Genomic DNA, 57,671 nt, shown 5'->3' with positions numbered 1-57,671 from the left:
TAAATATCCGTGATGGTCCCGACGGTCGAACGAGAATTCCCGCCGATCCGTTTCTGGCTGATGACGACGGCTACCGGCAAATTGGCGATGGCATCCGCATTCGGCTGCCCGTAATGGGGCATCCGGTGGCGCACAAAACTCGAGTAAGTTTCGTTTAACTGGCGCTGCGATTCCGCGGCGATCGTATCGAAAACAAGCGTCGACTTGCCGGAACCGGAAACGCCGGTAAACACCGTGATCCGTTTTTTCGGAACCGTCACGTCGACATCCTTTAAATTTTTCCCTTTTGCTCCCACGATGCGGATGTGATCTTGTTCGTCAGGTCGATGCCTTTTCATCGTTTGTCCTCCTCTTTCGTCCTTTGATCCTTTATCAGTCTTAGCATATACTTTAAACATGACAATAGCTGTCCAGTTTAAACAACATGCCATCGGAGGTGAGGGATCATGTCCAAAACCAAGCTGCTGTTCGATCTCATCATGTACGTCAATTCCAAACGCCATTTTACGGCCCAGGACGTCGCCCATGAATTCGGGGTATCCATCCGGACGGCTCATCGTTATTTGATGGAAATCAGCGAATTGGGCGTTCCCGTCTATACCGAGCAGGGCCGAAACGGCGGGTACCGGACGCTGAACAACCGGGTGCTGCCGCCGGTATCGTTTGACGAAAACGAAGCGCTCGCCATTTTTTTCGCGTTCCGCTCACTCAGGCATTACGATTCGCTGCCCTTTGATGCCGACATCGACTCCGCATCGAGAAAATTGTTTGCTCTCCTGCCGGCGGACGTGAAGCCGAAAATCAAACGGCTTGAACATGTGCTGTCTTTCTGGAATCCGAAACGAAGCGTCAAAGCCCCTTATTTGAAGGAACTCATCGAAGCCGCCGTGGGGCGCCGAATCGTCTGCATGACGTACCGTTCCAAATCGGGAGCCCGAACAAGGAATGCCGTGCCGATCGGCGTATACGCCAATGACGGATTATGGTATATGCCCGCCTGCGACGTGGACAAAGGCAACGTGCGCCTGTTTCGCGTAGACCGGATCCAATCGCTTCAAATCTCGGATGAAACCTATGAAGTGCATACCGGGCTTATGGAATGGCTTGAAAATTATACGGTATCTTCCCCTGTCCGACTGGTGGTCGAATTGACCGAAGAGGGCATGCGGCAATGCCAAAGCTACCCCTGGTGCGATCCGGTCCCTCTTGGGAAAGGGCTTGGGAACAGGGCCGCCGGCAAAATCGATACGGTTATTGACCGCGGCGACGTCGGGTATACGGCCGCATTTTTCGCCGGGCTGGGAAAGGAAGCCAAAGTGTTGGAACCGCAGGAAGTCATCGACTTGATCCGGGCGCATGCCGAAACGCTGCTGCATCAATATTCGCAAGTTTAGGCGCGGCAGTACAAAAAAAGCGGCCGATCCCTAAAGACCGGCCGCTTCGCCCTTGCCTATGCTCCTATGTTCATCCGAAATTCCAAACGATTTTTAAATATTTCCGGAACAGCTCGTCCAGCATCTGGGTAGGATCCTCAAGCTCGGAATGCGCGGACCGCGCAAATTCCGTCAAATGTTCGATCTCCTTTTCGATGAACTCATGGATGACCTCCACCCGATGTTCGAGGTCCAACTCCTCGCCGGCGATTTTCCGCCTCAGCAAATCTTCGATGGCCGCTTTCAGCTCCGGCTCCGTGACCAAATCGCCGACCAGGTCCTGAAACAAAATCGGCGGGTTCGCATTGTATTTTTCAACCCATTTGCAGGCTAGAATCGGCCTGAGCAAATAAAAAATTTTTTTGATTTTCACCTGCTCCCCCTGCAAATAGCCCCGAAAATTTCCCGTCGCCATATGCAAATAATGATGCACGGAAGCCCTTGGGGAGAACACCCGGTCACTTAACGCAAGCATGTCTTCCTTAAAACCGTAGGCTTCGTAATACCGGATATCCGAACCGAGCCACTCCAGCAGCGGCGGGTTCGATTTCCGAAACAGTTTCAGCGCTTTCCGGATATCCCAGCCGTTGATGTCCAGCTGCTCGTTGATCGGCACCTCGATGACGTCCCGTTTCTCGTCGATGGACAAATACCATTCCGGCCGATGGATATAGACGAATCGCACGTCGTAGTCGCTATCCCGGGACGGAAAGCCCCAAGCCCGGCTTCCCGATTCGACCGCAAACAAAATCTTGACCTGATGCTCCCGTTCGATTTCATGAATTTTATCCACGATGACTTCTTTCAATCGTTTTCTCTCCTATTCTGTAAAGAGCTGCGTCCCCGGACCTCCCTCTGCCAGGGAGTTAGGGAATCACTTTCCGTTTTCTTTTGGCCGTTTGTCCCTTCTGGTTTGGTCCGTTCACCGCTTCCCGGATCGTTTCGATGACGCGCGACTGCTCTTTTATTATGCTCTGCAGCCGCTTCACCTCCTGCTCGGCGTTGGCGAGCAGGCTTTTGGAATAAAACTCGAATCCGGTGATCAGCCAGTCCAGCGAAACTCGATATGTATCCGAAAGCTTGGCGAGAGACAGCAGGTCAGGCTCCTCTTGGGCCGATTCGTAGACTTCGAGGGCATCGGGTTGAATTTGCGTTCTCCAGCATACCTCCATTTTCGTCAATTTCCGGTTGATTCTGGCGGTTTTAAGTCGTTCTCCCATGTCTTCAAGCTGTGTTTTGGCCATTTGCTGCACCCCTTTTCGTTGGGATTGGTCCAATTCTGCGCTTGTTGAGGCGCATTTTTTCTATCGATCGTTCGTCTGACATCCTATTAGCTTATTGGCTGCCGCTTTCATAATATAGAACCCCGGACCAGGGTCCGAGGTTACGCATGATGGGTTTATTCATCACGATTTTTGTTATTTTGAATCATTATCGGGCGATTCTTGCGGCATCTTCCGGGTTATCCTTCATCGTATTCGTCCATCCCGTTCGTTATGCCCGACATTAATGAATGCAAAGCATCGGCTAATGCCGACGACGATTCCGATTCGAGCCATTCATCCGGGATGAGCAAAGCTTGGCGGGGATGGGCCTGCACATAACTGTAGAGGATCTGGGCTTCGTCGATCTCGTCTTTGCCGACTTCCGACGCAATCGCCCATTCATTTTGCTTGAAATAAGCCTGGACCAGTACGTTGGCTTCTTTTTCCAGCCGCTGCGCCTCCTTTTCGGTTCCGATGGAAAACACCCGGCTAAAGAGAACGGTATGCCTTTTGACGAGAAAAAGCTTGATCGCGTTTTGGTCCACAGGTTCGTAAAGAAGCACATTGGGGTTGTTTCCGGCAAAGCCGATGATTTTCTCTTTCCGCTCCAAAAATCGGAGCGCCTGCAGCACGTCCCTGTATCGGGCGGCCGCTTCAAAATCAAAGCGTCCGGCTGCCGCCGCCATTTCCCGCTCCACCTCATCGCAAAGGCTCCGGTCGGTACCATGAAGCAGCCCGATAAACCGCTCCATCCTTTGCCGGTATTCCGCCAACTTTGTACCGCCCAGACACATGCCCAGGCACAGACCGATGTCGTGGTTCAAACAGGGCGCGTTTGCCGCTGCCGCGGGACTGCAGGCGATTTTGAAGGATTCCAAAATCGTTTGCACCGCGTTTTGGACCGCAAGTTCGCTTGCCGGATAAGGGCCAAACACTTCGTCTCCCGGAGCCGCCAGTGGCTGGCGGGTCGTCTCGAAATGGCGCAGCCCCGCCGATGCCGGGATGACGATATATGCGTACGAAGCAGGGTTTTTCATTTTCCGGTTGTACATCGGCTTGAATTTATGAATCAGGCTGCATTCCAGCAGCAAAGCTTCGAATTCGGTATCCGTCCGGATGATCTCCAAATCCTGTACATGCTGGACGAGCCTTTTGATTTTGGGCGCATGGGATTTGGAGCGATGGAAATACGAACTCACCCTGTTTTTTAAATGCTTGGACTTTCCGACATATAAAATGCCGCCGCGGGCATCTTTCATGATATATACGCCGGGCGCTTCGGGAAGACGCCGGAGCTTGTCTTTCAGCACGGAGCCGGCAGTTTTTCCGGGATCGGTTTCGGTTGGGTGACCGGCAAGACCGTTTATGCGTTTTCCGCTCATGTTGCTCCCCTTTCCCCCGCGGGCCTTAATATTCGATGGCATCCATCAGGCCAAGATTCCGGTTCGATTCCCTCAACAATTCCATGAAGGAATCCGCGACATAATAAACAAAATCCGGATCATGCACGTAGCTGATGATTTGCCCGTAGGTTCCCTGCTCGGACGGATCGAGGTCAAGCATCAAATAAACGGAGCCCCCGGCCATCGTCGCAAACGGCAGCCATTTCTCATGAAATAAAAAAGGTTTGATCTCCGGATCCAGCTTTCGCATCTCCTCTTCGGAATAATGCTCTGCCAGCAATTCGTCCCGTTCGCAAAAATAGCTTTTGGTCTCTTCGATTTCGTCCAAGGACATCAAATAAAACGGCATGCCCTCATCCGATTCGCCATCGCCCGGGTACAAAACGTGAAACGCATACCCGCTGCCGTCCTTTCGGCGATAAAAAGCGCGGAAATCCTCGGGCAGCAGCCCGAATTTCGCCTCGAACGCAGCCAATTGTTGTTCATCCGCTCCGGGGCGTTGCTGGTAGCTTGCATGCAGCTCCTGAATGTCGGCGTCCACGGCTTTTTCCTTTAGCAAAACATCGAGCTCGGCCATGAGGGGATCCAACTGTTCCGATATATACTCGCGGTAACCCCAGAACGCTTCTTCTTCGCCGCCGTTCTCCAGCAAAATCATGACCGCGTAAGAGATGAGATCCAGCCACCGTTCCATCCGGGCGACCTGCTCGTCCGCAATCAGGCCGTTGCTGCGCAAAACTCCGTCCGGCTCCACCGCCCATGCCCGGGCCAAATGGGTGATGCTCCACAAGCAGGCGATGAGCTCCCGGTTTAACGCCGGCTTGCCAAATTCTCCGGAAAGCGCGCGCACAACAGCCATGAGTTCATGGAAATAGCTCTCCTGCAGTTCCCCGCTGAACGGTCTCAAACTTCCGAGAAAACCGTACGTCATTTTATGGTGCCGCACATCTTCATGGGCAAAAGCATGGCATTGCAATAACAGTATGGCAGATGAAGCGTCCATATGGAATTCCTCCTATTGATTTCCATGTTTCAATATTTTCTTCCTTATTTTCACATTTTTATTGACCCTACGACCCGCGTTTAGTATGATATATACAAATCTTGTAATTATTAGGAGGTGAAGTCGAAATAGACGAAGTCATCGAAATCGATGAGATGGACCTTGACGTGGTCACGAAAATGCTGAAAATGACTTACTCCTTCGAATTATGGGACAAGCTATTGGAATTATCCGATTCGCTTTACAAGCGGGTTCAAAACCTCTACGAAAACCAACAAGGTACCTCTGACCAATATTTGAAGCCTTCCCGCCATCTGGCCTACTACTATGGATATAGTCTACTCATGAAAGGCCTGGCTTACAAGGAACTCGAGCATTACGGCGAAGCTTTGCGATGCATCGACCAGTATGCCGATTTAAGCTGGTTCCAGCCTTTGGACGAGGAAGCGCTGCAGGAAATTCGCTACTACAAGTTCATCTCCGAGCCGAACAGGCTGGAAGTGCTGCTGCTTTCAGGCGAAAGCGACATCCTCCCGCACTACGTTGAATTTCTGCTTCGCAACCCCAAGGAAGTGCTGCCCGGATTGATGTCGATCCTGAAGACGGCCAACAAATTCAGTCTCAATATCGATCATGTACTTACGTTGTTCTCCGGGCAAATCTCGGACCTGCTTCACAGCAGCTCGCAAGGCGTGATCGACACCGCTTACCTCCATAACTTCCTGCTCGGGATCATCAAGTACAAAATCGCCCACGCCGATTACAACGCCGCAATCGATTACACGTTAAGGCTGCTGACCTCTACCGATAAAACGGAAAATGACAAGTATTACAAGCAGGCCATTGTTTATTTTGAGTCCCTTCGACCATTTGCAAGTCCGGAACAAGTCGACACATTTCATTTGCATATTGCCAATATTATGGAAAGGGTTGTGATTTGAATGAAAAAGTTTATCCTGTCCGCCATTCTTGTATTGTCCGTCATTAACGTCGTTCCGATTTCGGCCGCTCCCGGCACAGGCATCGTCACTCCGCTGGATCACGGCGCAGAACATTGATGCAGCAAGCAAGCTAGATCGATGCGCTATGAAAAATCATCTGCAGGCAAGATCTCTGCAGATGATTTTTTCGTTCGTTAAGCCACCGCATACTGGATAATGATCGCTTCGCGCGAATGTTCGTCATAAGCGATCCATAATTCATCCCCCGTCTCCACCCCGTAGACCGGCTCAACCGATTGTTCGATGTAATACTCCTCCCCGTTTCGCTCTACGGTAATGCGGGCGAGCGGACGATCGCCGTTCGTGCCGGAATACGAGACGGAGGTCACCTTTCCGCTGCCCTGCTTGCCTTGAAGCAGCCGGATTTCTTTATCGAGCTCCTCCTTTTTGACCGAGGCCGGAATGATGTTCCCCACCTGCACCGAAAGACCCCGAGGCACGAATTGGCTGTTCACCTTGCGCAGCCGCTCCCGGCCATGGCTTATCAGCGTTTCAAACAGCAGCAATTGCCGGTCGTTGATCGTCACCTCGAAGGGTTGGATTCGGATCACTTCCCCTTCGAGATTTAACCGGTCCGAACCGTTTAAGTTTGCTTGGCTTCCATAAGCATACAAACGGGTGAGTCCTCCAACCTGAATGAGCGCCGCCGTTTCCCCGGTACGGTATTCGAACCCGGCAGCCTGCACCACGGGAATGGAATACGGCTTGCCCCCGGCTTCGAAATGCAGCAGCAGCGCGCTTCCCCGGTTCACGTTGCCGCAGAAATCGATTCGTTTCAGAACCGCTTGCCCGATGATCACGGGCTCCGCCTGTTCCGGCAGATCCGCCGAAGTGAGAAACATCGCTTTGTTTTTGCGGCGGTCGTAGCTAATCATGACCGAATCCCCCACATGGACCGGATTCAAATAGGAAACGACTTTGGAGATCTCGACCTCTTTCGTCCGCCCTTCGTCTTGAAACCGGACCGTCAAGCGAACCAGCGGCTGATTGTTGACGAGCGTCCCCGTTTCCGACATATTCGTGATCGTTCCGGGAATCGTGACGCCCCGATCCAGCCTCCGTTTGCGGCTGGCTCTTAAAAGCGGCGGGAGGATGGCCCATGAACCAAACACCAAAACAGCAATCAAAACCCAAATAGCCCAGTTGATGACGACTGCATCCCCCTGCTTAAGATATGCCATAAAGCTTTGGACCGATTTGCGGTTTTCATCTTTGGCGGCCAGCCATTGCTGAAACGTTTGATTGTTTAATAAGTTCAATGAACCATCGCGGATATTCATCCATCCTGCGGAAGCCTCGGCATTCGAATAGAGCAGGACGCTGCTGCCGGCTTCTTTGTAAAAATGCAGCCGGTCGCTTTTCAGATCTTCATAAGGGATCAGGGAGACGATGGCCGAAACATCCGTGAATTGCTTTGTCTTTTCATCGTAAAGATACCCCAGGACATGCCCCTCAGCTTCATCTTTGGTCGTGGAACCGGCTATGAGCGTTTCATGGTCGTTTAATGGATACAATTGCGCCTGGTACACCGGCATCGGCGTCGGCAATACGCTTCCCGTTTTTTTCGTCGCCGCATCATAATACCGGACTTGTTTCGGATATGAAGAATCCACCTGAAGCAAACCGCCTTCTGTTCGGCCCAATTGTGCCGCAAATTGGCGGGCGGCATGGTCTTTCGCATCGAATGAAGTTTCATTATCCTTCTGAACGTACGTGAGGGGGGTGTTTTGCGGATTCAACCATCCGCTTACGAAAGCGTTCCGGTCGTCATGCAGATCCACCTCGAACATCGGTACGGCCGCATCGCTCTCGAAGCTTCCCGTGACTTCCCTTATGAAGGTCGGCCTGGAAGGCAGCAGCTTAGGCTGATCCAAGTTAACCTTCTGCAATTTTCCTTTTTCCACCTGGGCGATAAACGGAACGCTGCCGTTCGTTTCGCCGGAAACGATAAGCTTTCCCCGCCATGGATGCACGCTGCTATCCAGAAATCCCGAGAGCTCCACCGTCTTCTGGGCCAACTCTTTGACGCCTCCCTCGGAATCGATCGCATGGATGTTTAACTGATCGCTGTCATCCAAGGTTACAAGAATCAACCGCCCATTTTGATAAGTTGAAACAAGCTGTCCATGCAGGTTGGAACGAAGCGGGACTTTTTTCAGCAATTGTTGCGTTTTGACGTCATACAGCTCGCCCCGAAGTCCCGTATCGTCATCTTCTTCAACCGACATCACCTTGTTGCCGCCGTCCAGAAAAAACAAGCTGCGGTCGGATGCCGCCAATTGTTTTGCACTATCTTCGATCCGGCTGGAATAATCGTTCCAAACCATAAAGCTCAACACGATGGCCGGAATCATAAATACCAGATTAAATAGCGAGATGGCTCGCTTCACCCGGGTCCCCTCCTTTACTGCTCTTGGTATCTAAAAACGCAAAAAGGCAGATATCCTGCCTTCATGCGAAAAACTTTATCCAAACTTCCCCATCCATCAAAAAGCCAATGTTGCCGCCGGTTGCCTTGGGAAAAGCAAATGCCGCCCTTGGCATGATTTTAAGCACTGTATCCGCCGCGTCGGTGTCAAACCGTTTTGGAGTGAGAGAAAAAACACGGATTAATGTATGCTTTTGGGCGAAGAAGCCAAATAAACATAGTCGGGTTCCCCCCGCTGCTGGGGAATCTGCAGTGCTTCGACGCCATGGAAAAACCGTTTCAAATATTCCGCGAATTCCGGCGACGACCCGGCGCTCCAATAGGATACGGCGCCATGCGGACGAAGCAGCCGGATGGCCGCTTTTATGCCTTGCTCCGAATAAAGCCCCGTATTTGACGCCGACACGGTCCAATCCGGTCCGTTATCAATGTCGAGGCAAACGGCATCGTAGGAAGCATCGGTTTCATTCATCCATTTTACCAGGTCCGTATGAATCACATTCGTGCGCGGGTCATCCAGCGCGTGGCCGGAATACGGAGCCAAATGCTTCCGGTTCCAACGAATGATCGCTTCCTCAATCTCGACGACATCCACCTGCTCCACTCTCGAATCCGATAAAGCTTCTTCCAGCGAAAATCCGACCCCCAACCCGCCGATCAGCACTTTGCGCGGATATGGGCACTTGCGAAGAGCGCTGCTCACCAGCAGCCTTTCCGACTCTCCGTTGTACGTGGCCATCAGGAAAGTGCCGTTGTAGATGATCTCAAAGTGATTTTCCCTTTTCTGAAGCTGGATATCTCCCCGATCCGTGTGACTGCGTTCTATGATTTCCGGTGCGTAATTCATGGTACCTACCTCCTGCCCTAGAAAATGTTCATCAATTCTGCCATTCTCCATTATAACCCTACAGGGACACAGGAAGTCCAATCCAAAGCTTAATAAATCCGTTCACTTCGCTTAATAAAAGATAAAGAGGCGCATCTGCTGCAACAATGTTAAACGCCCGGTTTGCTTTGGGTGTCCAGCCGCTTTGCCAGCTCCGCCAAGTCCTGCCCTTTTAAAGCGCCTTCCACCAATTGCGGCAGCATCGCAGGCGTACAAGCAAAACAAGGCGTCCCGTCCTTGGACAACACCCGCGCAAGCCGTTCGTCGTAAAACGGTTTGCCTTCATCGGACAAAGCGAGGAGGCCGAGCGTTTTGACCCCGGCTTCCCTCATCTCCCGCATGCGCCGGATGAGCCGGGACTGGTTGCCGCCTTCATAAAGGTCGGAAATGAGGATGAACAGCGTTTTTTTCGGTTCCTTGATGAACTGCTCGCAGTATGCCACGGATTTGTCGATATTCGTGCCGCCGCCAAGCTGAATGCCGAACAGCATATCCACCGGATCGTTGGCGCATTGCTCGGTCAGGTCGACGACCTCCGTGTCAAACACGACGACGCGGGTATCCAGCGCAGGAATGCTGGCAAAAATGGAGCCGATCACCGACGCCCAGATCACCGATTCGGCCATCGAACCGCTTTGGTCGATGTCGACGATAACCGTCCATTCCTTGTTTCGTTTGGCCCGGTCAAAATAATAAAATTTTTCGGGAATGATCCGTTTGCGCTCGACGTCATAATGCTTCAGGTTCCGCTGGATCGTCCGTTTCCAGTCGATCCCGCTAAGGGACGGCAGCGGCGTATGCTGCCTCCGGTTCAGCGCGCCGGTGACCGCCCTTTGAAGCTCATGGCTCATGCGTTTCACCAGTTCGTCCACCACCGCCTGCACAAGCATGCGGGCGGTATCTTTGGTCTGCTCTGGAATTTTCCCTTTCAGCGAAAGCAGCGTTCCGACGAGCTGGATGTCCGGCTTGACGCTGGCCAGCACCTCCGGTTCGAACAAAAGCTGCTTCCAGCCTTTACGTTCCATGGCATCGTTTTGAATGACGGACACGACGTCCTCCGGAAAAAACGTGCGCACGTCCCCCAGCCATTGCGCCAGCCGGGGAGCGGATTTCCCCCTTCCCGCGCCGCGGGCGCCAGACCCGGCACCCGGCGGGCCTTCTCCTCCATCTTCCGTCCGGTCATAAATGGCCGCCAGCGCCCGATCCATGATCAGCTCGTCGCTGCTCAGCTCCAACGTGCCGTTTTGGCCATACCGGCCGAGTTCCTCTTCGGCGGCTTCGCCCAGAATAAGCCGCCAACGGGATAACGGCTGACGATTTACGGTGTCGGCCATGGCCTAAAAATCCTCGAAATCAAAATCGTTAATTTCATCCAGCATCCGGGCTTCTTCCTCCTTAAGATCGTCCATGACGATTTCCGCCGCCTGCTCCGGCTCGACGCCCCACAACTCTCCGAGCAGTTCGGCAACCATTGTTTTTTCTTTCGGGCTGAAGGCGCTGAAGGCGCGGCGCAAAAATACGAGCGCACGCTTAAACTCCTCATCCTCCAGCGTGGAAATGTATTCGTCAAGCTGCTGCCATAAGCTCATGCGCGACAGCAGCGCGTAGCGATTGCGCAGCGCGAGCCCTTCGAACCATCCCGCGCCCAGTTCGGCGGGGATTCCCGGCGACAGCCGCCGCGACACCTCCGCGGCGCACTGCTCCGCCGAAAGCTCGCCCCGCTCCAGCAGCATGGCGCAAGCCAGTCCCGAGAGCAGGGGATTGGCGTCGTCCCGGTCGGACAGTCTGGCCAGCTCCCGAACCCAAAGCTCGTCATCGACCTCGCCGCTATGTTCCGAAGCGATGTGGTTCATTTCGTTCATCGCGGCGGCCATCGGCTTGGCTGCCTCGTCATTGCACTGGCTTGCCTCGTAAAAATACAGGCAAGCGCGAAGGAACAGCTGCTGAAGCAGCGGGACGAGCGGGGCCGTATCGATTCTGCGCACGCCGCCAAAACGGACGAGCTGCGACAGCTTTCTCGCCGCCTCCGCGATTTCGGCGACGTTCTGGCTCTGCACGGCCAGCTTTTGAAGCGCCGACCGGCCCGCTTCCATCTGGTGGATCATGCCGCATTCATATGCCGCCGTGATGAGCTCGGATGCCTCCTTGATCGTGGAACAGGATTCCAGCCTCTGCTGCAGAACAAATGCCGCGGCGGTTTCCACGGTTTCGCCCAGCAAATTCGATTCCACCACTTCGATTTCCACTTCGGGCGACCACTGAACGATCCAATGCTCCGCCCAGGCCGCCTGTTCCTCGCCCCTGGCTTTGGCCTTCACGAAATGGATGCCGAGAAGGGATAACCGGTGGAACCAAAATGATCGGTTCAAGTCGAGAAACGCCGCTTCCTTTGAAGACACTCTCCGGTTTTCCCGCAGATCCAAAGAAAGGTCGGCGGCAACCGCCGTTTTGTACTTCTCCAGCTTGAGGCGTTTGAGCTGCCGGTTCATGTCTTCCTGAATCGGCGTCTGGCTGACGCCCTCGGCCAATGATCCGATCGCCGTGCCCACCTCCGCTTTCGCAAGCGATTCGGCGACCACGGACAACTCCCCCCGACCCAGAAGCGTTTTGGCGGCATCCCTCAGGTCCGTGAGCGTCGGGGCGAGACCGTCATGAAGGGCCGCCAAAGATTCCGCAAACCTGACCGCCTCGATCACCTCGGCCGTCGAACGGTGCGTGCCCGCTGCTCTCAAATCGGCGGCGACGGATGCCAGATAACGATGCGGCAGCTCCTGGAGCGTTCCGCGCCGCATATGCTCCCACATCATCTCGAAATAGTACGGGGCGACGTTTCCTGCCCCATAACCCGTCAACGACGACAGCTTCAAATACGAGTACGGCATCAGCGTCAGCTTCGTCTTGCGCGAAGGAAGGAGCTTCATCTCTTCATCGCTCATCGCATTGGCAAGGTCGCCGAGGGCGGAAGCATGGTAAGCCCCGCAAACGACGACAATCCGGTCGGGGCTGTGCCCGGCCGCGATGGCATCCGCGATCTGCCGGCACATATAGGCTTCGCGAATCGCGTTATAAGCGTATTCCCCCCGCCGGGACGTTTGCTCCGACTCCTCCGTCAGCTCGCGCATGCGTTCGGAATAAGCCAATATCGTTTGGCGGTACGCGTCAGGGCTTAAGTTATGTTCAAAATTCCGCTCCCAGTACGTGTCAAAATCAGGCTCCCCTGATATTTTCGCTATTCGCTCATACAGAGACGATGCGGTCGTTTCGTTTCCTTCATCCGCCCCGGAACGTTCAACAACCGTCCCTTCGGCGGCTTGGCCGGTGGCTTTGGCCAGAGCCGGCAAGTCAGGATTTTCGTCTTCCCGTAAGCCGGCAGGACTTGCCGCAGCCGAACCGCGGATATCCTCCAATCCGATCACGGAGGACGAAGGCAAGTCGATGAACGCGCAGTACGCCCCATGTTTCCGTGCCCACAGCATCGCTTGATATTCCGGCGAATATGCCGCAAACGGCCATAGAGCGGTGCGGACCGGAAGCTCCTCGGTAAAGGCCAGCATCGCGACGGGCGGTTTCGTCGATACGTTCGTCAAATGCGCGATTTCGGCAGTGGCGTCCGAGGGACCTTCGATCAACACGGCCGTCGGCTGTGCCTTATCGAGAAAGTCGGCGACATGATAAGCGCCGGCCGGCGACAGGTGCCGGACGCCGAAAATGTGCACGCCAGCGCCGCGGGCCGTCTTCATGAATTCATCTCCTTGCAGGCGGCATAAAGGCCTCTCCAGCTTGCTCCCCGCTTTTTCATCACGTTGTCCAAATATTCCTTCCAGACGAGACGGTCTTTGTCGTCGTCTTTAACGATCGCGCCCTGCAACCCCGCAGCCAGATCCTCGTCCGTGATGTCGCCGCTTCCGAAGCTGGCTGCCAGCGCCATGCTGTTGGTGAGGAGCGAGATGGCCTCTGCCGTCGAGATCACCCCGGCCGGGGATTTGACCTTTTCTTTTTTGTCGAGCGTCATGCCGCTGCGCAGCTCCCGGAAGATCGTCACGACCTTGAGCAGCGCCTCGTCCGCCGGAACCGCCGTCTGGAGGTCGTAGGAGGCGGCAATTTCGGAAACGCGTTTTTTTACGATCTCCATCTCCGTTTCCAGATCCGCCGGCGCCGGCAAAACGATCATATTAAACCGCCGCTTCAGCGCCGTCGACATTTCGTTGACGCCGCGGTCGCGGGTGTTCGCCGTCGCGATGACGCTGAATCCTTTGCGCGCGTTCAGCTCCTTGCCGAGTTCGGGGATCGATATCGTTTTTTCCGACAAGATGGAAATCAAGGCATCCTGAACTTCGGATGCGCAGCGGGATATCTCCTCAAAACGCGCGATCCCGCCTTCTTCCATCGCCCGCATGATCGGGCTTTTCACCAGCGCTTCGGGCGTCGGCCCCTGGGCGAGGAGCATGGCATAGTTCCAGGAATAACGGACCTGCTCCTCCGTCGTTCCCGCCGTCCCCTGCACCACCAAACCGGAGTTGCCGTAAATGGCGGCGGCCAGGTTTTCGGACAGCCACGATTTGGCGGTCCCCGGTTCGCCGATCAACAGCAGCGCCCGGTCCGTGACCATCGTCGCAATGGCCATTTCGACGATGCGCGGGTTTCCGATGTATTTGGGCGTGATGACCTGCTTGCCGGCGGTCCCGCCGACGATAAACTTGAGCACCGACTGCGGAGACATTTGCCACCCCGCCGGAATTTTCCCCTGATCCTCGCGGATCAAAGCCTGCAGCTCATCTTGGTATAAAAGCTCCGCAGGCTTGCGCATGATGTCCTGCATCGTGGATACGTTACTCATTGCCTATTCGCTCCTTTTTATGATCGATTGGATGACTCCATCGTTTTCAAAACGTATTCCAGCTGTTCGCCGCTCACGGACCCGAATTTAGGCAACGCTGCCCGGCTTCGGTCCGCGTACGACGCGGGGAGCCGGCAGAGCTGATCGAAAAGGAACGGCTCGATTTCGCGGCATTCCGTATTCCTCTCGTCTTCAACGGCCCGAACCAGCGCTTCATGAAGCTCTTCTCCCGATACGCCTGCGCGAACAAGCCCCATGACGGCCAAGTTCGCAAACCGGTTGCGGAACTCCGGTGATCGCTTCAGCTTATCTAGCAAATAGGAAGCCGCCTCCGCGTGTCCCGGGCGCGCAAACGCGCTGACCAGCGCCATGCGGTCGAGGGCGATGAAATGATCGAGCCAGCGCGGATCCCACTTGCCGGCCAACTCCTCCTGCGGCGGCATCTCCACATGGTAGGTGTAGCCCGTTTCGCCGTAGGACCAGATTTGTTCGATTTCCCGATACCTTCGGATGACTACCATATCTTCGATCGTATCCATCAGTTGTTTGGCTTCGTTGGCGCTCCGGCTCAGGGACGAGGCTTTCGCCCGCTCCTCCAGGATGGTCCCGAATGCTTCAAACAACCGTTCCGGAGGCAGCACGGGCAGCGCTTTTTTGAACAGATCCCGGGCAAACGAAGCCGTTTGGGCATGTTTCTTCAAGTCGAGTTCGACTGCCGCCCGGACGAGCTGCCGTCCCTCTTCGGAATGCTCATGCTGTATGTACGCCATCGCTTCGTTAGCCAAAAACGCCCAGCCCAGTTTATACATGTACAACTTGTAATTCCTCATCACATCCATATAAAGCCGGCCAAGTTCTGGGCTTGTTTTTTGATGCAGCGCCCAGATGTAACGTCTTACCTCGTTCCAGACGTTTGCCATTTCCTCTTGGCTTGCGGTCCCTTCCCGGACCGATGCCACGAGTTCCGACAAATCGCGGACCAGCCAGCCGTTCAACAGCTCCGACCGGGATTGCATGACGGACGACGAGACCGCCTCGCGGTCTTTTCCCGTAAAAGCCTCGTATAAGCGTTCCGCCGCGCTTTCCCGGTCGGAGGCCGCAAGCGCCTGAAAAGCCGCTTCGCGGATGCTCTTTTTCTTGTCGCGGCTGAAATCCAGCAGCACCTGCTCATATTCGGGATGGCCCGCCAAAAGCCGGATGGCCGTCGTCCGAACCTCGTCCGAACCTGAGACGGACGCTTTATGAACGACGTCGAGCACGTCTTTCCCGCCGTTTCTGGCGATGACGGTCAATTTGCGGGCCTCAAGCTTGCCTCCATCAGGCCGGAAGCTTTCGAGCAGATGCGGCACGATGTCCGGACCGTAGGACGGCAAGATGTCGTTCATGGCAAACTCCGCGATCTCCACATAGGGATCGTTCAACGCTTCGATCGCCAGCGGGACCAGGCGGACATCGCGAAACAGCCCTTCGCGGAACGCTTCGACGATGACTTCGTGGCGTCCGCCGCCCCGTGTCGTCAGCGCCGTGCGGACCGCGGAAAGTTTGCGGTAAGAAAGATTCGCCTCCAACCGGACGGGCTGCGTTCGCAGCGGAGCCGTTTCGCCCTCCGCGGCCCCTTTCCCTTGGGTGCGCAGCACCGACTGCAGCAGTAGGTTCACGTCCTGCAGCCGGCGGGCCGTATCCGTCCCTGCGCCTTCGTCGATCAAAGCGGCGATGCCTTCGCCCAGCTTTTTAAACACCGGGGCCCGCTCCCCCAGTTGTTCAAAGGAAGGCAGCAGCCGTTTCAATCTGTAATCACCGGCTGCCAAATCGCTCCCCGCGATATACAGGCGCCGGATTTCTTCATTCAGCTCCATCAGCAATGCTTGGCTCATTTTTGCATGTTCCTCCCATTCGGCTCGTTAGTAAAGCAAGCGTACCAGCTCTCGTTCGTTGATGATGCTCAGCGGCTGGACAACCAATCTTCCGCTCCGCATCTCGTGGTTAAACATCCCTAGCAGGGCAACGTCCCGCAAATGTTCTTCGGCCAAATACTTCAGCAGGTGAACGGTCCCGTCTGCGAGCACGTCGCGAAGCTCAAGCGTTTCCCCTTGGGCATCCGCGATGAAAATCCGGCCGTTTGAATCGGTCACGATGTTTTCCGCACGGAGCAGCACGACGGGATTCGGATCGCCAAGCGGATTTTTAAGCTGGTTTTTCACCTTTTTGACGACCTCGGCAAAAGACGCGGCGGCGTGCCGGCGAATCCGGCCCATGTCGCTTTCCGTAAGCGGTCTGGAAGCGAAGGACTCGTACCGGACCCTGCGGTTCAGGTCGCCGGGATAGCGGTAAAGCTCCGGCACCGCGGCCACCTCGAAAAAGCTGTCGTCCTCCCGCATCAATTTTGCCGCTCTGTATGGGCGGTACTGGACCGTGAAGTGGATTTCCCCGGTGTCCATCTGCATCCAATAACCGCAATCGACGAATTCCTGGCGGGAAACGTCGTCATAGCTGATGAATGAAAGCTGGATCAGTTCCGCATCGGACCCGGCAAGCCCCGCCTCTTTAAGTTCCGTCAGCTGCCATGCGTGACCAAGCCACTCTTCGATCGTGGATTCATGGTCCGGCGCAAGCTCCGGATCTTCCAGCCTGGCGTCCAAATGGGCCCGGCCTTTTTTAATGAAGGCATGGATGACGGCCAGCTGCTCCGCCGCCCGCGAGTACGCGTCTTCCCGGTCTTCCTTCGCCGATAAAAGCAAATGAAGCTTGCGCAGCTGAATTTGGGCGCCGCTCAAATAATGGCTTCCCATTTGTTTCACGTGCTCCTGAACGGCTTTAAGCTCTTTGGCGTCCAAGGTGCCCAGGCCGCGGCGGATCAGCGAATGCGTCAGCTTCTCAAGCAGTTCCAGGCCTTCCAGCTGCGCCAGGATTTTTTTCTTCAAGGCCGCTTTATTGGTTTTTTTCGGTTTGGCCGGCGTCCCGGCTGCCGCTTCCTTCGCTTTTTTCTCTTCCCGTTTCTCCGCCTTCTCCCGTTTGGCCGCCAAATCGTCCGGGATTTGCGCCGCCGTGAACGGCTTGCCTTCGGCATAAGCGTAGAGCAGGCCCAGGACATGCTTGCACGGGAACTGCCGGCTCGGACAGCTGCATCGCATGACCGGCTTATCCGGTGTGACGAAATCGGCCGAAGGCATGTAAGGCGTTTTCCCGCTACCCTGGCATTCCCCGAAAAGCACCTGACCGTCTTCGGACCGGTGCAGCCCGGTAAACTTCCCTTTTTTATTCAGATCTCTCCCGTTTTTTATCGCAGCGCTGTTCGGCGCAAGTGAGTCGATCCAAGTTTCCGTGATCTCAATCAAACGTTTCCCCTCCACCATCGCTCTGTTTACAGATCAACCAAATTTATGATATTAATCCTCATATCTAAATCATACCTAATAATTGCGGCTGTCCCTACCCTCTAAAGACCCAATTAAGAACATACATTCTTATTCCGGAATCCAATGAAAACGGGCAATTGCAAGCTCTTCTCTTGCCGAATTCAGCCTGTTATCACAAATTCCTGAAGATAACATCCCTTCACATCCCTTGAAATTGCGTATTTGTGAAATCTATAATAAAAAAAGACTGCCGGAGTCCCAGCAATCCCATAAAACGTCATAAGAGTGGTATTGACGATTATTCTATACCCGTGATTTCCGGGTTCGCATGCATGATGCTTTCGGCGATCTGCCGCAGCTTCGGCAAAAAACGCAACCCCTCTTCGGCGCGGCGAAGCAAATCCCCGCTCGAATGGATGCCTAAATCCGCCAGGAAACGGGCAAAAAAAGGTTCGTGCGCGCGGCGCACCTCCGCCTCCGCGTCAATCGACAAAATGTGGTGGCACCGCGCATGCGTGACCCCTATCCAAAAAACCGCTTCGCGGGGATTTCCGCTTCGGATCAATTCAAGGCTGCCGTCAATGGCAATCGTTTTCGCCCCGGGCGTGATGTCCGAACTGAACGCTAACGGCGTTCGGGCCGCGGCGGCCGCAGCTTCAAAACACCGTTCAAGCCCTTCCAGATGACGCTCCGCCAATCGAGCAGTCCAGCCGCTGCACCCTAAAAATCCGAGCAATTCCGGGTACGCACCCTCAAATCCGTAGTCCTCGAGCACGCGGCGGGCTGCCAAATATCTCAGCCTGACCGTCGGGTTGCGGAGCGCGGCGACCAAAAGGACATGCGTCATCACCCCCGTCGGAAACAACCAAGGCATAACAAGCTCGAACAAAGGAGCCGACGGATTCAGCGACCTTAGCCCTTGGTCCACCCGATTCCACGCCTCCTCGCAGCGGAGTTTCACCCATTTTTCATCCGCAAATTTTTCGGATACCTGCCGCTGCAGCTGATGCAAATATCCGCTCGGGTCATCGATCACCGCAGGCAGGCGGAAACTGCCCGCCAGATGGTAGGAGCCTAACACTCGTTCCGCCGAAGCCAGCTGATTGAAGGGCAGGTAGGTGATCTCGATCAGGGTATCCTTGTAAATCGTCTTTCCCGGCTTCGGCGGAACCGTCTCCCCTCTGAGGACCACGACAACATCGACGTCCGAACCCGTCGGCAGCGCCTCCTTCTCCGGCCTCCCCACCGTCGAGCCGCTGAAATAGGCCCCAATATAATCCGCCTGCATGCAGGCATGTTCCCGGACCCACTCCGCAGCCCGTTGCCGCGCCGTTCCGATCGTAATCATCCGACCTCACCTCCAGTTTTTTTACGGCGCATTCTTGCGCGAAACCTTAACGGTGCTCCGATGCATGCAAAGGCAGCCTCCGTCTCCCAAAGGCTGCCTTCGCCTCCCTTTTCCAAAATTGTCCCTGCGTTCCGGACAATACCTCAATCGTTATCCACGTAAAAGTTGCGGTCGCCGATTTGGATGTCCTGCGGGTTGGGTTTCCCGTCTTTTCCCGTGTGGACGAAAAACACGAAACGTTCCGTTTTGCCGTCGGAAAATTTAAGCGTGATCGTATTGCCCGAGATGTCGTACGTTCCCGTGCCGCTTACGCCCGACGAAGAATTGGTTGTGCCTGCCCCCGTATCCAGCGTCCCCAAAGCGAGATTGTCGCTTTTGAACGTGCCGTCCGTTTGGAAGGCGATCCGCTCTTCCCAAGCCGAAGAGGCCGAATTGGCGCCGGCCATGCCCGAATAACCCCGGTAGACGTAGCTGCCGCTAAGCTTGAAATGGGCTGCGACGGGTTTCACGGGCTCCAGCTGAACGTCCTCGATGAACAGGTTTCCTTTGGCCGACACCCGGATCGCATAGGACTTGCCGTTATCTAACGTCAGGCGGTTATTTTTGATGCTGTAGGCGCTGCAGGCCTGCTTGGAGCAGTCGATCGTTTCCGGCCCGCCGGAGACGGGCTCGCCTACGACGACTTTTTGCCCCGGAAGGAACGTGTAATAATCCCAGCATGCACCGCCGCATTCGTAACCTCCCGGATCGAGCCGCATGCCGACGTACATGCCTTGGAGCTTGTCGAGCTTGACCGGGGAAGCCGGAGCTTTTTCTTCATCGCCGCTTCCGGTCTGTCCCGTTCCGGGAGGATCCTTCGGCGGGTTCGATGTCGTCATGCCCCCGTTTTTAGCGAGTATTTCCGCAGCCTGCTCTTTGGTGAGGCCAAGCTGGCTCAGCATTTGCTCCGAAAATATCGTGATTTCGCGGTCTTTGGGATCCCACACCACCAAACCGCCCGTCGCCTCCCCCACAAACCGCAGCGGTACCAAGGTATTCCCTTGGACGACCCGCGCCGGCTTATCGAGCTTGATTTCTTTCCCGTTTAAAACGGCCTTTGTGCTGCCCACCTTCAAAGTGAACGACATGGAACCTTTTTGTCCCGTAATCGTTTGGTTCTGCTGATTCCATGTCAATGCAATGCCCATCGTTTCAAACAAAGGGCGCATCTGGACCAGCGTCGAACCGCCGTCCAGCAGCGGATCGACCGAAAAGGATACCCATTGCGTATCGACCGCCACCTTGATCGGTGCCGCCGCAGCCGCATAAGCCTGCTTCATTCCCCAAACGCCGGTTGCCAGCAGCAATGCGAAGAACAGCAGCAATCCGGCGCCGGTTTTCTTATAAACAGCTCGCATGTTTGCCTTTCACTCCTTTTTCTGCGTATTCGTTTGAGACGTCTTGCCGCGTCGACCATCCGTACGCATCCATCATCAGGCTATTCACGACTTTTTCCAATTATATCCTGAATTTTTCGGTATGGGGCTGGACCGAAGCCGCATTTTGGCCAAAAAAAAACATAGGCCTGAAGTTATCTTTACTTCCAGCCTATGCACCTATTTATCATAGGGAAATACGCAAAGCAGCCTTTTACGTTGTCCTGTCAATCCTTGATTTTTTGGACCGGGATATAGATATCTACCTGGGACTCCTCGTGGTCCGGGCCCAAAAACCGCTCGTCGTAAATTTCGAAATCATCCCCCTCGACCAGGTCATATCCGGATTTCGGCAGCCAGCTCCCGTATATATGATCAAAAGCATTGCCCAAAGAATCCAGCTTGCCTTTATGGGTGACGACCACGTACTCTCTTTTTGGAATCGTCCTGGCCGCCATCGATTCCGGCAGATCTTCGACGCTTATCACGGGAACGCAAGCCATGTACGTAAATGCTTCCGAGCCGTGGTTCAGCGAAAATTCGCTCACCCCCATCATCAAATGCGGCGATACCCTGTTTTTCACTTCCCCTACCCTCGGGAGAAACGCCTCCCAGAGCGCTGGAGCTTTGTTCTCCGAAAGCGTCGTAGAGCAAGCCAAACCTACGACTGTAAATTCGTCTTTCACAACGATTCTCGGCTCCGCAGCCATCCCGCCGTCAAGATATTGCAGCCTCTTATCCGTAAGCCGCTGTTTTTCCCTGATGTGCAGCCTTCGATTGCTTTTTCGAAATGCGCCGGGAGCCACGCGGAACATCTTTTTAAAAGCCCGGGTAAAGGACTCATGGGATTCAAACCGGTATGCAAGGGCGATGTCAACGATGTTGGCGTCGGTGTGAAGGATTTCGGAAGCGGCGCTGGTGAGTCTCCTTTTTCGTATGTACTCGGAAACCGATTCTTTCGCATATGACTGGAATATTCGGTGGAAGTGATACATCGAATAACCTGCAATCCTGGATATCTCCTCCAGCGTCATATCGTTTTTCAAATTGTCTTCGATATAAGCGACGACGTGTCGGATGGCTTCACGAGATCTCATCTGTTTATCATTCCCTCCTTGGATTCACCCACAGTATACCGTAGAACCGGATAAGGTTTCTTGACTTTTTTTGCGGATGTTGCCGGATTACGCCGTTGGTTTCCGAGCCGACTCTCTTCTCATAAAAATAGCCCGGGCGGAAATGATTTTCCGTCCCGGGCCGGCATTTACGGTTTCGAACGCATCCGTTCCAACGCCATCAACGCAGCTCCCGTGGAAGCATCGCTTTTGGGCGTAATGCACTCCATCTTGGGGTAACGCGCGCGAAGCTTCTCTTGGAACTTCGTTCTAACGAAGCCGTTTTTGAGCAGCACGCTGCCTGCCATGGCAAGGCTGCCTTCCTGCAACGAAAGCGTTTCGGCCACCGGAATGACCAGCTTCAGCAGGGATGACGCACAGTTATCGGCGATATCGAGCGCCGCCTCGTCACCCGCCGCGCAGGCTTCGGAGAGGATCGGGGCCAGTGCAGCGATTTCTTTTTTGTTTCTGTTTTTGTCGTAGACAAAACCGACGACGTCCTGTACCGACCCGATGCCGAGCTGCCCGTAGACAAGCTCTTTAATGATCGTGTCCGGAATCCGCCCGTCATGCGCCTGCACGACGGCAGCCAGCAAATCGCGCCCGATCGCGTAGCCGCTTCCTTCGTCGTCGATCAGGTGCCCGAATCCTCCCGTTCGATGCGATTGTCCAGCTTCGTTTTTGCCGAGTCCGATGGAGCCGGTGCCGGCGATCAGAATCATGCCGCAATTTTTCTGATGGGCCCCGTACAAAGCGGTCTCGTGATCGCCGGTAATGTGCAGACCTCCCGGATAACCCGCGCCCCGGATTTGTCCGGTCAGCCTGCCGACGACGCTCGGATTGCTTACTCCGGCGGCCCCGACGCATAATTCGCCGCAGTTTTCGAGCCCTCCGCATGCCGCCCCGATGGTTTCCATCATCTCCCGCAAGGAAGCGCCGACGCTTTCTTCGTCCTGACCGTTATAGTTGATGGCGCCGGAGGCAAACGTCTTTACCGCCCTGCCGGTTTCGTCCACGATCGTGACGGCGGTTTTCGTGCCTCCCCCGTCCAAGCCGGCCGCATATTTCATCGTTCTCATCACATCCTTCGTTTGATTTTCGACAACGGCTGCGTCGCGATCTTTAGTTGCGCAAGCTGATCTTGCCGGTCGGCGCTGCTTCCCCGCTTAAAATACGGATGACCGAACGAATGGACATCCGGGTATATTCGAAAGCGGCCAATCCGCAAACGCCCGCTTCCAGGAGCTCCAAATCGTACGGCTTGCCGAGCGCCACCGCGGTTACCCGGTGGCCTGCCCGGACCAGCCGGTTCGCAAGCCCGATTTGCCCCCGATGGTCGCACCCGTTATACAGGCCGATAATGACGTTCGGAACATGCCGGATTTCGTTCGCAATCCGGCTTTGCTCCGCTTCGTCCGGATTGATGTCCGTCAGCAGATGTTCGATCCCCCAAGCCGCCGCGGCTTCCGCCGGAAAGGACAATTCGGCGCTCGCTTGGCTTGAAGCCTGATCCGGGCGATACGGCAGGCTGCCGATCACGATCGTATCCGAAGCCCCCTTCCGCACAGGCACAAGCGTACTGCCGGCATGGCAGATGCTTTCCATGCTGATCGCCTCCGCCGCCCGCCGATTCACCTCATGATCCGCTTCGGTCAGTTCCCCGTCTTTTACCACCCCGTATTTTGCCTTATAAAACAGCACCTTTTCCACGGCTTCGTCAAGGATGTCAACCGACAGCTCTCCGGTTTCCACCGCGTGTTCGATCCGGCGGACCGCATCCTTCACGAGCTGCGCGCTATGGCTGATAAAAAGCAGGTGAACCCCTGCCTTCAGCGCTCCGACGGCGCCTTCGGCGGTTCCGTAATAGTTTTGGATGGCATCCATTTCCAGGCAGTCCGAGATGACCAGTCCGTCATAACCCATTTGATGCTTGAGCAGATCGGTAATAATCGTTTTGGACATCGTGGCCGGAACCTGATCTTTTTCGATGGAAGGGAATAAAATATGCGCGCTGGTCAAACACTCCGCCCCGCCGTCGATCGCCGCCCGGAACGGCTTCAGTTCAAGCTCGGCCAGCGATTCCAGCGATTTGTCGATCGAAGGCAGCCCCAGATGGGAATCCACCGCCGTGTCGCCATGCCCCGGAAAATGCTTGATGGCAGCCAGCACGCCGCCATCCTTGAGCCCGCGCAGCATTTGCAGCCCGTATTCGGTCACGACTTCCGCCGTATCGCCGTAAGAGCGCACGTTAATGACCGGATTTTGCTTATTGTTGTTGATATCCAGCACGGGCGCAAGGTTAAAGTTGATCCCCAAGGCGCGCATTTCGCGGGCCGTTATCCGTCCTGCCGCATAGGCGTTTTCGGGGCGGCCCGTCGAGGCGATCGCCATCGCCCCCGGCACGTTGACCGCATCCTTCGGCAGACGCGTGACCCGCCCCCCTTCCTGGTCGATCGAGATCAGCGCCGGATACCCCGTATGTCCGGTAATGCTTCGCTGCAGCTCCGCGCACAGGCCTTTCAGCTGCTCGCGGTTGACGACGTTATGCGCGAACAAAATGATGTTGCCGATTTTATATTCCGCAAGCAGACGCTGCGTTTCTTCATCGATCTCAGGTCCTGGAAAACCCGCCACGATCAGCTGGCCGATTTTTTCTCTTAATGTCAGTTGTCTCATCCGGATACCGGCTCCTTTATTCCTTTTCGGATTTGCTAGGTTTTATCGAATCAATACAGATGGTATTCCGCCTTCAGCTTTTCGAACCGGCGGCTTTCTTCGCGGAATTGCTCGAGCAGCGCCGGAACGTCCACGTGCTCATCCCGGTACATGTTGTCTCCGCCGAGCAAATCGATAAACGGCCTGGAATTTTCTCTGACCGGCGGCAGGAACGAAAACGATTCATAGTTGTTTTTGATCGTAAACATCAGGCGGACGCCGGTTTCCAGCGGGCGGAACGCCCGGACGTCCGTGATATGGAGCTGAACCCCGCCGCATTGCTCGCCCTGGAATTTCGAAAACGACGGCTTGAAGTACACCGGACGGAACATGACCCCCGGATGTTTCTGCGCATTCATCTCGTCGGCCAACCGCTCGGCCTGGATGAACGGCGCGCCGATGATCTCGAACGGAGCGGTCGTGCCCCGGCCTTCCGACAGGTTCGTCCCTTCGAACAGGCAGGTGCCGGGATATACAAGCGCCGATTCGAACCGCGGAATTCCGAGCGACGGCATGACCCAAATACGCCCGGTTTCCGGAAACAGCATGCGGCGGTCCCAGCCCTGGCAGCGGACGACGTGCAATTTGGCGTTCCAGCCCTTCTGCTCGTTGGCCATCATCGCCACCTCGCCGGCGGTCAAGCCGTAGCGGACGGCAAGCGGATAATTGCCGACGAACGATTCGAATCCCGGCTTTAATATATTTCCTTCGACGGTTACGCCGTCCAGCGGGTTGACCCGGTCGAAAATAACGATTTCCTTGCCGGCTTTCGCGCAGTCTTCCAATGCGTACAGCATCGTATAAATAAACGTATAATAACGCGTGCCCACGTCCTGGATGTCGTATACGACCGTGTCCACTTCGTCCAGCATTTCCCGGCTCAATCGTTTGGAATCCTTGCGGTACAAGCTGTAGACCGGCACGCCCGTAATCGGGTCGGAATACGTTTCGACCATGGCCCCCGCGGCCTGATCCCCCCGCACCCCATGCTCCGGCGAAAACATTGCCGCCAAATGAAAATGCTCGTGCAAAATCTGGATCGTCGATACAAAGTCTTTATTGAGTCCGGTCGGCGAGGTAATCAGGCCAAGTCTTTTTCCTTTTAATACATGGGCGGCTTCCATGACCGTGTCGATCCCGTTCAAAATCATCGCTGCTTCCCCCTATCGCATGTCGTTTTTGAAAAAAATGACTGCCGCTCCGCAAAAGTCCATTCCGTCCGGAAATGGTGCGGCTTCGCAGAATTCAAACAAGCGCCCGCTTGCCGAATCCTGCCCTGCAGGCAGTCATTTTTCCTATCCTTTTCCTACAACAGATCACTTTTCAGCACGCGTTTCGTTTCTTCCGGTACCATGAACGTTTCGGCGTATTCCTTGCGCGCTTCGATCCCGCGAACCCTTGCCAAATGTTTGTAGTACTCGAGGTAAGGGAACGATTTGCTGTTCGTGACGAACCAATGCTGCTCCGTTGCTTTGACCCACAGGTCGAATGCTTCTTTGGAGAAATCCACGTATACATACGGCTTGTAGTCCACCGCGTCCTCCCAGTTTTCCGCATAATACAGCCTGGAGGCAAAATGCGCCGGCAGCTCTCTTTCGAAGGAAGCGAGTCCCGCAAAGAAACGGGCGTCATTGACGATGTTATGGGTAATCGCATGGTCCTTGTGCATGCTGTTTTTCCAATGCGTGATGATCACGTTCGGTTTGACTTGGCGGATACAATCGCAGACGCGCAAACGCATTTCCTCGTTATCCTTCAGTTCGCCGTCCGGAATATCGAATACGATCGATTCGCCGCCGAGCATATCGGCAAAAGCTTTTGCTTCGTTGACCTTTTGCTGGCGGTATTCGGCCATGTCCTGCCCGGCCGGCACGCCGCGTTCGCCCGCCGTCAAAGCAAGCGTTACGATTTTGTCCCCTTTCAGCGAGTGGCTGGCCAGCACCCCGCCTGCCGTCAATTCCGCATCCCCGACATGTCCGCCGATGGCCATAATCGTCAATTTCTGTTCGCTCATTCCTAAAACTCCCTTCTCATGATAGAAAATCGTTTTACGGTTCGGAAGCCTGCTTTTTCATATATCCGGATGGCCGGATTGGTGCTGCCCGTGTACAGCGACATATAATCGGTGCCGATCGCCTTGAACGCTTCACACAGCTTGAAGAACAAAATCGTGCCCAGCCCGTGCCCTTCGTGCTCGGGATGCACCCCGATGCCGGCAAAATAACCCCGCCCGTTGTCCTGGCGGATGACCGGCCCGGCAAAACCGACGACCTGCCGCCCGTGCGCCGCGACGACAACCGGCGTGCCTTCCGACGTGCACTTGCCGATTTCCTTTTCCCACAACGGGTTGTTTAACCCTTGAAGCATGCCGGCCACGCCTTCGTGTTTCGCGCCGTCGAACAGTTCCACCCGATAGCCTTCTTCGGCGGCTTTCCGCTCTTTCGTCCGGATCTCCTCCGGCATGGAAAACTGCCCGAGATTCAAATACATCGCGCACTCCTGGGCGCGTTCCGCATAACCTTCGCCAAGCAAAAAGGAATGCAGCCTGCTGCCCGTCGGGACGCCCGGGGCGTTGTTATGTTCATGCCGCGGCGTATCCGGTATGTACCACGGCAGCATCATCGGATTAAAAAACAGGAAGTCCGCCTGCTTTTTGCCAAGCTCCCGAAACCGGCCTTCGACGGCTTGCAGCAGCTTTTTGTACTGTTCGTCCGTCTGGCTCGCCTGCTCAAGCACGATGCAGGTCACGTACCCTGCCGTTTGCCCGAGCGGAAGATCGTCGCCGGTACACCCGCAGGCAAACCCGGTCACCCGTCCGTCTTCGATCAGGACGAATGCGTTCAGCTTATCGAAATAAGGGCTGGAAGCGAAAATATGATGGAAGCTTTGCTCCGTCAGCTCCTTGTACCCGTCTTTTACGGCCTCATGATTCCATAAATCGATGACCGCCTGCGTATATTTTTCATCCCAGGCATCAATCATGCTCAGCGGCACCTCCGTCCCCTGTGAGAGATTTAGTAGCTTATTTTCCCCATGATGACGGGCCTTGCGGCCCCGGTTACGTTCGGCAGATTGTTAGGCTTCCGCTTTATCGCATAATCGGCGAGGATTGCAAACGCCACCGCTTCCTTCGCGTCGCTGCTGTAGCCGACTTCCTCCTGCGTCAGCACCTCGACCCCCATGGATTCCATTTCGCTGCGCAGGAAACCGACCAATACCGGATTATAGCTTCCGCCTCCGCCGACGATCAGGACATCGGCCGGCGTGCGGCCTTGGACGTAGCGGCGGTAGGCGTCGCCGATCGACCAGGCCGTCAGCTTCGTCACGGTAGCCACCACATCCTCCGGCTTCATGCCTTTTTGCGCAGCAATGCCCAGCAGCCTCTCGATATAGGCCGAGCCGAACAGCTCCCTGCCGGTGGATTTCGGAAGCGGCTGCGCATAATAAGGTTCTTTGGCTAAAAACCCGAGCAGCTCCTCGTCGACCTTCCCCCGGCCGGCAATCGCCCCTCCGATGTCCATCGTGAGCTGTCCCGGATACAGGCGTTCGACGACGCCGTCGATGATCATGTTCCCGGGTCCGGTATCGAAGGCATACACGTCTTCCGGCGCGCAGCCCGCGGGAATGACGGTCATGTTGCCGATGCCGCCGATATTTTGCAGCAGCAGCGTCCGGGACGCTTCCCTGTAAAGCAAATATTCCGTGAACGGCACGAGCGGCGCCCCCTGGCCGCCCGCCGCCATATCCGCCGGGCGGAAGTCGGACACGCACGGAATCCCCGTCCGCGCGGCGATGACCGATCCTTCCCCGATTTGCACCGTATAACGTATGTCATGTCCATGGCGCTTTTCTGCGGCCGGCGCATGATAAATCGTTTGGCCATGCGAGCCGACGACGGCGATGTCCGCCGGTTCGAACCCCGCCGCCTTAATGACGGCGAGCGCCGCTTCCGCGTACAGCTCGCCCAGCAATACGTTCATGCTCCCGACTTTGTCGATCGTAGCCTTGACCGGATCAAACAGCTCGAAAATCTCCTGCCTGACGGCAGCCGGATACGGCCTGTTTTCAAAGGCAATCAACGAAACGGCGATTTCCCCTCCGGGACCGTCCGCGATCCGTACCACGGCTGCATCTATTCCATCCACTGACGTGCCGGACATAAGTCCTACGGCATAGCGGCTTGCATGCATATCCAAAGTTTCGCGCTTCATCGGTTCAGCCTTTTACCGCGCCTACGGTAACGCCCTCAAGGAAGTATTTTTGCAGGCTGAAGAACAAGATGAACATCGGCAGCGCGGAAATGGTCGCGCCTGCCATCATCGGCGCAAAATAAGTCGTGTTCGCAAAACGGAAGTTTTTCAGTCCGACCTGAATCGTCTGCATATCCATGGAGTTGGTGACCAGGAACGGCCAGAAGAACGTGTTCCAGTTGTCCATGAAGGTCAAAATGGCCATGACTGCAAGAACGGTTTTGGATAAAGGCAAAATGATACGGAAATAAATCTGGAACTGGTTGCAGCCTTCGATTTTGGCGCATTCCAAAATTTCGTTCGGGATGCTGCCCATGAACTGCTTCGCGAGAAAGATGTTATAAACGGTGACCAGACCCGGCAAAATCAATGCCGTATACGTATTTTGAATTTCAAAAATATTGACGATCAAAATGTACAGCGGAACCTGCGTGACCTGATAAGGAATCATCATGGCGATCAGCAGCAACGAAAAGATCGCGGCTCTGCCTTTGAACTGGATTTTGGAAAACGCGTATCCCGCCATGCTGGCGAACAACACGTTCGTGACCATCACGGTGGTTGCCACGATCAAGGAGTTCAGCAGCCAGCGGTACGTGTATTCGCTGAACTCAAAAAAGAACTTGTAGGATTCGAGCGAGAAACTGCTGGGAACCAATTTGTAATCCATGGCCCCGGCTTCGACGGGTTCACCAAAGGAAGAAATAATCATATAGTAGATCGGGAACAGGGTGGCCAGCGCGAATGCCAGCAGTATGATCATCAGAACGGTGTTTCTGGCGATCCGGATCTGGGGTCTCCCTGCATGAGGGTTGTAAAGCGACATAAGTGCATCTCCTTCCTTTAATATTCCACGTCTTTGCCCAGGAATTTGAACTGAATGAAAGATATAACCGCGATGATGGCGGCCAATACCAGCGACTGCGCCGCGGCTTTGCCGAATTCGAAATATTTAAACGCGTTGTTGAAAATAAGCAAACCGACCATCGTCGTCGCGTTGTCCGGGCCTCCGCCCGTCATCAAATACGCGTTCTGGAACACCTGGAAGGAACCGATGACGCCCGTCACCAGCAGGAACAAGGTCGTCGGTTTCAAACAAGGCACCACGATGTACCACAACTTTTGAAAAAACGACGCTCCGTCGAGTTCCGCCGCTTCGTAGTAACTTCCGTCAATGCCAAGCAATGCCGCAAGATAGATGATGATGCTCGTGCCGTGACTGGACAGCCAAGCCATCAAAACGAGCGAGAACATGGCATACGCGCTGGATCCGAGCCAGTTATGCGTGCCGAGCCCGAAAAACGACGTGACTTTGTTGAAGATGCCGACGGGCATCGGATCGAAAATCCACAGCCAAACCAGGGACAAGGCCACGCCGGAAGCGACTGCCGGAAGGTAATAGACCGCCTTGAATACCGTCTGCATCTTTTTCTTCAGCGGCAAAATCATGATGGAGACCGCAAAAGATAATAGAAGCGATACCGGAACCGTCAGTACCGTGTAGACGACGGTGTTCACGATGGCCTTCCAGAACAACTTGTCCTTGAACGTTTCCGTATAGTTTTCAAACCCGACGAACTCGGAACCGATCGGCTTATACTTTTGAAAACTGATGATGAGCGCGCTGATTACCGGGTATAACGTAAACATTGCAAAAACCAAAAGGGCCACGGCAATAAAAGCATATCCCCACGCTGCATCGCCTTTTATTTTTCGCCGTTTGATCGGTTTAGCATATTCAGTCATCTTGCGAAACCCCTTTCATACTTCGTTTCACAGGCAATTGGGGGAAAGCCGTATGGAAGTCATACGGCTTTCCAATGTTTTTCTCTCTAGTCTTTGACGACGCCGTCTTCGCCGAAGGCATCTACCGCCGCGGTTCTTACCGCTTCGTACATTGCCTCAGGGGTAATTTCGCCGGCAATCAGGGCTTGAAGCTTAGGCACGATGACTTCATCCTCAAGCTTGATGGCTTTGGCGCCAAGATCCGTTGGGATGTCCGGACGGGCAGGAACGGCCGCTTTCAGCATCGTTTCGACGGCTGCCTTGTTGTCCGGATCGCGGTCGACCGGCATGCTTTCAGCCGCTTTTCTGCCGCTTTCGGTGATTTGGGCGACGAACAGCTCGTTGTTCGTGGTCGCCGCGATTTTGCCGCTGGACAGGAAGTTCGCCGCTTTGACGACGTTCGCTTTGTGCGCAGCCGTCGGCTCTTTCTTGCCGCGGAAGGTTACGTAACCGTCGACGGCGACGCTGGATTGCGCTTTGGCGCCGGCAAAGGAAGGAACCGGAAGCACGACGTAATCGACGGGAATCGAACCCTTGACCGCGCTTGCGTCTTTGTTTTTCAGCTTTTCGTTGTTCAGCTTCGCCGATCTTTCGAACCCTGCGAGACCTTTACCGGTGATCATCGTTTGACCTGTCAGGAACATGTTCCAGCGTTTGCCCGCATCGATCGAGCTGAGCTCTTTCGGCATGGAACCGTCGTCGATCATCACGCGGATGTCTTTCAATACTTCAAGGAAGTTTTTGCTTGTGTAAGCGTATTTCAGATCCTGCGTGAACGGCGACGGCATGCCGGCGCTTTTCACGAGAATGCCGAGGTAATCTTTGGAGGTAACGCCGGCTGTTGCGAATACAAAACCGTAGCGGGATGTTTTGCCGTTTTCCGTAACCACGCCTTTTTTGATCGCTTCGCGGAATTCGTCGAAGGTCCAGCCCTCTTTTTGCACCTTTTTGTAGTCGATGCCGGCTTTTTCCATGAATTCCTTGTTGCCGCCGATGGCGTGCACTTCCATATAGGCAGGGAAGCCGTAAAGGCCTTTGCCGTTTTTCATGTATTCAAGCGGAGCCGCGTCGTAATCCTTCAGCATTTCTTCCGTCGCGGTATCCGAAATATCCATCAGCATGCCTTGCTGCACGTATTTCGAAATGCCGTCGGAGCCCATAAACGCGATGTCCGGAGGGCTGCCCGCGTTCACCTGCGTGTCGAGCTTTTGCGTCATGTCTTCCCAGCTCGCAGGTTCGATCTTAAGCGTCAGGTTCGGGTATTTTTCGTTGAACTCTTTCGCCATCTGATCGAAATTGCTTTGGAAGTTTGCCGATACCGGCGGCAAAAGCGCCGTGATGGTGTCTTTTGCGTTCGGATCGTCCACGTTCGCAGCTTTGTCGTCTTTGCCGCCGCAAGCGGACAACGTGGTCAGGGCCATGCTGAGGGCAAAGACGGATGCCAATACGCGCATTTTCTTTTTCATCATCAAAAACAAGCCTCCTTGAAAATATAAATCGTATTAGACCTTCTGTTTCTTTAAGCCAAATCCTTAAACGACCTGATTGAACTCATGGATTGCTTTTTTCAAGCTGCCGTCGGCCCGGTTCAGCGCCTCTTCGGCCGGACCTGCCGCAAGCCCGGTTTTGATCATCATGATCGCCAGCTTACAGTTCATGGAAGCACTTTCTAAATAGGCGGCAGCCTTGGCGTCATCGACCCCTGTTGCCGATTTGATGATGCGGATCGAACGATCCCGAAGCTTGATGTTGCTCGCTTTCAAGTCTACCATCAAGTTATTGTAGGTCTTGCCTAACTTAACCATAGTACATGTGCTGAGCATATTCAAAACCAATTTCTGGGCAGTTCCGGCTTTCAGCCTCGTTGAACCCATGATCACTTCAGGCCCGACCACCGGCGCAATGCAGATATCGCAGACGTTCTCTAATTTGGACGGTTTGTTGTTTACGACGCCGATCGTTGCCGCTCCGATCTCGCGCGCTTTCCGAAGCGCCTCGATGACGAATGTCGCGCTGCCGCTCGCCGTAATGCCGATCACCGCGTCCTTGTCCGTGATCCCGCACTGCTCGATTAATGCAACCCCCTCCTCCGCACTGTCTTCGGAACCTTCCACAGCCAGTCTCAGCGCTCCATCGCCTCCGGCAATATGACCTTGCACAATCGAAGGATCAGTGCCGAATGTCGGCGGACATTCAGATGCGTCCAGAACGCCCAATCTGCCCGAAGTCCCTGCTCCTATATAAAACATTCTGCCGCCATTTTTAAGCACGCGGTGCAGAACGTCCACCGCCTTCGAAATCTGCGGGATTTCCGCAGCCACGGCGGCCGGAACCTTGGCATCTTGTTCGTTCATGAGACGAAGCATTTCTTCTGTGCTGCATTCATCGATCATCCGAGTCTGCTCATTGATACCCTCTGTTGTCAGCCCCGCCAGATACTCATCCATTGCGATCCTCCTATCCATATATTCATTTCTGGGAAGTCGCAAATTCCAAAGACGGATCAAGGCACAATATGTAGTTCTTTTTATATGGTCTGTCCCTACATCATGTGTATCAAAACCGCACTTTTGATATTTGCCAAATCCTCTTCTTGATTTCATATTAACGAGAAATTTCATTTTGGTCAACAGTTTTTGAAATATTATTTTATTATAAAATAAATTATTGTTGTTTAATTTTAGCTTGTACGTCTGCGGACCATTAACGGAAAACAAAAAAAGACACCGTCTTTCGGGCGAAAGGCCGGTGTCTGGATCGCATCGGTCAGCGGTGTTTGCTTGCCGCGATGATGTTATGCGTTTTGGTCAAATATTTTTTCACGTTTTTGTATTCGGCGCTTGCCACCCCGGCAAACAGGATGTCGATGATCGTCAGCATGGCGATGCGCGAGCCCATGGCGCCGCTGCGGATGGTCACTTCGGGGGTCGAAATGTTCAGCACGATATTTGCCTTGTCCGCCAGCTCGCTTTTCGTGTATTTCGTAATGGCGATGATGGTGGCCCCGCTTTTTCTGGCGATTTCAAGCGAGTCCAGAATTTCCGTGGTTTTGCCCGAATTGGAGATAAACACCGCCACGTCCCCTTTGTCGAGCAGCGTCGCGGCGGTCAACTGGCTGTGCCCGTCGGTGTACGTATGGCACATCTTGTTGATCCGCGAAAACTTCTGTTCCGCGTCGATGCCGACCAGGCCCGAAGCGCCGATGCCGAAAAAGACGATGCGGTTGCTTTTCCGCAGCACCTGCACGGCTCGTTCCACTTCGTTCTTATCGATGACGCTTAACGTGTCTTCGATCGATTTGATGTTGTTTCTGAACGTGTTGGAAATGATGACGGACAGGTCGTCTCCCGGCTGGATGTCCGTATACTGATCCTTTTGCTCCTCCATCGAACCAAGCGACGCCGAGATGCTGACGATAAAGCTGCGGTAACCCGAATATCCCATCGTTTTGCAAAAACGAAGCACGGACGCGTCGCTTGTTTTCGTCAGCTGCGCCAGGTTTTTGATCGATAGATGGGGGATTTCTTCGACGTTTTGCAGAACGTATTCCGCCACCATTTTTTCGACCGGGGTCAGGCTGTCTTTCATTTCGCGAATTTTAATCAAAATATTATCGTGTATTGACATACGTTTCCCTACTCATCTCAGTTTAATAGAATCCAATTGCGTCAATCGCTAGTGTACATAAAAACAAGAAATTAATCAATATAATTGAAAAAATAGAAAAATCATGAAGTTTTCGACAGATAAAAATAAATTTCAAAATTTACTTGCCGATTTAAAATTTAAATCCATTTTATATGACAGAGCGCAAAATTGCAATAAACCTTACATGCCGGGTCAACGCTTATTCGCATGGACATGCGCCCCCTCCCGTTTCTGCGGCCCTTAAAATCTATCATTTAGAAATCGTTCTTCGCCGCTAGCGGAAGGTATAACCGCCGTTTCCGGAGATTCTCTTTTTTCATATGATATTTTGTCAGCGCAAAGGAGTGATATGATGGACGCGTATTATAATTGTTTGCAATGCATGAATCGGAAGGTTCGCATATTAACGACGGACGGCAAAGTGCATGTAGGGAAAATCGTGAAGGTCGACAGGGAGCGCGTGTATTTGGAAACCGAGCAAGGAGGGCCTGTCCGAACCTCGGCCTTTTCGCCTTACGGATGGGGTTACCGCAGAGCGATAATTCCGCTTAGCTTGTTTACTCTGCTGGCGATCGCGTTGATTTGACCGAATTTGTTCTCCCCGATACCGGGGAGATTTTTTTAGGAGCCGAAACCATCGGAAGGCAAGCCCGGAAGGCCGGCGCGGCCGCAGCTGAATGGCGCTACAAAAAAAACACGAAGCACAGATGTTTGCGCCTCGTGTTGTTCGCATGCCGCTGAAGGATCAGCCGAAAATCAGTTCCAGATCTGCTTTGCCGCCGATACGACCAGCCCCAGCTTGTTCCACTGGTCCTGATCCGCGACCGCGTTGCCCTCTTCCGTCGAAGCAAAGCCGCATTGCGGGCTCAGGCAGAGCTGTTCGAGCGGCACGTATTCGGCCGCTTCCCGCACGCGCCGCTTGATGTCTTCCATATTTTCCATCTCGCCGGTTTTGGTGGTGACCAGTCCAAGCACGACGCGCTGGCCACGGATATGGCGAAGCGGTTTGAAATCGCCCGCACGATCGCTGTCGTATTCCAGGAAAAAGCCGTCCACGTTCACGCGGGAGAACAGCTCTTTGGCAATCGGCTCATAACCTCCGTCGTACAGCCAGGAAGATTTGAAGTTGCCGCGGCAAATGTGAATCGTGATCACCATGTCGGCGGGCTTTTGCTCGACGGCTTCGATGGTGATATCGGCGAACGTTTTCATCAGCTTGTCCGGATCGTAGCCTTTCGCCCTGATTTTCTCCCGAAACGTGTCGCTGAACAATGCGCCCCAGCTTGTATCGTCGAGCTGAAGGTAGCGGCAGCCCGCATCGTAAAATGCCTGAATCGCGTTGCGGTATACTTGCACGATGTCTTTCGCGGCATCTTCCAAAGTAGGGTACGCAGGGTGATCGGCATATTTCTGGCTGTTGACGACGCCGGAATAAAAGATCATGTTCGGACCCGGAATCGTAAACTTGGCCACATGCTCCCCCGCAGCCTGCTTCAGGAATTTAAAATCCTCCAAAAACGGATGATCCGCAGGAAAAGCCAGCTTCGAAGCAACCGTGTATCCTTTGGCTTTGCTCATCGCTCCATGGAACAAGCCGGAAGCATCGAGATCAAACACCTCGATTCCTTGGATGGCTTCGATGAAGTCCAGATGCCACCAAGTGCGTCTGAATTCGCCGTCCGTCACGGCCGTCAGGCCGACCGCCTTCTGTTTGTCCACCAGCTTCACGATCTCGGCGTCTTCGACTGCGCGCAGCTCTTCCTTCGAAATCAGCCCTTCCTGGAACTTGGCTCTGGCTTCTTTAAGAACTTGCGGACGCAGGAAGCTTCCCACTTGGTCGGCGCGGTACGGCGGCGCCATGTTGTTTGTTTCCGTTTTCAATTAGTTTCTCTCCTTTGTCTCCAGCAGCAAAAATCGTCGATGGTAGTATTTTGCGGCAAACCGTTATATCTGATTATCCTACTTCTCCGCGCGGCAAACAAGTCATGATTTTGCAAAATTCGCATCGGGCATAAGTTTACCGTCATTTTTCGGCGATGTTCGGCATACGCGCTTCCGTTTAACGGATGTGCCGAAAAATCGCGAATTGCGCTTCCCTACACGATGACAAAAAAAGACCGTTTTCACCCCATATGGCGGATGAAACGGTCGCAGCGCACGTACGGTCCCCTGTTTGCGGCAACCTGATCCGCCGCGGGCCTGATCAAAAAATAACCGGCAGCCCCGTTTTGGCGGACTCGTTGGCGGCCAGCGTGACTTCAAGCGTCCGCAGCGCCTCGCCGTACGGGGCGAGAATCAGGCTGCGGTCCCCGGTTTCCACCGCCTGGATGAAGGCATCGTCCTGCGCCTGGTAAAAATCGCCCCGGCCTCTGAATACCCAAGTTTGGTCCGGTTCAGTGATGGTCAAGTGGCTGCCTTCCAAGGTCAGCCTGAAGTTGCGCCCCATCATTTCCAGCGAAGACCTACCGTCCGGCTGCGAAAAAAAACCGGTATCGATATGCCCGAGGGCGCCCGATGCAAACACCATGTTGACCGAAGCCGCATCGGGGGTGGTGATTCCGGGAACGTCCCGGCTGAGCAGCAGCCCCATGTCGGCGGATATTTTGCGGACGTCGCCCGCCAAATACAGCATCAAATCCACGTTGTGCGTCGTCTGCTCCACCAGCTGTCCCCCGGACTTGGCATGGTCCACCCACCATGGATTCGGCGGAAGTCCTCCGAAACGGTAAGCCCGAACCATGGCGATCTCTTTGCCCTCCAGGTAACGTTTGGCCCGCTGAACGGATTCCATATAACGCAAGCAGTAGCCCGACCCGGCGATGACCCCGGATTGCTCCAACGCTTCCGCTTTCCGGCGGACCTCATCCATGCGGAGTCCAAGCGGCTTTTCGACGAGCAGATGAATCCCGCGTTCCGCCGCTTTTTCTTCCATGTTCCCGTGGGCAAACGGCGGTACGCATAAAAATATGGCGTCAAGCTTTTCCCGGTCCAGCATTTCGTCGAAATCGGCATACGCCTTGCCCCCGTACTGCCGGACGGCGCGTTCCGCCGCGCCCGGCGCAACGTCGCAAACGGCCGCCAATTCGGCACGATCATTTTGATGGATATGCTTCAGATGCTCCGAAGCAATGATTCCGGCCCCTACAACGCCGATTCTGATCATTTGCTCGTCTCCCCCTTCGCTTTACGTTCAATACGGATTTTTGCCCAAAATGACATCCAGATGACGGGACGTGTCAAAGATCAGCTGGTCCGGAAAACTTGCATACGGCTCCAGCTCTGCGGTCAAGCTGTCGCGATATCCGATATCGCTCAGGGCCAGACGGACGTTCAGCCAGTCCACGTCCCCGGATAACAGCGGCACGAACCCGTGGTAATTGCCGACCTTCGTCCGGAAATCTTTCACGTGAATTTTGCGGATGCGGCTTCCGAGCGTCCGGATCCAATGTTCCGGTCTTCCGAAGGCCAGCGTGTTGCCGACGTCGAAATAAGCCCCGACATGCTCCGATTCGAACTGGTCGATGTAGCGGGCCATTTCAAGCGGACTCCACAGAAACTGGTTCCAAACATTTTCGATGGCGATGCTTAAAGGCGTGCCGGCGATATCGTCGATCAGCGGCTGCAAAGCCATCGTCGAGCGCTCCCATACTTCCTCGTACGAAACGTTTTCTTCGATCCGTCCCGGAACGACGAGGATCGTATCCACCTCAAGCTCCAGCGCCAATTCGATCTGCTTGCGTATGGATTCCATCCCAAGGCTTCTCGTATCCTTGTCCGGGGAACTGAGCGGGTATCTCCCAAGCATCTCGGTCGAAAGGCTGCTGATCGTCAGCCCATAGCTGCGGACCAGCCTCCCGAGCGCTTTCGCGTCTTCAGGCGTCGTATCCATCGTCAATCCCACGCCGCCGGGAGCGTACAGATTCAGCTCGATCGTGTCAAATCCGGCCGCCGAGCTGGTGCGCAGCACTTTGCTCAGCGGAGTCCCCGGCGGGAAACACCATTGATTGATTCCCTTCTTCATCTTCAGTCCTCCCATCTCTCACCCGTCCATTGAAATGAAATGGATAAGTGCAAAGCCCTGCAAGGAGCTTTGCACCTTCGTGATCACTTTAAGTTCGCCGACCATTTTTCTGCGCGCTGCTGCAAATCGTCCAGGAACGTCTGGATATCCGGAGCGTTCCCGGTCGCCGCCTTGCTGATGAATCCGTTCACCGCAGGCACGATGTCGCTCATGTAGAACGGATTGGCTTCGTCCATCAACTCCGAGTGGCCCACTTCGGCGATTTCAAGCGCTTTTTTGACGTATTTGTCTTCGGAAGATACGAAGTCCGCATTTTTCAGCGTCGGCGTCAGCGAAAAATTGTCGTACATGTACCGCTGCGTCATCGGACTCGTCAGAAACTTGAGCACCTCCCAGGAGGCTTTGACGTCCTTGGCGTTTTTCGCCATGACGAACGGATCGACCGCTACCCAGCCTTCGCCTTTCGGCCCCATGTTCATGACGGGCTCAAACCGGTCCAGAAGCTCTTTGTTTTGGTTGCTCAAATATTCGCTCATGGTGGAGCCCCCCGTCGAATCCAGCGCGATCGCGATATTGTTGCGTTCAAGCCCGAAGTTCTCCGCGCCCTGGGCGTTCACGAAGCCGGCCGGCGGAAGTTTTGCCGCTTCCTTCAGCCATTCCATGACCTTCACCATTTCCGGCGTGTTCAAATGCCACTTGATGTTCTTGACGTCCTTCAACGTGCCTTCGGCGCCTTTGGCTCCAAACGCCAGCGTCAACGCGACGAACGTCGATCCGTTGAGCGAGTTGCCGCTCCAGTACAGTCCGTAATTATCTTCGCCGGTTTTCGGGTTTTTGCCGGTCATTTTTTTGGCCTTTTCTAGAATTTCGGCCGGATCGGCTTTGGCGGAGAGCGGTTCCACTCCCCAGTCTTCAAAAAGCTTTTTGTCGTAGATGGTCATTCTGCGCCCGAGCGCCACCGGAATGCCGAATTGTTTCGAGCCGTCGGGCGACTTGGTGCTGTAGGAATTGTTCATGATGCCGGCCAGGTAAATATTCGGGTCGAAGCTCGTATCCTCCTTGATCAGGTCATCCAAGTCCCGGAGCAATCCGTCCTGGTACCACTGGGACGCAAAAGCTCCGCCGGTGTACAGCACATCCACGTCGCCGGAAAGCAGCATCGCGGATTGTTTGGCTTTGACGTTTTCCCATGGAATTTGATACAGCTCGAGTTTGATGTTCGGATACATTTTGTTGAACGTCTGCTCGAGATACTCGTTCAGCCCGATGGTCGGGTTTCCAGTCTGCGCGTTGATGCCGTTGTCCAGCTGCCATCCCGCCAACGCCACCCTGACGTTCCCTTTCATGTCGGACACCTTCTTGATTTCCACGCCGCCCGTGACGTCCGTATCCGATCCGCCCGAACATGCCGCAAGCGAAAGCGTCAGCAGGCTGGACATGAGAAGCAATAGAAGCTTTTTCATGAATCCGTTCCCCCTTTTTCATCACACCTGGAATGGAAGCACTTCAAAACGCTGCTTACTGTTTGATTCCCGACAAAGCGATGCTTTCGATAATGTAGCGCTGCAAAAACATATATACGACGACGACCGGAATCAGGCTTACAGTCGTGGCAGCCATAATGATGGAAGGCTGTTTGTCGATGCCGTTGTTGTAGGTGAACATCGCGAGGCCGATTTGGATGGTGTATTTGGTCGCTTTTTTCAGGATCAGAAGCGGCCACAGCATATCGTTCCATACGCCCAAAAAGAGCAAAATGACCATGGTGGCGATGATCGGCGTGCACAGCGGAAGATACACCCTGCCGAAGACGGACACTTCCTTCGCCCCGTCCAAAATGGCGGCCTCCCGGAGCGTCGTCGGCAGCTGATCGAAAAAAGCTTTGGCCAAAAACGTCCCGAACGCATAGTTCAGGGCGGGCAGATAAAACGCCAAATAATTGTCGACAAGCCCGAGCTTGCTGAACAGCAAATATTGCGGGATCATCGTCATTTCAAAAGGGATCATCATCGTGCTCAAGGCAAGCAGCAGCACGATGTTCGCCCCCTTGAAACGCAGCTTGGATAACGCGTACCCCGAGAGCAGCGCCGACAAGGCGCTGACGATGATGACGCCGACGCTCACCAGAATCGAATTCGAAATGTATCGGAACATCTTGATGCTGGTAAACGCCGCCTCGTAGGTTTTGATGGAGGGTTCCTCCGGCCACAGCCTCGGCGGGAAGTTGATATGAAGACGGGCAGCCCAGTCGAAGCTTGTGACGAGCATCCACAGAAACGGCACGATCATGACGAAGGATCCGAGCGAAAGCACGATCGTCAATATCCATTGGTTCAGGGAAATCTTTTTTCGCCGGTGCTTGAAATTGGCATCCACGGTGTTCATCGATTGACCTCCTAACTCAGAATGGGACGGGTTGAAGCTGCAACTCCCCCGATCAGTCGAAGCTGTCCTTCCGCCGGTTCAGCAGCATCATGATCGCCGTCAGCACGAAAATCATGATAAAGAGCAAATACGAGGCTGCGGTCGCCGTACCCATCTGCGAGGAGAGAAAGGCGTTTCGGTAAATATACAGCACCACCGTCATCAGGCTGCCGCCCGGATTGCCCGCCGTGCCGCCGATCAGCCACACGTCCGTAAACCGTTTCATGCCGCCGATCGTGCCCATGATGAGCATGAACACGAATATCGGCCTTAAATACGGGATCGTCACATACAGCCATTTGCGGTAGGTACCCGCGCCGTCGACCTCGGCCGCTTCGTACAGATCCCGCGGAACGCTTTGCAGCCCCGCCAAAAAAATGATCGTATTGTAACCGAGCGCCCCCCATAAGCTCATCAGAACGATGCTGTACCGGGACACCTGCGGATTCGTGAACCAGCCGACGGGGTCGATGCCGAACAAACCGATGACGAAGTTCAGCAGCCCTTCCTTGGAAGGGTAAAACAGAAACGAAAACAGCAGCGTCGTCGCCACCCCGGACACGACGTTCGGCAGAAAAAATACGGCCTTGAAAAAGTTTTTGCCCATATGCCATTTCAGGTTGTTGATCAGGCTCGCCAAAATAAAGGACAGGGCGATGCCGAGAAGTACCGACCAAATGCCGATAAAAAGCGTATTTGTAAACGCTTGCCAAAATAGCGAATCCGACAGCACGTAATCGTAGTTGTTTAGTCCGACCCATGTTCCGCCGATCGATAGTCCCGAGGTTTGATGGAAGCTCATGATCAGCGCAGCGATCATCGGATAAATCGCAAAAGCGAGCACGCCGATGATCAGGGGTGCGCTGAACAGGTAACCCATCCAGTCGTTCCGGGTGAATCGCCTTTTCCGCTTGACCTTGGGTTCCAGGGGTGTATCCGTTTTCACGTTTGCGTTCAATGACAAGCCGGTTTCCTCCTTCCGGTTCGCAGCACTTGCTAAGATGTTGACGACATGATCAGAATCTGGCGAAGCATTTTTTAAAATATGTATGTGTACGGGATGGGTTTATGTTTTCTTTTTTTGGGAGGGAACAAAAAAAAGAGAGCCGGTCCCGGCTCCCTTTCCCTGCTGCTTCTACTGCTTCGGTTTTTCATGGTTTACGGCAAGTGTGATAATCATGACGACAAGCGTCAGCAGCGCGATCAGCTGGTCGATGGTCATAACCGTCCGCCTCCCTGCAATCAGGATGGCTCTGTCGGGCAGTTTCCTTGCTCCCATGAATGCCTGGTTACGTTTCCCCATACATACTTATTCGCGCCGCCTGCAGCTTATTCGTCTTTTGAACGCAAAAATGCCTTCACTTTCCCGATGCAGGCCTCTTTGTCCGTAAACGCATGGTACAGCCTGCCAGCAACGACCGATTGGTCGCCGAAAAAGAACCGTTCGTACAACGTCTGCCGCCCGCCGAACCCGCTCGAGCTGAGGTCCCACGCCAGGCGGAACAGCGCCGTTTTCGAACATGCGTCGATGCCTGCGCCCCGGAGGTAACGTTCCATCGCTTCGCTGGATTCGGACGCAAAATCGCGCTCGGACGGAATCATGATGACGCTGCTTCCCCCAAGCAGCTGAATCAGTTCGATCATGCGCGGATACATCTTGGGAAACAGCACGTTTGCCGTCCAAATCGGCCGCCGATCCGGGAGCATGCTTCCGAAACGGTCGGGAGCCGCTCCCGCTTCCGAGGCAACGAGCAGGGATTTCAGCGTCTCGAAAGACGCGATGACTTCCGTGATTTTATCGATGGTGGACGGATAAGAAGCCCGATCCAGCGTCTCGGCCATATAAAAAAGAATGCCCAGCGCAAATTCCGTTTTGGCGACATACCTGCACAACACCTGATGGCCGCAGTGGACATGAAAACCGCTTTCCTGAAAAAAACGCATGGACAGCCGCTCGTCCCCCAGCATAAACACGCGCTCCCACGGCACAAGAACGTCTTCGAACAGAACCAGCGTATCCATCTCGTCAAAACGGGAGCTGAGCGGGTAGTCGTATGCCGAAGCGCCTTGCGCCAGGCTTTCCCTGCATATCCAGCGCATGCCCGGAAGATTGTTCGGAACGGCAAAGGCAAACGTTCTTGAACTGTCCTCTTCGGGCATATACGGCGAGGCCGGAGGGTATACCAAAATTTCGTCCGTCGTCACGCCTTGGGTCGCCAGCAAAAAAGCGCCGCTTACGACGATGCCTTCCTGGTTCCGTTCAACGATCCGCGCCGCGCAGCTGGATATGCTGCCGTCCTCAAGCAATTCGTCGAAACGGCTGGCATGGGGCTGCACGAATGCATGGGAAAGGGAGATGTCATGCTCCCGGCAATAGACGTAATATGCCCGCATACGATCCGCAAATTCGGGTTTCTTTTCGCCAAGCAGTTCGGCGGCCGCATAAAATCATCAGCCCGGTATTCATGTAATCCGGCGATCTTCCCAGCAGTCCATGATGCCGCTCTCCCCATAACGTCATCATCTCCCTGCGTTTCGCCAAATCATCCTTCGTTACGGGCTGCTTAAACGACAATCCGACGGCGTCTCCCGTGGACGGGGAGCAATAGGTCATGCGCTCCCTATAATCGGGATGATGCTGCAAATCGTACAGCTCCGCCTGCGTAGTCATCAGCCCCCGAAAAGCAGCATGATCCGAAAGCCTTCCCGTCCACTCGTTCTCCGCGTATCCAAACCCGGGGGTTGGCCTGATCGATACGCTCGATAAACTGCTTTCCGTTTTTTGCCGGCACAGGCGCAGCCTCCTTTGAAAAAATGGATGATCCCATTCTATTCAAAAGGGCCTCCGTCAGGAAGCGGCAGCAACCTAATAGGAAGCCAAAATGCCGTCAAACGAAGCAGAACCAAGTGCATTGTTACCGTAAAATGTTGTACAATAGAGGTTATGGTTATGTTAATTCATGAAAAAAATGCCTAGAAGGATGGATCGCAAAATGTATGTAGCCCGTGATTGGCAAGATTACGAATTGATGGATACGGGATCCGGCGAAAAGCTGGAACGCTGGGGGGACGTCATCCTCCGCAGACCGGACCCGCAAATCATATGGCCTATCCAAAACGAAAGCGTGAAGTGGCGCGAGGTTCACGGCCATTATCATCGGAGCTCTTCCGGCGGCGGACACTGGGACATGAAAAAGAAACTTCCGGACCGCTGGACGATCTCTTACGACCAATTAAAATTTTATATCCGCCCGACCAATTTCAAACATACGGGCCTGTTCCCGGAACAAGCGGCCAACTGGCGCTGGATGATGGACAAGATTGCGGCGGCCAAACGGCCGATCAAAGTGCTGAATTTGTTCGCCTACACCGGAGGCGCTACGGTTGCGGCAGCTTATGCCGGAGCGGAAGTCGTCCACGTCGACGCGGCGAAAGGCATGGTGCAGTGGGCGAAAGAAAACCTTCAGCTGTCGGGCATCGGCGATCGCCCGGTCCGTTTCATCACCGACGACGTGTTCAAGTTCGTGCAGCGCGAACACCGCAGAGGAAACCGTTACGACGGGATCATCATGGACCCTCCGTCTTATGGTCGCGGACCCGGCGGGGAAATGTGGAAACTGGAGCAGAGCCTGTATCCGTTCGTGGAAAGCTGCATGGGCATCATGTCCGACAATCCGCTGTTCATGCTTATCAATTCCTATACGACCGGCATTTCGCCGACCGTGCTTCACAACGTTTTAAGCATGACCGCAGGCCGACGTTTCGGCGGAACCATCTCCTGCGGGGAGCTGGGGCTTCCGATCACGGCGTCCGGGCTTCATTTGCCGTGCGGCATCCTCGGCCGCTGGGAGTCGTGACCCGGTTATGAGCCAAGAACTTGCATCGCAAATACCGGTATTATACGAGGACAATCACCTGCTCGGCATCGTCAAGCCGGTCAACATTCCGACCCAGGCCGACGTCTCCGGCGATCCCGACCTGCTTACGCTGCTGAAAGAAGATATTAAGGAGCGTTACAACAAACCCGGTAACGTCTATTTGGGGCTCGTGCACAGGCTGGACCGGCCGGTAGGCGGCGCGATGATTTTCGCCAAAACGTCGAAAGCCGCTTCGCGTCTGTCCGAAGCCGTCCGCAGCCGCAGCTTCCGCAAAATTTACGCGGCCGTCGTTCACGGACGGCTTCCCGCTCCCCGGGGCACGCTCAGGGATATGCTGTTGAAGGATCCGAAGACCAATACCGTCTCCGTGGTCAAGGCCGGAACCCCGGGGGCCAAGGAGGCTGTCCTCGATTACGAGGTGCTCGGCACCGACGGCTCCTTCAGCCTCGTCCGGGTCGAACTGCATACCGGAAGATCGCATCAGATTCGCGTCCAGATGAATCAGGCAGGCTGCCCGTTGTACGGCGACCAAAAGTACGGAAGCCGCGTCAACAAACCCGGGCAGCAAATCGCGCTTTGGTCGGTCTTGGTCGGTTTTCCGCATCCGGTGACCAAAGAGGACGTGGTCCTGACCTCCCTGCCCCCTGCGGAGCATCCTTGGAATTTGTGGTCCGACACGGTGTTGGAGCGTCTGCGGGACGATCTCTAAACGATGTAAGGCAGTCGTGCCGGGTCATTGGAACCGGCGACTGGATTCTTTACTCAAAAATAGATTAATTCGGCACGTCAACGATTCGGTTGATGTGCTTTTTTCATGCTGCAAAGGAGCGGGGGATCCCCGCTCCTTTGCTTTGGTTTGCTATAGATCGTTCCCGAACAGTTCCCGTACCGGGATCTCGTCATAGGAACGTACTTGAAGATCCGCTTCGGCCAAATCTTGGTTTCCCGAGTTCGGATTAAGGTATCCGATGCATCTCATGCCGGCCGTTTTGGCGGCAAGCATGCCGTTTCTTGAATCTTCGAGCACGACGCAATGCTGCGGCTGCACGCCGAGCTGCTTGGCCGTTTCGAGGTAAATATCGGGCGCGGGTTTTCCTTTCGGAACCTCTTCGCCGCTGACCACCGTCTTGAAAAAGCGGCTTAGACCGAATTTCCCCAAGACGCCTTCAATGAATACTCTCGGGGATGAGGAGGCAACCGCCATGGGAATGTTCATTCCGCGAAGCTGCTCCATCAGGGCCACCACCCCCGCGATCGGCTCGATCTCCAGATTCTTCAGAATGTTCATTTTCAGGTTCAATTGGTATTCGATCATTTCCTCCACCGTATGGGGCAAATTTCGTTCCTGTTTAAAAATGCCCAGCATTTCCGGGTTCGTCATCCCGACGAACCGTTCCAGCTCCTGCTCGTTCGTTTCCACGCCGAAATGGCTGAGCGTTCGGATATCGACGTCAAAATGAATCGGCTCGCTGTCGATGATGACCCCGTCCATATCAAAAATAAATGCGTGTTCCATGTTGATCCTCCATGATCTTCCGGTCGGTACTCGCCGGTTTTCCTTTGTACGTTCCTGTTCGTTGGGCGGCAGACCCGATCGAGTCCCCGCCTTCACCGGATCCGGATTAAACATAAAGGACAGCAGCATGCTGCTGTCCTTTATGGCGCCGGAAAGGGCGTTAGCGGCCAGGGTATCCGTGATCATGATCCGTTATTCCCTGCACGCAAAATAAGCACGTGATCGGCATTCCGCTGAAAATGGTACGGTACGGCTTTCGTTTCCGCGTCCCATCCCTCGCTTCGGGCAAACGCGATCAATCGCTCCACTTCATCCGGCCTGCGGCCGCTTTGGTCAACCAACGGGAAAATCCTTAACTCTTTGCCGGTGACCCGAAGCAGCTCCCGCAAGGCGGCGCGATGGAACTCCGCGTCCAGCCTGTCGGCATATGTAAACAAAAAATGGGCCGACAAGGTCAAGTCGAATTGCTGGTCCCGGAAGGGCAGCGACGGCAGCGTCACGGGCACGTACCTTTCCGGACGCCTTTCCATATCCTCCGTGCAGGACCGCAGCGCTTGAAGGCGTTCGGCGCGCAACGCTTCGACATCGCGGAATTCAGTCCAAATGTACCGCTCCCGTTCCGTTGCCACATGTTCCATGGCATGATCGATATCCCGGAGGCCCTTTTCAAGCAACCGGCCCGCCTCATGGCCATATGCGATATCCGCCGCCGTCACCTCGCAGCCAAGCTCGCCCGCCTTGGCCGTAAACGAGCAGGCGCCGGCCGGACAGTCCAGGATTCTTTTGCCTTGGATATGATGCTCCTCGAGGCCGAACATACGCATATATTCCCCGTATGTCCTGCCGATAAAGACGATCCGCTCCAGCATGTTTTCCGCCGGTTCTTCCTCTCGTCCGCTCTTTGCGCTAAACCCTCTGCTTTCCTCTGCTCTGCTCATCTCGTCTCAACTCACCTTTCCGAATATGTCATCCGCACGGATGAGTCCGTGCTTATGGAAATGTTATCCTATTCGAAACGATAAGTCCAGAACCTTTCCGTACTAAACCGGTTTTTGATCTGTTCATCCTCTTCGGTAAACGTGCCCAGCATTTCATTCCAGCGGAACTGGGAGGCGTGCGCACGGATGGAACCGAATTTGTTCGGCAGGAAATCCCTGACGTCGACCGCGACGTCAGGTTTGCCGATGATCTGCTCGCAGCCTTTCGCAAACGCGACGCAGTTCACGACGGGACGCTGTTCCTTCGGCATGGCCGCAACCGTCCGGATCACCGCTTCCCCGGTGGCATCATGGTCCGGATGGACGCTGAATCCCGGGTAAAACGTAATGATAAGGGACGGCTTCACTTCATCGATCAGCTTGCGCAGCATGCCGTCCAGCATGTCCCGGTCTTCGAATTCGATCGTTTTATCATGAAGCCCCATCAGGCGCAAATCCTGAATGCCGATCGAGCGGCAGGATGCCTCAAGCTCCTTCCGACGGTGCTCCGGCAGCGTGACGCGGTTGGCCACGAGCGGTTTGCCCATGTTTCTCGCCATTTCGCCCAGCGTCAAGCACGCATACGTCACGGTTGCGCCTTCATGGATGCGTTTGGCCAGCGTTCCGGAAGTTCCGAAGGATTCATCGTCCGGATGGGGAAATACGACCAATATATGATTTTCCATTTTGTATAATCACCCTTTCACTTGATGACGGCAGACTTGCTGTTTAGAACGGTTCTTTGCCCAACTGCAGCGCGACGACCAGCTTGCCGTCGCTGTCATGGCCCGCCATAATCAGCCGCTCGGTTTCCGTTTCCTCGAAATGCGTCAATCCTTGCGAATAAATCCAGCCCTGCTCCATCTTAAGCCCGACGCGGTACGGCCCCGTTCCTTGAATCTTCCCGTGGGTATACCGGACGATGCCGTTTTTGATGAACGTCGAGGCCGTAAATTTCGACTCATCGTGATGCGAAGCGTAAGCCCCCGTCGTCATTTCGAGATGTATATAAAGATCCTGATCCTGCAGTTTGTCGATTAACTCCTGAACCATCTGCGGATTAATAAGCTGCAATCCAATCCCTCCGTTTCCAAGACGTCTGTCGAAATCGTCCGAATCCCCCTGCAAACCAGGTTCGATCGATCCCGAATGCTGCAGGTCCAAACTGCAACATATTTTATTATAATTCAAAGCACTTCATTTTCACAAACATGCTTTTGCCTCATCCGGCCGACTATACCGTTAAAAACCTCGACTTGCACTCGAATTAGCCCGCATAGCGGAGCCGATCGGCGAACCCTGATGTTTTTGCATTGCTAAAATCGCTTTTTATGCCCCATCCCGTTGAACGAAAAAAGCTGCCTTCCGGCAGCCTTTTCCCCATATTTCCGTTTAATCGGCCAATGCCTTGCCTTTGGTTTCTTTCCCAAGAAAAAGCACGCCCAAGGCCCCGATCAAAATTATGACGAAAAACATGATAAATATCGCATTGATTTCGACGTGACGCTGCACCAAATACCCCACAAGGAACGGCGCGATGACGCCGCCGATCCGGCCGACGGAGGTCGCAATCCCGACGCCCGTCGAACGGACCGAAGTCGGATACAGCTCCGGCGTGTAGGCGTACAGGCCGCCCCAAGCACCGAGGTTGAAAAACGAAAGGCAGATTCCCGCCGCGATAAGCGAGCCGGCCGAATCGGCGTTGCCGAACCAGGCGGCGCTGACGGCGGTGAGCACCAAGTAGGTGATCATGACGAATTTCCGGCCGAATTTTTCGATGAAATACGCAGCCGTAAAATAACCCGGAAGCTGGGCGATCGTCATGATCAGCACGTATTCGAAGCTTTTGATCAGGCTGAAGCCCTTCATCGTCATGACGGACGGAAGCCAAAGGAACATCCCGTAATACGAAAACACGACCGTAAACCACAAAATCCACAGCATCAACGTCGAGCGGCTATGTTCGCGGGTCCAGATGGAGGCCAGCTTGCCGGCAAACGACAAGGATGCCGCCCGGGTCCGATTGTTCCGGTATACGGGCGAATCGTCGATGGCGCGGCGCAGATACAGCGCGTAAAAGGCCGGAAGAGCCCCAATGACAAAAGCGATCTGCCATCCGTAAGCCGGAATCAAAAAATACGATATGAGCGCGGCGGCCAGCCAGCCGCCCGCCCAAAAGCTCTCCAGCAGCACGACGGCCCGTCCCCGCTGGCTCGGATGGACGCTTTCGGACACCAGCGTCGACGCCACCGGCAGCTCGCCCCCAAGGCCGACGCCCGTAATAAAACGAAGCAGGCACAGCACCCAGAAGCTGGAGGCGAGCGCCGACAATCCGCTGGCTATCGAAAAGATGAGCAGCGTCCACAGCAAAACCTTCTTTCGGCCGAATTTATCGGCCAGATACCCGGCGGCTGCCGCGCCGACGACCATTCCGACGGAATTGACGCTCGTCAAAATGCCCACATCCTGCGGGGAGAGTTTCCACTCAAGCTTTAATGCGGTCACGATAAAAGAAATGATGCCGACGTCCATGGCGTCGAATAACCAGCTGAGGCCGGCGCTGAAAAGCAGTTTTCTCGTTTTTGGTTTCATAAGCGTTGCATCATTCATCTGGTTGACTACTTCCTCTACATTTATTCTTTAATCTTTGAACCCGGGTTTTAAGGCGTTATGGTTAGTTTGCCCAATAAATAGATCAGAAGCTGCTGATTATGCGCGGAAATTCGCGACAATACCTTCGCCAGAAACGCATCGCGGATTTGCACGCCGCGTTCGACCTCCGCTTTCCCTTTCGCGGAAATGGACACCCAAACGATCCGGCGGTCGTTTCCGTCCCGTTCGCGCTGAATCAATCCGTTTTTTTCCATCCGGTCGAGGAGCATCGTAACCGCCGCCGGGCTTGTCGCCAGGAGCGGCGTCAGGTCGGAAGGCTTCATCCGCTCGTTTTCGCCCAGCACTTCGAGCACGGCCAACTGAGCTTCGGTGAGCGCCGGAGCCAACTCGTTCTCCATATGCAGTTTATAATCTTTGCTTAGTTTGGACCATATTTTCGCAAATTCGGAAGTATGCACGGGTTATACCTTCCTTTCGCAAGCAATGTTTTACAGGATTAACTTTCGCGCATTTCGTGCCAATTCCTTCCGCAATTCCGAATTTTTTTTAGAAAAACATCGTCCGACACCGTTCCCCAAAAGACGATTCACGGACGTTTCATCGTCTCAAAAAAGGCATCGTTCGCAAATGAGCGAAGATGCCTTTTTTCACGCTTTAACGCCGGGTTCGGACAGCATACGATGTCACGTCGTTTCCTCGAATGCCAGCAGCGCCGAAATTTCATCTTTTTTCTCCAGGTGAACAAGCAGTTTTCCTGTCGATTTGCGTTCGGCGATCGGGGCCTGCTCCGAACTGAACGCATAACTTAAGCCGTCCCGCGTGATGGCCGTAATTTGCAGCGGCTGGCGGCAATAAAACGCTCCGGCAATGCGGCTGCCGTTCGGCTTCACGCGTTTGCCTTCCTTGAATTCGAAGGTCGCCAGCCCTTTGCCTCCCCGGCTTTGCGGCTGGTAATCCGCGAGCAGGGAACGTTTGCCGTATCCGAGATCGGTCAAGGTCAGCACTTCGCCTTCGTCATCCTCAACCCACAACGCCGACACGACCTCGTCGCCGTCGCGAAGCTGGATGCCTTTCACGCCGGCGGAGACGCGGCCCATGGCGTTGACTTCCTGCTCCTTGAACCGGATGCTCATGCCTTCCTTGCTCACAAGCAAAATGTCTTTGCTACCGTCGCTCAGCGTGACGGAAATGACCTCGTCCTCCGCGCCGACCTTGCAGGCGGCAACCGCGCTCGAGCGATTGGTCATGTATTCTTTTAATTCCGTGCGTTTGACCTGCCCTTTTTTCGTGACGAACACCAGGGAGCGGTTCGGCTCCTCGAAATTCGTGACCGGAATGACGTCGACGATGACGTCTTCTTTGGATAACTGGATGACATTGACGATGGCGGTACCCGGGTCCTTCCATTTGAATTCCGGAATTTGGTGGACAGGCAGCAGGAAATATTGGCCTTTTTGCGTAAAGATGAGCAAATTGTCCAGCGTATTGATTTCGAACACCCTGGAAATATAATCCCCTTCCTTCACGCCCGAGCTGCTGAGCTCCCCGCCGGACCGCGTAAAGGAAAGCATGCTTGTCCGCTTGATGTATCCGTCTTTCGACAACGTCACCAGCACATCCTCGGAGCTGACGATGACTTCAAGGTTGACCTTGATTTCCTCGACTTCCTCCTGAATGGCGCATCTGCGGTCAATGCCGTATTTGTCGCGGATTTCAAGCAGTTCCTTGCGGATCAGCGCGATCAGCTTCTTGTCGCTTTCGAGGATGGCCCGGTAGTTGTCGATTTTTTTCAGCAAATCCTCAAGCTCTTTTTGCAGCGTCGTGATCTCCAGGTTCGTCAAACGGTACAGCTGCAGCGTCAGAATCGAATCCGCCTGCCGCTCCGTAAAGCCGAACATCCATTGCAGATTGTTTTGGGCATCCTGGCGGTTTTTCGACGCTTTGATGGCGGCGATGACCTCGTCGAGAATGTTCAGCGCCTTCACGAGTCCTTCGAGCACGTGGGCCCGGTCTTCGGCTTTTTCCAATTCGAAGCGGGTACGGTTCGATACCACTTCGCGCTGGTGGGCGATATACGCCTCCAGCATCGCCTTCAGGCCAAGCTGCTGAGGCGCCTTGTTGACGATCGATACCATGTTGAAGTTGTACGTGACCTGAAGATCGGTCTTTTTCAGCAGATAAGCCAAAATGCCCTGGGCATCGGCCTCCTTTTTGATTTCGACCACGATCCGCAGACCGTCCCGTCCGCTTTCGTCGCGCACCTCGGCAATGCCTTCGATTTTTTTCTCCAGCCGGATATTTTCCATTTGGGTGACAAGGCGCGATTTTACGACCTGGTAAGGGATCTCCGTAATGACGATCTGCTGTTTGCCGCCGCGCAAAAATTCGATGTCGGCTTTGGAACGGAGATAAATCCGTCCTTTCCCCGTCCGGTAGGCCTCTTTGATTCCCTCTTCGCCCATGATCAGGCCGCCGGTCGGGAAATCGGGGCCCTTGATGAAGGTCATGATTTCTTCCAGCTCGATTTCCGGTTTTTGCATCACCGCCACGCAGGCGTCGATCACTTCGCGCAAATTATGCGGCGGAATCTCCGTCGCAAATCCCGCGGAAATCCCGCTGACGCCGTTGACGAGCAGGTTCGGATAGCGGGAAGGCAGCACGACGGGCTCCTTCGCGGAATTGTCGAAGTTGTCCTTGAACTGTACCGTCCGTTTGTCGATGTCCCGAAGCATCTCCATCGCGATCGGCGACAGGCGCGCTTCGGTGTAACGCATCGCCGCCGGCGGATCGTCGTCGATCGAACCCCAGTTGCCGTGCCCGTCGACGAGCACATGCCCCATTTTCCAAGGCTGGGCCATGCGGACCATGCCGTCGTAGATGGAGGAGTCCCCGTGCGGATGGTAATTCCCCATCACGTCGCCGACGGTTTTGGCGGATTTGCGGTATGCTTTGTCCGGCGTATTGCCGGATTCGTACATGGCGTACAAAATGCGCCGCTGCACGGGCTTAAGCCCGTCGCGGACGTCGGGAATGGCGCGGTCTTGAATGATATATTTGGAATACCGGCCGAAGCGGTCGCCGACGACCTCTTCGAGATAAGCCGGCAGAAACTGTTCTGATAAACTCATCGATTCACCTTCTATTCCTCGAACTCTCTAAAGTCGACATTTTCCACGATCCAGCGCTTGCGCGGGTCGATTTTGTCGCCCATCAGCGTGGATACGCGGCGCTCCGCCTTCGCCGCATCTTCGATCTGCACCTGCAGCAGCGTGCGCGTTTCCGGGTTCATCGTCGTCTCCCACAGCTGTTCGGGATTCATTTCGCCGAGTCCTTTGTAGCGCTGCAGCTCGTAATTTTTGCCGAATTCCTTCAAGTAGTTTTGCAGCTGCTCGTCGCTGTAGGCGTAACGGACCGTTTCCAGCTTGCCCGACTTCCGCGAAATTTTATACAGCGGAGGCTGGGCGATGTACACGCGGCCCTCATCAATCAGCGGCTTCATGTAACGGTAAAAGAACGTCAGCAGCAGCACCTGGATGTGCGCGCCGTCCGTATCGGCGTCCGTCATGATGATGATTTTGGAGTAATTGCTGTCTTCGATTTCAAACTCGGTTCCGATTCCGGCGCCGATCGCATTGATGATCGTGCGGTATTCCTCGTTTTTCATGATATCGGCAAGTTTGGCTTTTTCGGGGTTGAGCGGTTTCCCCTTCAGCGGCAGGATCGCCTGAATTTTCGAATCGCGGCCCTGTTTGGCCGATCCGCCGGCGGAGTTTCCTTCGACGACGAACAGCTCGGTACGGGTAAAGTCCTTCGATTGGGCCGGACTCAGCTTGCCGCCGAGGCTCGTTCCCTCGCTCCGTTTTTTCCCGCTCCGCATGTCGTCGCGGGCCTTGCGGGCCGCTTCGCGCGCTTTGGAAGCCTGGATCGCTTTTTTGATGAGCGTCTGGGCCACCTGCGGGTTTTCCTCCAGGAAAATCTGCATTTTTTCGGTCACGATCGCGTCGACCGTGCTGCGCGCCGATGCGCTTCCCAGCTGGTCTTTCGTCTGACCGACGAATTCGACTTCGGCCATTTTGACGCTGATGACCGCCATCATGCCTTCGCGCAGGTCGTTGCCTTCAAGATTTTTGTCCTTTTCCTTGAGCATATGGTTTTTGCGCGCGTAATCGTTCATGATCCGCGTATACGCCGTCTTGAAACCGGTTTCGTGCGTTCCCCCGCCCCGCGTCGGGATCGAATTGACGAACGAAGCGAGCGTTTCGGTATATCCCGCGTTGTATTGGAGCGCAACCTCGACTTCGACGTCGTCCTTTTCGCCGTAAAAGTGAATGACGTCGTGCAGCACGTCTTTGCCTTCGTTCAAAAATTCGACGAACTGGCTGGCCCCGCCTTCGTAATAAAATTCGTCCATGCGGTCGGAGCGCTCGTCTTTCATGACGATGCGAAGCCCCGAATTCAGGAAGGCGATTTCCTGCAGGCGTTCCGCCAGCGTATCGTAGTTGAACTGGATTCCGCCTTGGAACACGCGAATATCCGGCTTAAAGGTGACTTTGGTGCCGGTTTTGTTCGTGTTGCCGAGCACTTCGAGTCCCGTCACCGGTTCGCCGACATGCTCCTTGCCGTTTTTGTCCTGCCAGTATTCGAAACGCTGGCGGTGGATTTTGCCGTCGCGGTAGATTTCGACCTCGAGCCACTCGGAAAGCGCATTGGTCACCGACGCCCCGACGCCGTGCAGGCCGCCCGATTTTTTGTATCCGCCTCCGCCGAATTTCCCTCCTGCGTGCAGGATGGTGAATACGACTTGCGGCGTAGGTATTCCCATTTTATGCATTCCGGTCGGAATGCCCCGTCCGTTATCCACGACGGTGATGGAACCGTCTTTATGCAAAGTAAGATCTATTCTCGTGCAGTATTTGGCCAAATGCTCATCGACGGCGTTATCCACGATTTCCCATACCAGATGATGAAGCCCCGATGAACTGGTGCTGCCAATATACATGCCTGGGCGTTTGCGAACCGCAACCAGGCCTTCGAGCACTTGAATGTCGTCTGCATCGTAACTGCCGCTGCCTGCTTCGCTGCTGCCCGGCGACTTTGCAAACATATCGATCTGCTCGACCATTCATGCTCCCCCTTTGTGTTTCTTTATGTAGGATATCACCCAAAATGCAAACAGATGTTTTGTTTTGTTATCCTTGTCCATTTTAATTCAAGATATCCCTTTTCGTAAAGACAAGGAATGAGATTACGATCGCGGCAATCGCCCAAACGGACAAAACCGCAAGCGAAAAAGCCAGGTTCATGCCTTCGATCGGAGCCGGCGTACCGGACAGGTAATCGGTCAGCTCCAGGTTGACCATAAACAAATATTTCGCGCTTTTCCAGGCCGAAGCCATGTTGGTCAGAATGGTTCCCGCGATCAGCGCGGCCATCATCACCACGATGCTTGCCGCCGTGCTCCGGACGAGCACCGACACCATGAACGCGAGCGATGCCACGACAAGGCTCACGAACCAGATCAATCCGCCTTCCATCAGCAAATATTGCCACTGGGGCACCGCGTGCACCGCGGACATGTCGACATCGGACCCTTGGATCCGAAAACCGGTGAAGACGGGAAATTCAAATCCTTTATATCCGAAAACCGCCCCGGAAATGAGATAACTGATGACAAAAGCGGACACGATGATCAGCGAAGAGAACATGTACAGCGTGATCAGCTTGCTGAGCAGCACCTTCCACCTTTTGACCGGGCGGGTCAGCAGCATTTTGATGGTGCCGCTCGTTCGTTCCCCCGATACTATATCGGATGCGATCGCCATAATGAGAAGAGGAATGAACAAAGTTATGGAATTCGCCATAAACTCGCGCGTAAACGTCACGCCGTTCGGCTGCTTCGGGTTCACGTCATGCTCCAAATAATATTGCAGCTGCTGCACGAAGATTTTCCTGAATTTTTTCCACTCGTCCGGCACCCGGTCGCTTCCGAGCGAATTTTCATTATCCGTGATTTGCTGCTGCACTTCAAGCCGCCAGTCGCCTTTGAATTTGTCCCGCGTTTGTTCGGCGGACCGCATTTGCGCATAGGTAAACACCGGGACCAGCACAAGCAAGATGAGCAAAATAACGTAAAAACGCTTCTTTTTGATGATTTTGATCGTTTCGTTTTTGATCAGGGGCAGCACGCTAATCAATACTCTCACCCTCCGTCATTTTCAGGAACAGCTGCTCGAGCGTCGGGTTGATTTTATGGACCCCGCGGACGCGGATGCCCATGGCGACGAGATGCGAAACCGTTCCGGAGATTCGTTCCTCTTCCATCGCCGTTACGACCGATTGTCCGCTCATGCCGGCGATGATCGCGTCGTCCAGCACCTGTTCAGCGTGTTCGATGACCTCGATGCCTTCCCGCTGCGCCAGTTCCCGTTTTCCGGCTTCAACAGGTTCCACGTCCCAAATGACGTATTTCGCGTTAGCGGCCACGAGCTCCCCGACTTCTCCGACCGCAAGCACCCGGCCGCGGCTGATAATGGCCACCCGGTCGCATAAAAGCTGGATTTCGCTGAGCAGGTGGCTGGATACGAAAACGGCCAGTCCGCCGTCCGCCAGCTCCCGGATAAATTGGCGCAGTTCCTTGATGCCCTTCGGATCGAGCCCGTTCGTCGGTTCGTCGAGGATGAGCAGCTTCGGCCTGCCGAGCAGCGCTTGCGCAATGCCGAGCCTCTGCCGCATCCCGAGCGAATACGTTCTGACCTTGTCGTGGATCCGCTGGTCCAGCCGGACGATATCCACCACTTCCTGAATCCGCTGCTTGTCGATTCCCGGTTGCATGCGCGCAAAATGCTCCAGATTTTCCCATCCGGTCAAATACGTATAGACTTCCGGATTTTCAACGATCGAGCCGACGAAACGGAGCGCTTGTTCCTGCTGGCGGTTCACGTCGTATCCGCACACTTTGATGACCCCGCTGCTCGGTTTGATCAAATCCACCAGCATGCGGATCGTCGTCGTTTTGCCTGCCCCGTTCGGTCCCAAAAAACCGAAAATTTCGCCCTCCCGGACATCGAACGTCACGTCCTCGATGATCCATTTTTTTCCGATCCTTTTTTTGACGTGTTCGACCGATAAAACGATGGATTCCCTTTGGTCCGGACTGACCGTCATTGACATGTTCTCCCTCTCCTTTCTTCCGTATGCTTAATTATCTAGCGGATGGCCTGAACGATCCGGACGGCGATTTGCTGGTACCCGTCGCCGTTCGGATGAAAATGATCCGACGCCAAATACCGGCCCAAATGCTGCTGGAAAATGTCGAAGGTCGGCACAAGCGTCATATTGCCGTTCTTATTGATCGTGTCGAGGGCTGCCTCATTCCATTTCGCAACGGCCTGATTTCCCGGGACCTGAAGCTCCTCGATATCCCCGAACGGATTATACAATCCGACGTACACGATCATGGCTTCCGGATTGATCGCGCGGATGCGTTCCAAAATCGTTTTCAGCTGCGTCGATGCTTTCGGCAGCCCTTTCAACAGGTCCTCCGGATCGAGCTCCTGCCCCTTGGCGGTCGTCGATGTTCCGGCAATACCTTTGGACGCAAGGTCCGCTCCCTGGAACAGGTCGTTTCCTCCGATGGATAGGAGGATGACGTCGGCTTCTCCAAGCACGTACTTCGTCCCCCGTTCTTCCAGCTTCGGCAGGAGCCCCGTCGTCGTCAGGCCGTTAATGCCCAAATTGTTCAGGAGCGTCGCTTTCCTGCCGGCAGCCGTCAGCTCCCGGATCGTTCGCCGCGCAAACCCCATCCCGGAGTTGTCGCCCGTGCCTTTTGCCAGCGAATCGCCGATGACCGCAAATTTCAGTTCTTTATCGGCTGCCGGGGTTGCCGGGCCCGTTTCCTTTTCCGGGGTTGCGACTTTGGCGGGCCGATCTTTCGCAGCCTGCGGAGACTGGATGTCCTTTACCGCATACACAAAGCCTGCCAGCAGGAGCAGCGTGGAAAATACGGATAAAATACTGACGCTGCGCCAAATCCATTTCGATGATTTCAAAACCGATCCCTCCATGTCGACGTCATGCGATTCGTCATTTTTCCGGCAATACATATGTACATAAACATAAATCTTCTAGGATCAATTTGCAAATCCGACGGTCGTTTTGCACCGTTTCATTTCGCCTTGAAACCATGATTCCATGCAAAGACGGGCTGGCGTTCCATCCGTTTTTTCTAAATCATAACCACCCGTCCAACGGGTGGTTTGCACTTGGGGTATAACCCCCTGTTGCCAAACTGCGCCTAAAGACGCTAGCCTGACAATAAATTGTTCAGGCTCAGTGTAATTTGTCTCTTTCACTTA

Annotated in this window: 50 protein-coding genes and 1 pseudogene (1 of these 51 running past the window's edge); 5 read left to right on the top strand and 46 right to left on the bottom strand. The window is 54.6% G+C overall.

All coding sequences use genetic code 11. The features are described from left to right. Positions 1-338, bottom strand: the beginning of a protein-coding gene (locus KI367_RS06055) for an ATP-binding cassette domain-containing protein (RefSeq protein ID WP_212948388.1). Its footprint begins 1,978 nt before the window's first position; only the first 338 of its 2,316 coding nucleotides appear in the window; its start codon is at positions 336-338; its stop codon lies beyond the left edge, outside the window. A 108-nt stretch (positions 339-446) separates the two neighbouring features. On the opposite strand from KI367_RS06055, the gene KI367_RS06050 reads away from it, so the two are divergent. Then, positions 447-1,394, top strand: a complete 948-nt coding sequence (locus KI367_RS06050) for a helix-turn-helix transcriptional regulator (RefSeq protein WP_212948386.1) — start codon at positions 447-449, stop codon at positions 1,392-1,394. A 70-nt stretch (positions 1,395-1,464) separates the two neighbouring features. Here the strand turns inward: KI367_RS06050 and KI367_RS06045 are convergent, their stop codons facing one another. The 4 genes from KI367_RS06045 to KI367_RS27500 all read right to left on the bottom strand — a co-directional run bounded on the left by KI367_RS06045 (position 1,465) and on the right by KI367_RS27500 (position 5,104). Beyond that, positions 1,465-2,241, bottom strand: coding sequence for a nucleotidyltransferase domain-containing protein (locus tag KI367_RS06045; RefSeq protein ID WP_212948384.1), 777 nt, complete (start codon positions 2,239-2,241; stop codon positions 1,465-1,467). Between the two features lie 58 nt (positions 2,242-2,299). Further along, positions 2,300-2,677, bottom strand: coding sequence for a helix-turn-helix domain-containing protein (locus tag KI367_RS06040; protein ID WP_052146870.1), 378 nt, complete (start codon positions 2,675-2,677; stop codon positions 2,300-2,302). Positions 2,678-2,895: 218 nt separating this feature from the next. Beyond that, positions 2,896-4,080: a GIY-YIG nuclease family protein gene (locus tag KI367_RS06035; RefSeq protein WP_212948382.1), complete on the bottom strand. Its 1,185-nt coding sequence runs from the start codon at positions 4,078-4,080 to the stop codon at positions 2,896-2,898. 25 nt (positions 4,081-4,105) lie between these two features. Then, a complete protein-coding gene (locus KI367_RS27500) occupies positions 4,106-5,104 on the bottom strand; it encodes an SMI1/KNR4 family protein (protein ID WP_306433218.1) in 999 nt (332 codons plus the stop codon). Positions 5,105-5,271: 167 nt separating this feature from the next. Between KI367_RS27500 and KI367_RS06025 the strand changes: the two genes are divergently transcribed. Next, positions 5,272-6,045 (top strand): hypothetical protein, encoded by a 774-nt coding sequence (locus KI367_RS06025; RefSeq protein ID WP_156124529.1) that lies wholly within the window; start codon positions 5,272-5,274, stop codon positions 6,043-6,045. A 194-nt stretch (positions 6,046-6,239) separates the two neighbouring features. Here the strand turns inward: KI367_RS06025 and KI367_RS06020 are convergent, their stop codons facing one another. From KI367_RS06020 to KI367_RS05920, 21 genes are all read right to left on the bottom strand, one after another. Beyond that, positions 6,240-8,495: a hypothetical protein gene (locus KI367_RS06020; protein WP_212948380.1), complete on the bottom strand. Its 2,256-nt coding sequence runs from the start codon at positions 8,493-8,495 to the stop codon at positions 6,240-6,242. A gap of 219 nt (positions 8,496-8,714) precedes the next feature. Next, a complete protein-coding gene (locus tag KI367_RS06015) occupies positions 8,715-9,380 on the bottom strand; it encodes a spermine/spermidine synthase domain-containing protein (protein WP_212948378.1) in 666 nt (221 codons plus the stop codon). Positions 9,381-9,529: 149 nt separating this feature from the next. After that, positions 9,530-10,753 (bottom strand): VWA domain-containing protein, encoded by a 1,224-nt coding sequence (locus KI367_RS06010; protein WP_212948376.1) that lies wholly within the window; start codon positions 10,751-10,753, stop codon positions 9,530-9,532. A gap of 3 nt (positions 10,754-10,756) precedes the next feature. After that, positions 10,757-13,159, bottom strand: coding sequence for a DUF5682 family protein (locus KI367_RS06005; protein ID WP_212948374.1), 2,403 nt, complete (start codon positions 13,157-13,159; stop codon positions 10,757-10,759). Beyond that, positions 13,156-14,256, bottom strand: a complete 1,101-nt coding sequence (locus tag KI367_RS06000; RefSeq protein ID WP_212948373.1) for an ATP-binding protein — start codon at positions 14,254-14,256, stop codon at positions 13,156-13,158. Before KI367_RS06000 ends, KI367_RS06005 begins: the two co-directional genes overlap by 4 nt. A 17-nt stretch (positions 14,257-14,273) precedes the next feature. Beyond that, positions 14,274-16,130 carry a HEAT repeat domain-containing protein gene (locus KI367_RS05995; RefSeq protein WP_212948371.1) on the bottom strand — a complete coding sequence of 619 codons (1,857 nt, stop codon included), beginning with the start codon at positions 16,128-16,130 and terminating at the stop codon, positions 14,274-14,276. A gap of 27 nt (positions 16,131-16,157) precedes the next feature. Next, on the bottom strand, positions 16,158-17,591 hold the full coding sequence (locus KI367_RS05990) for an SWIM zinc finger family protein (RefSeq protein ID WP_212948369.1): 1,434 nt from the start codon (positions 17,589-17,591) through the stop codon (positions 16,158-16,160). 319 nt (positions 17,592-17,910) lie between these two features. Beyond that, positions 17,911-18,960, bottom strand: coding sequence for a hypothetical protein (locus KI367_RS05985; protein WP_246536690.1), 1,050 nt, complete (start codon positions 18,958-18,960; stop codon positions 17,911-17,913). Between the two features lie 143 nt (positions 18,961-19,103). Beyond that, complete coding sequence (locus KI367_RS05980) at positions 19,104-20,357, bottom strand: stalk domain-containing protein (protein WP_212948367.1); 1,254 nt, start codon at positions 20,355-20,357, stop codon at positions 19,104-19,106. A 245-nt stretch (positions 20,358-20,602) separates the two neighbouring features. Then, positions 20,603-21,472, bottom strand: a complete 870-nt coding sequence (locus KI367_RS05975; RefSeq protein ID WP_212948365.1) for an AraC family transcriptional regulator — start codon at positions 21,470-21,472, stop codon at positions 20,603-20,605. A 167-nt stretch (positions 21,473-21,639) separates the two neighbouring features. Next, on the bottom strand, positions 21,640-22,569 hold the full coding sequence (locus KI367_RS05970; protein WP_306433217.1) for an N-acetylglucosamine kinase: 930 nt from the start codon (positions 22,567-22,569) through the stop codon (positions 21,640-21,642). A 43-nt stretch (positions 22,570-22,612) separates the two neighbouring features. Next, positions 22,613-24,166, bottom strand: coding sequence for a glycoside hydrolase family 3 protein (locus KI367_RS05965; RefSeq protein WP_212948363.1), 1,554 nt, complete (start codon positions 24,164-24,166; stop codon positions 22,613-22,615). 50 nt (positions 24,167-24,216) lie between these two features. Continuing rightward, on the bottom strand, positions 24,217-25,356 hold the full coding sequence (locus tag KI367_RS05960) for an exo-beta-N-acetylmuramidase NamZ family protein (RefSeq protein ID WP_212948361.1): 1,140 nt from the start codon (positions 25,354-25,356) through the stop codon (positions 24,217-24,219). 155 nt (positions 25,357-25,511) lie between these two features. Beyond that, entirely contained in the window at positions 25,512-26,219 is a 708-nt protein-coding gene (locus KI367_RS05955) for a PIG-L deacetylase family protein (RefSeq protein ID WP_036708134.1), read from the bottom strand. A 2-nt stretch (positions 26,220-26,221) separates the two neighbouring features. Further along, a complete protein-coding gene (locus KI367_RS05950; protein WP_212948359.1) occupies positions 26,222-27,187 on the bottom strand; it encodes a GNAT family N-acetyltransferase in 966 nt (321 codons plus the stop codon). 32 nt (positions 27,188-27,219) lie between these two features. Continuing rightward, on the bottom strand, positions 27,220-28,416 hold the full coding sequence (locus tag KI367_RS05945) for an anhydro-N-acetylmuramic acid kinase (protein ID WP_212948358.1): 1,197 nt from the start codon (positions 28,414-28,416) through the stop codon (positions 27,220-27,222). Between the two features lie 4 nt (positions 28,417-28,420). Continuing rightward, positions 28,421-29,281 (bottom strand): carbohydrate ABC transporter permease, encoded by an 861-nt coding sequence (locus tag KI367_RS05940; protein ID WP_212948356.1) that lies wholly within the window; start codon positions 29,279-29,281, stop codon positions 28,421-28,423. Positions 29,282-29,298: 17 nt separating this feature from the next. Next, positions 29,299-30,201 (bottom strand): carbohydrate ABC transporter permease, encoded by a 903-nt coding sequence (locus KI367_RS05935; RefSeq protein ID WP_036708122.1) that lies wholly within the window; start codon positions 30,199-30,201, stop codon positions 29,299-29,301. Between the two features lie 86 nt (positions 30,202-30,287). Continuing rightward, the gene (locus KI367_RS05930; RefSeq protein WP_212948583.1) at positions 30,288-31,706 is read right to left on the bottom strand and encodes an ABC transporter substrate-binding protein; all 1,419 of its coding nucleotides are present in this window, start codon (positions 31,704-31,706) and stop codon (positions 30,288-30,290) included. Between the two features lie 66 nt (positions 31,707-31,772). Further along, positions 31,773-32,687 carry an N-acetylmuramic acid 6-phosphate etherase gene (gene murQ, locus KI367_RS05925; protein ID WP_212948354.1) on the bottom strand — a complete coding sequence of 305 codons (915 nt, stop codon included), beginning with the start codon at positions 32,685-32,687 and terminating at the stop codon, positions 31,773-31,775. A 319-nt stretch (positions 32,688-33,006) separates the two neighbouring features. Further along, positions 33,007-33,867 carry a MurR/RpiR family transcriptional regulator gene (locus tag KI367_RS05920; protein WP_036708118.1) on the bottom strand — a complete coding sequence of 287 codons (861 nt, stop codon included), beginning with the start codon at positions 33,865-33,867 and terminating at the stop codon, positions 33,007-33,009. A 373-nt stretch (positions 33,868-34,240) separates the two neighbouring features. Between KI367_RS05920 and KI367_RS05915 the strand changes: the two genes are divergently transcribed. Beyond that, positions 34,241-34,474: an LSm family protein gene (locus KI367_RS05915; RefSeq protein WP_036708115.1), complete on the top strand. Its 234-nt coding sequence runs from the start codon at positions 34,241-34,243 to the stop codon at positions 34,472-34,474. A 170-nt stretch (positions 34,475-34,644) separates the two neighbouring features. Here the strand turns inward: KI367_RS05915 and KI367_RS05910 are convergent, their stop codons facing one another. From KI367_RS05910 to KI367_RS27105, 9 genes and pseudogenes are all read right to left on the bottom strand, one after another. Further along, positions 34,645-35,748, bottom strand: coding sequence for a 5-methyltetrahydropteroyltriglutamate--homocysteine S-methyltransferase (locus tag KI367_RS05910; protein WP_212948581.1), 1,104 nt, complete (start codon positions 35,746-35,748; stop codon positions 34,645-34,647). A 343-nt stretch (positions 35,749-36,091) separates the two neighbouring features. Beyond that, positions 36,092-37,051, bottom strand: coding sequence for a Gfo/Idh/MocA family protein (locus KI367_RS05905; protein ID WP_212948352.1), 960 nt, complete (start codon positions 37,049-37,051; stop codon positions 36,092-36,094). A gap of 27 nt (positions 37,052-37,078) precedes the next feature. Continuing rightward, complete coding sequence (locus KI367_RS05900; protein ID WP_212948350.1) at positions 37,079-37,909, bottom strand: sugar phosphate isomerase/epimerase family protein; 831 nt, start codon at positions 37,907-37,909, stop codon at positions 37,079-37,081. Between the two features lie 83 nt (positions 37,910-37,992). Beyond that, on the bottom strand, positions 37,993-39,372 hold the full coding sequence (locus KI367_RS05895; RefSeq protein ID WP_212948348.1) for an extracellular solute-binding protein: 1,380 nt from the start codon (positions 39,370-39,372) through the stop codon (positions 37,993-37,995). A gap of 55 nt (positions 39,373-39,427) precedes the next feature. After that, positions 39,428-40,294: a carbohydrate ABC transporter permease gene (locus KI367_RS05890; RefSeq protein ID WP_212948346.1), complete on the bottom strand. Its 867-nt coding sequence runs from the start codon at positions 40,292-40,294 to the stop codon at positions 39,428-39,430. Positions 40,295-40,346: 52 nt separating this feature from the next. Next, entirely contained in the window at positions 40,347-41,213 is an 867-nt protein-coding gene (locus KI367_RS05885) for a carbohydrate ABC transporter permease (RefSeq protein WP_212948579.1), read from the bottom strand. Between the two features lie 255 nt (positions 41,214-41,468). After that, positions 41,469-41,636, bottom strand: a complete 168-nt coding sequence (locus tag KI367_RS05880) for a hypothetical protein (protein WP_212948344.1) — start codon at positions 41,634-41,636, stop codon at positions 41,469-41,471. Between the two features lie 26 nt (positions 41,637-41,662). Then, positions 41,663-42,277 (bottom strand): 4-hydroxyphenylacetate 3-hydroxylase C-terminal domain-containing protein, encoded by a 615-nt coding sequence (locus KI367_RS27110; protein WP_246536707.1) that lies wholly within the window; start codon positions 42,275-42,277, stop codon positions 41,663-41,665. Positions 42,278-42,358: 81 nt separating this feature from the next. Further along, positions 42,359-43,004: pseudogene (locus KI367_RS27105) on the bottom strand (4-hydroxyphenylacetate 3-hydroxylase N-terminal domain-containing protein); the annotation flags it as partial. 322 nt (positions 43,005-43,326) lie between these two features. Here KI367_RS27105 and KI367_RS05870 point away from each other — a divergent pair. Together KI367_RS05870 and KI367_RS05865 are read left to right on the top strand one after the other, a co-directional pair. Continuing rightward, complete coding sequence (locus tag KI367_RS05870) at positions 43,327-44,190, top strand: class I SAM-dependent methyltransferase (RefSeq protein WP_212948342.1); 864 nt, start codon at positions 43,327-43,329, stop codon at positions 44,188-44,190. Positions 44,191-44,197: 7 nt separating this feature from the next. Beyond that, positions 44,198-44,920, top strand: coding sequence for an RluA family pseudouridine synthase (locus tag KI367_RS05865; RefSeq protein ID WP_212948340.1), 723 nt, complete (start codon positions 44,198-44,200; stop codon positions 44,918-44,920). 150 nt (positions 44,921-45,070) lie between these two features. Here the strand turns inward: KI367_RS05865 and KI367_RS05860 are convergent, their stop codons facing one another. The 11 genes from KI367_RS05860 to KI367_RS05810 form a co-directional block, all read right to left on the bottom strand. Then, the gene (locus KI367_RS05860; RefSeq protein WP_246536686.1) at positions 45,071-45,913 is read right to left on the bottom strand and encodes an HAD family hydrolase; all 843 of its coding nucleotides are present in this window, start codon (positions 45,911-45,913) and stop codon (positions 45,071-45,073) included. Continuing rightward, on the bottom strand, positions 45,910-46,665 hold the full coding sequence (locus tag KI367_RS05855) for a class I SAM-dependent methyltransferase (protein WP_246536676.1): 756 nt from the start codon (positions 46,663-46,665) through the stop codon (positions 45,910-45,912). The genes KI367_RS05860 and KI367_RS05855 overlap by 4 nt, the downstream gene beginning before the upstream one ends. Before the next feature lie 68 nt (positions 46,666-46,733). Continuing rightward, positions 46,734-47,390, bottom strand: coding sequence for a bacillithiol biosynthesis deacetylase BshB2 (bshB2, locus tag KI367_RS05850; RefSeq protein ID WP_036708101.1), 657 nt, complete (start codon positions 47,388-47,390; stop codon positions 46,734-46,736). A 43-nt stretch (positions 47,391-47,433) separates the two neighbouring features. Then, positions 47,434-47,778 (bottom strand): YojF family protein, encoded by a 345-nt coding sequence (locus KI367_RS05845; RefSeq protein ID WP_036708277.1) that lies wholly within the window; start codon positions 47,776-47,778, stop codon positions 47,434-47,436. Positions 47,779-48,096: 318 nt separating this feature from the next. Continuing rightward, positions 48,097-49,314, bottom strand: a complete 1,218-nt coding sequence (locus KI367_RS05840) for an MFS transporter (RefSeq protein ID WP_212948338.1) — start codon at positions 49,312-49,314, stop codon at positions 48,097-48,099. A 50-nt stretch (positions 49,315-49,364) separates the two neighbouring features. Beyond that, on the bottom strand, positions 49,365-49,775 hold the full coding sequence (locus KI367_RS05835; RefSeq protein ID WP_036708097.1) for a MarR family winged helix-turn-helix transcriptional regulator: 411 nt from the start codon (positions 49,773-49,775) through the stop codon (positions 49,365-49,367). Positions 49,776-50,000: 225 nt separating this feature from the next. Next, positions 50,001-52,445 carry a DNA gyrase subunit A gene (gene gyrA, locus KI367_RS05830; RefSeq protein WP_212948336.1) on the bottom strand — a complete coding sequence of 815 codons (2,445 nt, stop codon included), beginning with the start codon at positions 52,443-52,445 and terminating at the stop codon, positions 50,001-50,003. Between the two features lie 11 nt (positions 52,446-52,456). Further along, on the bottom strand, positions 52,457-54,439 hold the full coding sequence (gene parE, locus KI367_RS05825) for a DNA topoisomerase IV subunit B (protein WP_212948334.1): 1,983 nt from the start codon (positions 54,437-54,439) through the stop codon (positions 52,457-52,459). 82 nt (positions 54,440-54,521) lie between these two features. Further along, positions 54,522-55,511: an ABC transporter permease gene (locus KI367_RS05820; RefSeq protein WP_036708094.1), complete on the bottom strand. Its 990-nt coding sequence runs from the start codon at positions 55,509-55,511 to the stop codon at positions 54,522-54,524. Beyond that, positions 55,504-56,487, bottom strand: coding sequence for an ABC transporter ATP-binding protein (locus KI367_RS05815; RefSeq protein WP_197069932.1), 984 nt, complete (start codon positions 56,485-56,487; stop codon positions 55,504-55,506). Before KI367_RS05815 ends, KI367_RS05820 begins: the two co-directional genes overlap by 8 nt. A gap of 35 nt (positions 56,488-56,522) precedes the next feature. After that, positions 56,523-57,365: a GDSL-type esterase/lipase family protein gene (locus KI367_RS05810; protein WP_052146881.1), complete on the bottom strand. Its 843-nt coding sequence runs from the start codon at positions 57,363-57,365 to the stop codon at positions 56,523-56,525. Positions 57,366-57,671 lie beyond the last annotated feature (306 nt).

The organism is Paenibacillus cookii, from assembly GCF_018333375.1.
Classification (GTDB): Bacteria; Bacillota; Bacilli; order Paenibacillales; family Paenibacillaceae; genus Paenibacillus_AQ; species Paenibacillus_AQ cookii.
Note: the sequence above shows the minus strand (reverse complement) of the source record. Positions and strands in the feature narration are given on the sequence as shown.

Bases quoted from the DNA above. Each gene is read 5' to 3' on its own strand.
- KI367_RS05950 (WP_212948359.1), bottom strand. From the start codon at position 27,187: ATGATTGATGCCTGGGATGAAAAATATACGCAGGCGGTCATCGATTTA.
- KI367_RS05970 (WP_306433217.1), bottom strand. From the start codon at position 22,569: ATGAGAACGATGAAATATGCGGCCGGCTTGGACGGGGGAGGCACGAAA.
- KI367_RS05895 (WP_212948348.1), bottom strand. From the start codon at position 39,372: ATGAAAAAGCTTCTATTGCTTCTCATGTCCAGCCTGCTGACGCTTTCG.
- KI367_RS27110 (WP_246536707.1), bottom strand. From the start codon at position 42,277: ATGCGTTTTTTTCAGGAAAGCGGTTTTCATGTCCACTGCGGCCATCAG.
- KI367_RS05815 (WP_197069932.1), bottom strand. From the start codon at position 56,487: ATGTCAATGACGGTCAGTCCGGACCAAAGGGAATCCATCGTTTTATCG.
- KI367_RS05980 (WP_212948367.1), bottom strand. From the start codon at position 20,357: ATGCGAGCTGTTTATAAGAAAACCGGCGCCGGATTGCTGCTGTTCTTC.
- KI367_RS05920 (WP_036708118.1), bottom strand. From the start codon at position 33,867: ATGTCAATACACGATAATATTTTGATTAAAATTCGCGAAATGAAAGAC.
- KI367_RS05900 (WP_212948350.1), bottom strand. From the start codon at position 37,909: ATGAAGAAGGGAATCAATCAATGGTGTTTCCCGCCGGGGACTCCGCTG.
- KI367_RS05840 (WP_212948338.1), bottom strand. From the start codon at position 49,314: ATGAATGATGCAACGCTTATGAAACCAAAAACGAGAAAACTGCTTTTC.
- KI367_RS06035 (WP_212948382.1), bottom strand. From the start codon at position 4,080: ATGAGCGGAAAACGCATAAACGGTCTTGCCGGTCACCCAACCGAAACC.
- KI367_RS05930 (WP_212948583.1), bottom strand. From the start codon at position 31,706: ATGAAAAAGAAAATGCGCGTATTGGCATCCGTCTTTGCCCTCAGCATG.
- KI367_RS06005 (WP_212948374.1), bottom strand. From the start codon at position 13,159: ATGAAGACGGCCCGCGGCGCTGGCGTGCACATTTTCGGCGTCCGGCAC.
- KI367_RS05910 (WP_212948581.1), bottom strand. From the start codon at position 35,748: ATGGCGCCGCCGTACCGCGCCGACCAAGTGGGAAGCTTCCTGCGTCCG.
- KI367_RS05995 (WP_212948371.1), bottom strand. From the start codon at position 16,130: ATGAGCCAAGCATTGCTGATGGAGCTGAATGAAGAAATCCGGCGCCTG.
- KI367_RS06010 (WP_212948376.1), bottom strand. From the start codon at position 10,753: ATGGCCGACACCGTAAATCGTCAGCCGTTATCCCGTTGGCGGCTTATT.
- KI367_RS05880 (WP_212948344.1), bottom strand. From the start codon at position 41,636: ATGGGGAAACGTAACCAGGCATTCATGGGAGCAAGGAAACTGCCCGAC.
- KI367_RS05885 (WP_212948579.1), bottom strand. From the start codon at position 41,213: ATGGGTTACCTGTTCAGCGCACCCCTGATCATCGGCGTGCTCGCTTTT.
- KI367_RS05960 (WP_212948361.1), bottom strand. From the start codon at position 25,356: ATGATTTTGAACGGGATCGACACGGTCATGGAAGCCGCCCATGTATTA.
- KI367_RS05945 (WP_212948358.1), bottom strand. From the start codon at position 28,416: ATGAAGCGCGAAACTTTGGATATGCATGCAAGCCGCTATGCCGTAGGA.
- KI367_RS05985 (WP_246536690.1), bottom strand. From the start codon at position 18,960: ATGATTACGATCGGAACGGCGCGGCAACGGGCTGCGGAGTGGGTCCGG.
- KI367_RS05940 (WP_212948356.1), bottom strand. From the start codon at position 29,281: ATGTCGCTTTACAACCCTCATGCAGGGAGACCCCAGATCCGGATCGCC.
- KI367_RS05855 (WP_246536676.1), bottom strand. From the start codon at position 46,665: ATGAGCAGAGCAGAGGAAAGCAGAGGGTTTAGCGCAAAGAGCGGACGA.
- KI367_RS05975 (WP_212948365.1), bottom strand. From the start codon at position 21,472: ATGAGATCTCGTGAAGCCATCCGACACGTCGTCGCTTATATCGAAGAC.
- KI367_RS05870 (WP_212948342.1), top strand. From the start codon at position 43,327: ATGTATGTAGCCCGTGATTGGCAAGATTACGAATTGATGGATACGGGA.
- KI367_RS06050 (WP_212948386.1), top strand. From the start codon at position 447: ATGTCCAAAACCAAGCTGCTGTTCGATCTCATCATGTACGTCAATTCC.
- KI367_RS05935 (WP_036708122.1), bottom strand. From the start codon at position 30,201: ATGACTGAATATGCTAAACCGATCAAACGGCGAAAAATAAAAGGCGAT.
- gyrA (WP_212948336.1), bottom strand. From the start codon at position 52,445: ATGAGTTTATCAGAACAGTTTCTGCCGGCTTATCTCGAAGAGGTCGTC.
- KI367_RS27500 (WP_306433218.1), bottom strand. From the start codon at position 5,104: ATGGACGCTTCATCTGCCATACTGTTATTGCAATGCCATGCTTTTGCC.
- KI367_RS05965 (WP_212948363.1), bottom strand. From the start codon at position 24,166: ATGAGACAACTGACATTAAGAGAAAAAATCGGCCAGCTGATCGTGGCG.
- KI367_RS05860 (WP_246536686.1), bottom strand. From the start codon at position 45,913: ATGATCACGGATACCCTGGCCGCTAACGCCCTTTCCGGCGCCATAAAG.
- KI367_RS05915 (WP_036708115.1), top strand. From the start codon at position 34,241: ATGGACGCGTATTATAATTGTTTGCAATGCATGAATCGGAAGGTTCGC.
- murQ (WP_212948354.1), bottom strand. From the start codon at position 32,687: ATGGATGAGTATCTGGCGGGGCTGACAACAGAGGGTATCAATGAGCAG.
- KI367_RS06015 (WP_212948378.1), bottom strand. From the start codon at position 9,380: ATGAATTACGCACCGGAAATCATAGAACGCAGTCACACGGATCGGGGA.
- KI367_RS05905 (WP_212948352.1), bottom strand. From the start codon at position 37,051: ATGATCAGAATCGGCGTTGTAGGGGCCGGAATCATTGCTTCGGAGCAT.
- bshB2 (WP_036708101.1), bottom strand. From the start codon at position 47,390: ATGGAAAATCATATATTGGTCGTATTTCCCCATCCGGACGATGAATCC.
- KI367_RS06040 (WP_052146870.1), bottom strand. From the start codon at position 2,677: ATGGCCAAAACACAGCTTGAAGACATGGGAGAACGACTTAAAACCGCC.
- parE (WP_212948334.1), bottom strand. From the start codon at position 54,439: ATGGTCGAGCAGATCGATATGTTTGCAAAGTCGCCGGGCAGCAGCGAA.
- KI367_RS05890 (WP_212948346.1), bottom strand. From the start codon at position 40,294: ATGAACACCGTGGATGCCAATTTCAAGCACCGGCGAAAAAAGATTTCC.
- KI367_RS05955 (WP_036708134.1), bottom strand. From the start codon at position 26,219: ATGAGCGAACAGAAATTGACGATTATGGCCATCGGCGGACATGTCGGG.
- KI367_RS06000 (WP_212948373.1), bottom strand. From the start codon at position 14,256: ATGAGTAACGTATCCACGATGCAGGACATCATGCGCAAGCCTGCGGAG.
- KI367_RS05865 (WP_212948340.1), top strand. From the start codon at position 44,198: ATGAGCCAAGAACTTGCATCGCAAATACCGGTATTATACGAGGACAAT.